The sequence below is a fragment of the Kamptonema sp. UHCC 0994 genome (assembly GCF_029167235.1).
Taxonomy (GTDB): domain Bacteria; phylum Cyanobacteriota; class Cyanobacteriia; order Cyanobacteriales; family Microcoleaceae; genus Kamptonema.
The window spans coordinates 1-43,079 of sequence record NZ_JARFTR010000002.1 but is presented as its reverse complement, the minus strand read 5'-3'; the positions used below and the strand labels follow the sequence as shown (position 1 = coordinate 43,079).

35 protein-coding genes are annotated in these 43,079 nt (G+C 44.7%); 13 read left to right on the top strand and 22 right to left on the bottom strand.

Annotated elements, in window-relative coordinates:
* Positions 1 to 52: 52 nt before the first annotated feature.
* Positions 53 to 1,195: a magnesium chelatase ATPase subunit I gene (bchI, locus tag PY364_RS00475; protein WP_275519422.1), complete on the bottom strand. Its 1,143-nt coding sequence runs from the start codon at positions 1,193 to 1,195 to the stop codon at positions 53 to 55.
* 23 nt (positions 1,196 to 1,218) lie between these two features.
* Between bchI and PY364_RS00470 the strand changes: the two genes are divergently transcribed.
* Positions 1,219 to 1,656 carry a hypothetical protein gene (locus PY364_RS00470; protein ID WP_275519420.1) on the top strand — a complete coding sequence of 146 codons (438 nt, stop codon included), beginning with the start codon at positions 1,219 to 1,221 and terminating at the stop codon, positions 1,654 to 1,656.
* Positions 1,637 to 1,996, top strand: coding sequence for a hypothetical protein (locus PY364_RS00465; RefSeq protein ID WP_275519418.1), 360 nt, complete (start codon positions 1,637 to 1,639; stop codon positions 1,994 to 1,996). Before PY364_RS00470 ends, PY364_RS00465 begins: the two co-directional genes overlap by 20 nt.
* Before the next feature lie 293 nt (positions 1,997 to 2,289).
* Here PY364_RS00465 and PY364_RS00460 read toward each other — a convergent pair whose 3' ends face one another.
* The gene (locus PY364_RS00460; protein WP_275519416.1) at positions 2,290 to 4,902 is read right to left on the bottom strand and encodes an EAL domain-containing protein; all 2,613 of its coding nucleotides are present in this window, start codon (positions 4,900 to 4,902) and stop codon (positions 2,290 to 2,292) included.
* A 135-nt stretch (positions 4,903 to 5,037) separates the two neighbouring features.
* Here PY364_RS00460 and dapB point away from each other — a divergent pair, with 135 nt between their 5' ends.
* Together dapB and PY364_RS00450 are read left to right on the top strand one after the other, a co-directional pair.
* Entirely contained in the window at positions 5,038 to 5,865 is an 828-nt protein-coding gene (dapB, locus tag PY364_RS00455) for a 4-hydroxy-tetrahydrodipicolinate reductase (protein WP_275519414.1), read from the top strand.
* Positions 5,866 to 5,919: 54 nt separating this feature from the next.
* Positions 5,920 to 6,633 (top strand): phosphate ABC transporter permease, encoded by a 714-nt coding sequence (locus PY364_RS00450; protein WP_275519412.1) that lies wholly within the window; start codon positions 5,920 to 5,922, stop codon positions 6,631 to 6,633.
* Between the two features lie 20 nt (positions 6,634 to 6,653).
* Here the strand turns inward: PY364_RS00450 and PY364_RS00445 are convergent, their stop codons facing one another.
* From PY364_RS00445 to PY364_RS00420, 6 genes are all read right to left on the bottom strand, one after another.
* Entirely contained in the window at positions 6,654 to 7,259 is a 606-nt protein-coding gene (locus PY364_RS00445) for a hypothetical protein (protein ID WP_275519410.1), read from the bottom strand.
* Positions 7,259 to 7,612 (bottom strand): STAS-like domain-containing protein, encoded by a 354-nt coding sequence (locus PY364_RS00440; protein WP_275519408.1) that lies wholly within the window; start codon positions 7,610 to 7,612, stop codon positions 7,259 to 7,261. The genes PY364_RS00445 and PY364_RS00440 overlap by 1 nt, the downstream gene beginning before the upstream one ends.
* Before the next feature lie 2 nt (positions 7,613 to 7,614).
* Positions 7,615 to 8,244: a precorrin-8X methylmutase gene (locus PY364_RS00435; protein WP_275519406.1), complete on the bottom strand. Its 630-nt coding sequence runs from the start codon at positions 8,242 to 8,244 to the stop codon at positions 7,615 to 7,617.
* Between the two features lie 110 nt (positions 8,245 to 8,354).
* Positions 8,355 to 9,158 (bottom strand): TPM domain-containing protein, encoded by an 804-nt coding sequence (locus PY364_RS00430; RefSeq protein WP_275519428.1) that lies wholly within the window; start codon positions 9,156 to 9,158, stop codon positions 8,355 to 8,357.
* 246 nt (positions 9,159 to 9,404) lie between these two features.
* Entirely contained in the window at positions 9,405 to 14,957 is a 5,553-nt protein-coding gene (locus PY364_RS00425; protein WP_275519404.1) for a hypothetical protein, read from the bottom strand.
* A 232-nt stretch (positions 14,958 to 15,189) separates the two neighbouring features.
* Positions 15,190 to 16,524, bottom strand: a complete 1,335-nt coding sequence (locus tag PY364_RS00420) for a P-loop NTPase fold protein (protein WP_275519402.1) — start codon at positions 16,522 to 16,524, stop codon at positions 15,190 to 15,192.
* 365 nt (positions 16,525 to 16,889) lie between these two features.
* On the opposite strand from PY364_RS00420, the gene PY364_RS00415 reads away from it, so the two are divergent.
* Together PY364_RS00415 and ftsZ are read left to right on the top strand one after the other, a co-directional pair.
* Positions 16,890 to 17,756, top strand: a complete 867-nt coding sequence (locus PY364_RS00415; protein ID WP_275519400.1) for an FtsQ-type POTRA domain-containing protein — start codon at positions 16,890 to 16,892, stop codon at positions 17,754 to 17,756.
* A gap of 143 nt (positions 17,757 to 17,899) precedes the next feature.
* On the top strand, positions 17,900 to 19,159 hold the full coding sequence (gene ftsZ / locus PY364_RS00410) for a cell division protein FtsZ (protein WP_275519398.1): 1,260 nt from the start codon (positions 17,900 to 17,902) through the stop codon (positions 19,157 to 19,159).
* 124 nt (positions 19,160 to 19,283) lie between these two features.
* On the opposite strand, the gene PY364_RS00405 is transcribed toward ftsZ, so the two are convergent.
* Positions 19,284 to 20,063, bottom strand: coding sequence for an MBL fold metallo-hydrolase (locus tag PY364_RS00405; RefSeq protein ID WP_275519396.1), 780 nt, complete (start codon positions 20,061 to 20,063; stop codon positions 19,284 to 19,286).
* 152 nt (positions 20,064 to 20,215) lie between these two features.
* On the opposite strand from PY364_RS00405, the gene PY364_RS00400 reads away from it, so the two are divergent.
* Positions 20,216 to 21,124 carry a hypothetical protein gene (locus tag PY364_RS00400; RefSeq protein WP_275519394.1) on the top strand — a complete coding sequence of 303 codons (909 nt, stop codon included), beginning with the start codon at positions 20,216 to 20,218 and terminating at the stop codon, positions 21,122 to 21,124.
* 163 nt (positions 21,125 to 21,287) lie between these two features.
* Positions 21,288 to 22,490: a F420-0:Gamma-glutamyl ligase gene (locus tag PY364_RS00395; RefSeq protein WP_343277544.1), complete on the top strand. Its 1,203-nt coding sequence runs from the start codon at positions 21,288 to 21,290 to the stop codon at positions 22,488 to 22,490.
* Positions 22,491 to 22,934: 444 nt separating this feature from the next.
* On the opposite strand, the gene PY364_RS00390 is transcribed toward PY364_RS00395, so the two are convergent.
* The 7 genes from PY364_RS00390 to glyA all read right to left on the bottom strand — a co-directional run bounded on the left by PY364_RS00390 (position 22,935) and on the right by glyA (position 31,999).
* Positions 22,935 to 25,478, bottom strand: a complete 2,544-nt coding sequence (locus PY364_RS00390; RefSeq protein WP_275519392.1) for an HDIG domain-containing metalloprotein — start codon at positions 25,476 to 25,478, stop codon at positions 22,935 to 22,937.
* Positions 25,479 to 25,755: 277 nt separating this feature from the next.
* Positions 25,756 to 26,985 carry an ADP-ribosylglycohydrolase family protein gene (locus PY364_RS00385; protein ID WP_275519390.1) on the bottom strand — a complete coding sequence of 410 codons (1,230 nt, stop codon included), beginning with the start codon at positions 26,983 to 26,985 and terminating at the stop codon, positions 25,756 to 25,758.
* A gap of 93 nt (positions 26,986 to 27,078) precedes the next feature.
* Positions 27,079 to 27,519: a type II 3-dehydroquinate dehydratase gene (gene aroQ / locus PY364_RS00380; protein ID WP_275519388.1), complete on the bottom strand. Its 441-nt coding sequence runs from the start codon at positions 27,517 to 27,519 to the stop codon at positions 27,079 to 27,081.
* Positions 27,520 to 27,617: 98 nt separating this feature from the next.
* Positions 27,618 to 27,755: a hypothetical protein gene (locus PY364_RS00375; RefSeq protein ID WP_275519386.1), complete on the bottom strand. Its 138-nt coding sequence runs from the start codon at positions 27,753 to 27,755 to the stop codon at positions 27,618 to 27,620.
* Positions 27,756 to 28,028: 273 nt separating this feature from the next.
* A complete protein-coding gene (locus tag PY364_RS00370) occupies positions 28,029 to 29,276 on the bottom strand; it encodes a competence/damage-inducible protein A (protein WP_275519384.1) in 1,248 nt (415 codons plus the stop codon).
* Positions 29,277 to 29,488: 212 nt separating this feature from the next.
* Positions 29,489 to 30,547: an MraY family glycosyltransferase gene (locus PY364_RS00365; RefSeq protein WP_275519382.1), complete on the bottom strand. Its 1,059-nt coding sequence runs from the start codon at positions 30,545 to 30,547 to the stop codon at positions 29,489 to 29,491.
* A 168-nt stretch (positions 30,548 to 30,715) separates the two neighbouring features.
* Entirely contained in the window at positions 30,716 to 31,999 is a 1,284-nt protein-coding gene (glyA, locus tag PY364_RS00360) for a serine hydroxymethyltransferase (protein WP_275519380.1), read from the bottom strand.
* 313 nt (positions 32,000 to 32,312) lie between these two features.
* Between glyA and PY364_RS00355 the strand changes: the two genes are divergently transcribed.
* Both PY364_RS00355 and PY364_RS00350 read left to right on the top strand, forming a co-directional pair.
* A complete protein-coding gene (locus tag PY364_RS00355) occupies positions 32,313 to 32,510 on the top strand; it encodes a hypothetical protein (protein ID WP_275519378.1) in 198 nt (65 codons plus the stop codon).
* Between the two features lie 314 nt (positions 32,511 to 32,824).
* A complete protein-coding gene (locus tag PY364_RS00350) occupies positions 32,825 to 33,298 on the top strand; it encodes a Tic20 family protein (protein WP_275519376.1) in 474 nt (157 codons plus the stop codon).
* Between the two features lie 156 nt (positions 33,299 to 33,454).
* Here PY364_RS00350 and PY364_RS00345 read toward each other — a convergent pair whose 3' ends face one another.
* From PY364_RS00345 to gmd, 4 genes are all read right to left on the bottom strand, one after another.
* The gene (locus tag PY364_RS00345; RefSeq protein ID WP_275519374.1) at positions 33,455 to 34,228 is read right to left on the bottom strand and encodes a fumarylacetoacetate hydrolase family protein; all 774 of its coding nucleotides are present in this window, start codon (positions 34,226 to 34,228) and stop codon (positions 33,455 to 33,457) included.
* A gap of 245 nt (positions 34,229 to 34,473) precedes the next feature.
* A complete protein-coding gene (locus tag PY364_RS00340; protein ID WP_275519372.1) occupies positions 34,474 to 35,079 on the bottom strand; it encodes a 5-formyltetrahydrofolate cyclo-ligase in 606 nt (201 codons plus the stop codon).
* Between the two features lie 75 nt (positions 35,080 to 35,154).
* Entirely contained in the window at positions 35,155 to 36,099 is a 945-nt protein-coding gene (locus tag PY364_RS00335; protein ID WP_275519424.1) for a GDP-L-fucose synthase, read from the bottom strand.
* A gap of 242 nt (positions 36,100 to 36,341) precedes the next feature.
* Positions 36,342 to 37,376 (bottom strand): GDP-mannose 4,6-dehydratase, encoded by a 1,035-nt coding sequence (gmd, locus tag PY364_RS00330; protein WP_275519370.1) that lies wholly within the window; start codon positions 37,374 to 37,376, stop codon positions 36,342 to 36,344.
* Positions 37,377 to 37,511: 135 nt separating this feature from the next.
* Here gmd and PY364_RS00325 point away from each other — a divergent pair, with 135 nt between their 5' ends.
* Entirely contained in the window at positions 37,512 to 37,661 is a 150-nt protein-coding gene (locus tag PY364_RS00325; RefSeq protein ID WP_275519368.1) for a hypothetical protein, read from the top strand.
* A gap of 168 nt (positions 37,662 to 37,829) precedes the next feature.
* On the opposite strand, the gene PY364_RS00320 is transcribed toward PY364_RS00325, so the two are convergent.
* Together PY364_RS00320 and PY364_RS00315 are read right to left on the bottom strand one after the other, a co-directional pair.
* Positions 37,830 to 38,561 carry a sugar transferase gene (locus PY364_RS00320; RefSeq protein WP_275519366.1) on the bottom strand — a complete coding sequence of 244 codons (732 nt, stop codon included), beginning with the start codon at positions 38,559 to 38,561 and terminating at the stop codon, positions 37,830 to 37,832.
* 182 nt (positions 38,562 to 38,743) lie between these two features.
* Complete coding sequence (locus tag PY364_RS00315; RefSeq protein ID WP_275519364.1) at positions 38,744 to 39,889, bottom strand: glycosyltransferase; 1,146 nt, start codon at positions 39,887 to 39,889, stop codon at positions 38,744 to 38,746.
* Positions 39,890 to 40,142: 253 nt separating this feature from the next.
* On the opposite strand from PY364_RS00315, the gene PY364_RS00310 reads away from it, so the two are divergent.
* Together PY364_RS00310 and PY364_RS00305 are read left to right on the top strand one after the other, a co-directional pair.
* Positions 40,143 to 42,092: an iron uptake porin gene (locus PY364_RS00310; RefSeq protein ID WP_275519362.1), complete on the top strand. Its 1,950-nt coding sequence runs from the start codon at positions 40,143 to 40,145 to the stop codon at positions 42,090 to 42,092.
* Between the two features lie 196 nt (positions 42,093 to 42,288).
* Complete coding sequence (locus PY364_RS00305) at positions 42,289 to 42,675, top strand: hypothetical protein (protein WP_275519360.1); 387 nt, start codon at positions 42,289 to 42,291, stop codon at positions 42,673 to 42,675.
* Positions 42,676 to 43,079: the final 404 nt, after the last annotated feature.

Below are 43,079 nucleotides of genomic sequence, written 5' to 3'. Positions count from 1 at the left end.
GGTGAAATACCGCCCAGAGGGCGGCGTTACGTAATTTCTTAAGCATTAGCTATTAGCCATTAGCAGTTTCCAAACCAAAAACTTGACCGAATACTTTTTGAACTTTGTAACCAGAATCGATGCTTTCTAAGGGGTCTTTTCGCAACCGATGGCGCAAACAAAGAGTGACAACTCGGCGAATATCATCAACAGTAACTTCTGTTCGACCTTCATAAGCTGCCAAAGCTTTTGCCGCCCGATTAGTAACAATATCTCCTCGCAGTCCATCCACATCCAACTCAGCACAAACTTGGGAAATCTTTACCCTCAAATCGTAGTCAAGTTGTACTGATTTTAACCTTTCCTGAGCATCGACAAGCTGTTTTTGTAGCTCATTTTGCTCAGGTTCATATTTTTCTAAAAATTCTTTAGGATTTTGGTCAAAATCTGACCGTTGCTCCACAATTTGTACTCTTAAAGTCGGCTCTTTTACAGTCCGAATTTCGGCGTGCATTCCAAATCTATCTAACAATTGCGGGCGTAATTCTCCTTCTTCTGGGTTGCCGGAACCAACTAGGACAAAACGGGCTGGATGGCGGATAGAAATGCCTTCTCTTTCTACAGTATTCCAGCCACTTGCTGCTGAGTCAAGCAAAACATCTACTAAATGATCGTCGAGCAAATTGACTTCATCAACGTAAAGAATGCCGCGATTTGCTTTAGCTAAAAGCCCTGGTTCAAAAGCTTTAACACCTTCAGATAAAGCTTTTTCAATATCAATAGTGCCGCAAACGCGGTCTTCTGTAGCGCCCAAGGGCAAGTCTACCATCGGGACTTTTTTCTTCGCGATCGCAATTTCTACCTGCTGTGCCACCCTTTCTCGCAATGCGTCGCTCATTAATTCAGGATCGCTAGGATGGCTATTGAAGGGGTCATCCGCCACCACATCAATTTCTGGTAACAAGTCAGCTAGGGCGCGGATAGTAGTAGATTTGCCCGTACCGCGATCGCCCATAATCATTACACCCCCAATCTTGGGGTCAATCACATTCAACAGCAGCGCCAGTTTCATTTCCTCCTGGCCGACAATGGCCGTGAAGGGAAAAACAGCGCGGCGGGCAACGCTAACAGCAGGTGGCGCACCCGCATTCTGGGTATTAATGGCTTCGGCAGTAGGACTCACAATAAACTCTAAACTTTTATTACCGTCTTTCATTGTCGCACAAAAGAGGCATTACTTTGAATTCGCCTAATGAATCTTCTGAAACTGAAACAGCAGCTCTAATTGCTGAACTACGGCAAAATGGTATCAAGCACAACCCTCAAAATATTATCAGGATTGCCAAAACTGCTGAGGGGAAAATTATCTTTCTGGAAACTGGAAATGCTACTTCTGGTCTGCAACACATTCTTAAGGATCATCTTTCGCAGTTTGCAGATCGAGGAATATCCACAGACCAAATACCGGATGTTATAATGATGGCTGTCACCCAAGGTCAAATAGTTGGATCGCAGGGAAAAACAAGCTCCACGCCGCGTTCTATTTATCAATTCACTCTTAACGGTGAAACTAAGTACCTTGCAGTACAAGTATCCGAAAATGGATACATCGTTAGTGCTAACCCCAGAACTTCCATAAAATTTACAGAGGATAACTATGGCAGCAGAAACAATTAAACTAATGGTAGACTATGGGTGCTATCCTTTATGGTGGGAAACCCCAGATAAAGCTGGTGATATCGATCCCGAAACTCTTTCTCTCAAGCCAGAAACAATTAAACGTCTGGAAAAATGGGCAGCAGTTTTTGATAGCATTTTGAACCAGGATTACCCACCTGACTCTGATTTTGCCAGTCCAGAGGAAGCGGAAGCCTTCGAGGAAGAAGGGATAAGTTTATGGCATCAACTGCGGCAAGAACTTGCACCAGACTACGAAGTTCACTACATGAGTGAAAAGTTGGGGAAACTGTTAACTGATCCCAGAGAGTTAGAAATCTTAGTTTCTCAAGCTAGCTAAAGAATTTCAACCCGCGAAGGCGGGTTTCGTCTGTGTAGATGCGATTTCAATCGCCGATTACTATAGGAAAGGGGCTAGGGGCTAGGGGCTAGGGAAAGAAGGGAAAGAAGGGAATAGAATAAGCTTTCAGGAAAAAGCGCTTTGGCGGTTGCTATAAATTGCACATCATCACATCATATAATTACCAATTACCAATTACCAATTACCAATTACCAATTACCAATTAACAATTACCAATTAACAATTACCAGTTAACAATTACCAATTAACAGTTAACTGTTAACTGTTAACAATTACCACTGAGGATCTGAAGCAATCAACGCCGTTGCCGCCTCACTTGGAAGCGGCCTAGCAAAGAAATAACCTTGGCCGTATTCACAGCCAAGCGATCGCAACCCAGTCAACTGTTCCGCCGTTTCCACCCCCTCAGCAATCACATCCATCCCCAAAGCGTGAGCCAGCATCACAATAGTCCGCACGATCGCCGTATTTTCTCCTCTCCGTGACTTCGGATTAGCGATTTTTTCCACCCCGCCCTCAGAGCCAACTTCCATACGACCAACAAAAGACTTATCCACCTTCAAAGTATCAGTAGGAAAGCGACTCAAATAACTCAAAGACGAATATCCCGTCCCGAAATCATCAATTCCCAACTTCACATTTAACGCCTTCATCTGATTAAGAACCGCGATCGCAGATTCCACCTCATCCATCACCACACTTTCCGTAATCTCCAACTTCAAATACTCAGCATCAATACCAGTACGTTGCAGAATTTCCTGAATTTGCTCCACCAAATCCGGCTGTGAAAACTGTTTAGCAGATAAATTTACACTCATCGTCAAAGGAGGATTAAACTGAAACTTATCCTGCCATAAACGTAACTGCTGCATCGCTTCCTGTAGCACCCATTGACCTATAGGCAAAATCAAACCTGTTTCCTCCGCCACCGGAATAAACTTCAGAGGCGACACCAAACCCCGTTCCGGGTGTTGCCAACGAATCAGCGCCTCAAAACCAATAATTTTCCCAGTTGCCAAACAGATAAAAGGCTGGTAGTGCAGCAAAAATTCTTGACGCTTCACAGCCATTCGTAAATCTGTTTCTAACTGCAAGCGCTCCACTGCCGTTGCGTGCATCGCTCGATTAAACACCTGATAGCGCCCCGTTCCCAAAGTTTTAGCACGGTACATCGCCGTGTGAGCATCCCGCAATAGATACTCCGGCCGCTCGTCTCCTTCCTTTGTTTCCATTTCCCCGTGGGAACCCCCCACAGCAATACCAATACTCACCGTCATCAATATTTCTTGCCCGCTCAAATTAAAAGGTAAAATCAGCGATTGGTGAATCCGTTCTGCCACATTAGTAGCAGTAGCAACATCTTTAATATTTTCAATTAGAATTGCAAAATCGCCCCCACCAACCCGCGCCACAAGGTCACTAACTCGCACGCAAGACTTCAATCTTTCTACTAGCGCAATTAGCAAGCTGTCTCCTGCGACATGACCAAGAGAATCGTTAATTACCTTAAAGCGATCTAAATCCAGAAAAAACACCGCAAAAAAATCATACTGGCTATGTTTGGCATTTTTGGCAGCGCGAGCAACCCGCTCAATAAACAAAGCTCGGTTAGGCAGTCCCGTCAGGGAATCGTGAAAGGCATTGTATAGCTGTTTATAAGCAGTTACGCAGGCAGTTGTGACTATCACTGCGAATGCTGGCTCCACTGGTGGTACCCACCCTGCTTCTGTAAAGATTCCAAGGCTAATCCCCAGTAAAGCTCCTAGGGCTATTGTTAAAGCCAGCCCTAATTTGGCAGGGTGTTGAATTCGCAAGGCCACGATTCCGCCCGTAGTTGCCCATCCTAATGTCCACAAAAATTCTGCCCACTCTGGCCAGAACCAAAACAGCGGCCAGCCGTCTAAAACTGCACTCAAAATTTGGCTGACCATTTGGGCGTGAAGCAGCACTCCAGGCATTTTGGCGTTTTGTTTCTCAATGGGGCTATAGGGGGTGAGAAATACATCTCTGCTGCTGGGGGCTGTAGTTCCAATTAGTACAATTTTGTCTTTTACCCAGTTGGGGTTAAATTCTCCTTTCAAGACTTGCCTAAAGCTGATTTGCCGCGCTACTTTGCGAGGAGAACGGTAATTGAGCAGAATTTGGTAGCCGTTGGCATCTAAGTTAGTATAGCCGCCAGAATCGGGTTCTAAGGGTGTGAACTCGGCTTTACCCCAGTAAATATAGTTGCGGTTAGTGGTACTATTTTTGGGCTCAACTACATCCTTGAGATAGAAAAATGCCAGCCGGAAAGAAAATGAGTAGAGGGGTTTCTTGTCTGGTTTTGAGAGAAACATCAAGTTGCGGCGGACTACTCCATCGAGGTCAAGCAATAAGTCGTTAAAGCCAATACGATCTGGTGGTACTCTTGGCGGTGGCGGGACTCCTGCACTTTCAGAGTCGTTAAATTTGGCGATCGCAATTACATTGGGGGCTTGAAGTTGAGTTAGGAGTTCTTTGTGTCCTGGTTCTTGAGGTACATCCCGATATATATCTAAGCCAATTACTTTGGGCTGGTGTTGTTGCAGTTTTGCTAGTGCTAGTGCGATCCTGCCATCGGAAAGGGGTACTCTGCCTAGGGCTTGGATGTCTTCTTCTGTGATACTAACTACTAGAAGTCGCGGATCGGGGCCGCGATCGCCCATCAACCGCAGACCTCGGTCAAAAGTCGCCATTTCCAGCTCTTGGAGTCCTCCTAGTTGGCGAATTAATAGGAGCAGCAAGCTGACGGTTATGCTAGTTAGTAAGGCGGGAAAGAGCCTTAGCCTCGTGCCGTTTGAGAAAACGCTGAAGTGAGCTGCTAAGGAGAGTACAGAGCGAAGATTTCGATAGAATTTGGGAGTCACGGAGGAAATAGCTGGATGCGAATTAGCCTGAAAAGCGCCTGTTAAGTGTTAAGTGTTAACGGTTAACTGTTAACTGATAATGTTGCCTTATCAGTTTAAAATGCCTTTGTCGAGTCTAGGGATATTTGTGAAATTATGGCGAGTCAACTTCCGATTCCGGTGATTGTTAACGGTGCTGCTGGCAAGATGGGCCGTGAGGTGGTTAAGGCGGTAGCAACAGTTGGGGATATGACGTTGTTTGGGGCTATAGAGCGCTCTCCTGAGTTTCTGAACGTGGATGCGGGGGAACTTGCGGGATGTGGTGCATTGGAGGTTCCTCTTACGGATGATTTGCAAGGGATGTTGGCTTTAGCGGGTCAAGAAAAGCAGTTGGGGGTGATGGTGGATTTTACTCACCCGAATTCAGTTTATGAGAATGTGCGTTCTGCGATCGCCTACGGTATCCGCCCCGTTGTCGGTACTACGGGCCTGAGTCCCCAACAAATTCAAGATTTAGCTGAGTTTGCAGATAAAGCTAGCATCGGTTGTTTAATTATCCCTAATTTTTCGATCGGTATGGTTTTGCTTCAGCAAGCTGCGCTGTCAGCATCGCAATATTTCGATCATGTAGAAATTATTGAACTTCATCACAACCAAAAAGCGGACGCGCCCAGCGGTACGGCGATTCAAACTGCTCAAATGTTAGCAGAAATGGGGAAAAGTTTTAATCCACCATTGGTAGAGGAAAGTGAGAAATTGCCAGGTGCGAGAGGAAGTTTAGCGGATGAGGGTATTCGCATTCACAGCATTCGCTTACCCGGTTTAATTGCTCACCAAGAGGTAATTTTTGGGGGCCCTGGTCAAGTTTATACTTTACGCCATGATACTAGCGATCGCGCTTGCTATATGCCCGGTGTCCTGTTGGCCATCCGCAAAGTGCTGGAACTCAAATCTTTGGTTTATGGTTTAGAAAAAATATTGTAAACTGGTTATTGGTTAACAGTTAACAGTTAACAGTTAACCAATAACAAAAAAATTATGCTAGTTCCATTAACTCGACAAACGTTTGAAGAGCTGATTCCCGCCGTTGCTACCGCTGCTCAATATAAATATGCTTGGGGTAAACCCTCAGATTTTTTGAAGCGGCTATTAATTTCTGTAGTCAGCGTACTTTTTATGCTATTAGTCTATAAATTAGCGTGGGAAGATGGCGGGGCAGTAGTTTTAATTTTTGGACTTATTGCTGGTCTTTACTGGCTTTGGGGCCCGGTTTTATCGGCAAGTTTGCGAAATTTACAATGCCGGAAATATAAATATTGTGGTTTCTGGCAAGGACGAGTTTTAGATGTTTATATCACAGAAGAAGTCAGCAGTCAAGAGGAAACTGTTAACAGTAAAGGACAGCTTGTGATTGTAGACAATTTAGAGCGGATGATTAATGTAGAAGTCGGAGATAAGACGGAATTTACTACTAAAATTAAAGCACTTATTAACCGCACTCACCAGGAGATTGCACCGGGTCAAGTTGCTTTGATGTTAGTAATGTCAAATGAAGAAGATTTGAGCCGTATTTCTAAGGTTTCAGATATTTACATTCCCAGTCGAAATGTGTGGGTAAGCGATTATCCTTACTTACGGCGGGATGTGTTTGTAGAAGTCAGTCGTCAGTTGAAAAAGAAAAGAGATAGGGGAGGAAGAGATGAAGGTGAAGAAAGGGGAGGGGAAAGGATGCGATCGCGCTTAGATTACTGATTGAGTATTTTGTCTATTGCTTATCTAGTAATCAGTTTTCCTTGATTTCTTGCGGTCGTAATTACATTACGGTTAGCAGTAAAAACTTTGATCCCAGGAACAGTCACATAATCACCATCATCAGTAATTACTTGAACTATTCCTGCTTTATCCATTGCTTCCAAAATCAGGAGATCGTAGCCGTCTAAAAGTTGCGTTTGAAATCTGGTTAAAGATGCGTTAGTTGTAGTTTCATCAACTGTTACATCAGTCGATACAGCAATAGATGTTACCTGACTCCAAGCGGCTACAACTTCAGCTACTACGTTAGCTCTTTCTGTTGAGTAATTATGGCGATATTCTTTTGTATTTAATGTAGTCGAAAAAATTTTTCGTTCTACCTGTTCAATATTATGTGCTAACTCTGCTAAAGAAAGCCCACAATACAAAAGTAATCCTTGAGCAGAAATAACTTTTCTTAAATAAGCAGGATAATCGTTAATTTGATAGGGAAGAGCAGAGGTACTGGCTTTAGTGTAACTCAGCCAGTACCAGACATTAGTATCTACCAGAAAAATGTCATCTTTTTGAGGCGTGTCAAACTGGATATTAACTACTTCAGCCTTGACTGCATATTGGACTGCCATTATACATTTTCCACCTGTTTGCTGACAATTTCATTGATTGCATTGCGAGTTGCATCATCTGCTGCGTAGTAGCGTTTTGAGTTTTTAATCACCAGTTTAAGTATCTGGTTGCCTACGGTATTAAGATGAGAAAATTTCAGCAGACGGTTTAAAGTATCTGGAGAGATATCCCTAAGTAGCTGTCCAATAGCAAAATTGAAAAAGGGAGATGCAAAAATCTCTACCCCATCAAAATCAAGCTCTACAGCGTGCTCTGCCAGTAGTTCTGGGTAAGTCAACTCATACACCTTCATACCGTCATCGGGTGTCATGCAAGTTTTGCCAATCAGAGTGACAATGTTATAAGATTTCATACCTAACCCAAACTATTCCCCTCTTGACCATAGGCCTGCCAGGCCAAATCCACCAACCCATTAACGATCGCCACAGCCACCACCGCAGATCCCTTACGTCCCTCAATCCGAATATGAGGAATCATTGAATCATGCAGCCTTGACTTAGCCACATCCACCCCCACAAATCCCGAAGGCGTACCAATCACTAAAGCAGGCCGAATCTCCTCAGCCTCAATCAAATCTACCAGCGCCGACAGCGCCGTTTGAGCCTGACCTACTACAAAAATTCCCTCTGGATAGCGCCGGGCCAAAGTTTCAATGCCCCAAGCAGCACGGGTTTTTTCCTTCTGAGGCCGAGTTAAAGCCTCCATCGAACAATATACTGGATTCGCAAAAGTGCTCTGAATCTGGGGCGTAATCCCCACTTGCACCATTGGCACATCTACAACAATCGTAGTCCGCGCCGCTAATGCCGCCGCCCCCGCCTGTAAAGCGTGGTCAGAAAAACGGATCAGAGACTTGTATTCAAAGTCAGCCGTAGTGTAAATCACGCGGCGGACAATTTCGTACTCCGCCGGCGACAAGACATGATCGCCAATTTCGCGATCGATTATTCCCAGACTTTGGGCATCGGTTACGTGCCATTCCATTTGAATAGCGATCGCCTCTCAGATTTCAGCTATTGTTGTTGGTTAACTGTTAACTGTTAACTGTTAACTGTTAACCGTTAGCTTATCAGCTTTTTGCGATCGACAACTGATTACCTTTCTGAAGCTGAAGACTGGTTCAAGACTGGAGTTAAAAAAGCCGCCAGGGCCCCAATTAGGAAACCAGCCACATTCCGCAGCAGTGGTAGCCACTCGGAGGTACGGGACACTACTGGGCCAATGCCGAAAGCGATAAATAAAATCCCCCACAGGGGAGAAAAAATCAGCGCCCACTGCCAAGCTACAATTTGTCCAGGTTTGCGCGGATGTGCTGCAAATCCGCAGATTATGCCGCCGACTACAGAAGTAATCAGAGTCAAAATCCATTGTTCTCGTGGCAAACCGGGGACTACGCGACAACCACCCTGGCGCAAACAAAGTTTAATTGATTCTAAGGATTCGAGGATAGATTGGTCTTCGCCGTTGTCTCGGATAAAAAATTGATTGCCGAAGCGAGTTTGCAACTCCACCCAAAATGTGCGCGGTAGTAAGGGGTAAAGGTCGTCCCCAACGTTAAAATTAAGCAGGTTGCCGCCACGCTGATCGGCAACTAGCAAGACACTTTTCTGATCCAGTCCCCAGTAATCTTTGACTGCTAAACCAGGTGTGCGATCGTATTGAGTCAAAACTCGCAGTTTCCAGCCTGTTTCAGCTTCAAACTGCTCTAAGTCTTTAGCTAGCGTCTGTTCTTGAATGTCTGTCAGGGCTTTGGCTAAATCAATTATGGGTGTCTGAGTCTCAGGCAGCAAATCGGGGTTATTGTAGGCCCAGGCTGCGGGGGCGATCGCCCAAACTGAGAGAACTAGGAAAAAGGCAGTAATGGATGCTAAAAATCTTTGGGGTAAAAGCTGTTGCATAGCAAATTTTGGTGTATTTGTCAAGGGTTTAGGTAAATTGGTTGTCTTAACCAAGCGATCGTAGAAAACTAATATTTCTTTACATTTGTTTACTTTACTAGAAAGCGTTGATGAATAGAAGGGATTTCTCATAACTTCTAAGGTACACTCACGTAACGCCGCCATCTTGGCGGTAAAAAAACCGCCAGGATGGCGGCGTTACGTAAAGCTGAGTAAGTCCTAATTTTTCCACCCTACATTCAATTTTTAATTCTCAATTTTCACTCCATCGCACAAATGCCGATCGCGATCGCTTACATTCGGATTAGTTTTCAGATAATCACCCACCCAGTCGCAACCCCGCCCCAACAAATCATCCAGATCCAAATTCCACAAAATCACAGTACGATCCTTACTACCAGAAGCAAGTACCTTACCATCCGGGCTAAAACTCACACTCATCACACTATCCCGATGACCATTCAGAGTTTTCAGCAAAGTACCATTGCGGCTCCAAATTTTCACCTTATTGTCATAACTTCCCGACGCAACCAGCAAACCATCCGGGCTAAAAGTCACACTTGTCACGCTATCACTAGAACCCTTCAACAAAGTCGCAACCATTGTACCGTCAAGATTCCAGAGTTTCACCGTATTGTCATAACCAGCCGTTGCAATTAATTTACCATCAGGACTAAAACTGACCCCCATGACAAAACTATTGTGAGCATAAAAGCTTCTAATAATACTACCCTCCCGACTCCAAAGTTTAACAGTACCGTCATCACTCGCAGAAGCCAACATTTTTCCATCAGGACTAAAACTGACGCTACTCACCCATCCAGTATGTCCCGTTAGAGTTTTAATTAACTTTCCATCACGACTCCAAAGTTTAACAGTCTTATCCTTACTCGCCGAAGCAATTATCTGACCATCAGGGCTAAAACTTACACTCATCACACTATCCCGATGACCATTCAGAGTAAGAATAAGAGAGGCAAAAGGAGATAGAGCAGAAAGAACAGAAGAAGGAGCAACATTAGTCATTTTACCCTCAGTCTTCACGCGCCACAATTTCACAGATTTGTCATAACTACCAGAAACAAGTAACTTGCCATCAGGACTAAAACTTAGGCTCGAAACTCGATTATTATGTCCCTGCAAAGTTTGCAGCAAAACACCGCTACGACTCCAAAGTTTAATCGTCTTATCAACAGAAGCCGAAGCCACAATTTGACCATTAGGAGTAAAACTTACACTTTGAACTCGATTTTTATGACCCTCCAAAGTTTTGAGCGGTATATCATCAAGTCGCCATAGCCTCACCGTCTTATCAAAACTTGATGAAGCCAGCGTTTTACTATCCGGGCTCCAACTCACCTGAGTAACTTTATCCCCATGTCCAGCTAAGGTTCTAATTAGCCGAATCTCAGTTTTTACATTGCCAGAGTTTTTATATCCTTTACCATTTAAAACAGTTTTTAAGCTCCAAATTTTTATAGTTTTATCTGCACTAGCTGAAGCTAAACTTCGGCCATCCGGGGAAAAACTTACACCCAAAATTAACTTAGAATGAGCGGTCAAAGTCGCGAGCAAAAAATCCTTTGTTTTTAACTCCGTTGCCTTTCTCTTGCCTTCAGCTTGTAAAATCTTTGCTAGATTCCAGAGTTTCACAGTTTTGTCCTCTCCAGCCGAGGCAAGCATTTCACTGTTAGGGGAGAAACTAATACTGTAAACTTTAGATAAACCAACCCCTTCCCGATGCCGCAAATTTGCTACTAACTTACCATCAGTCTGCCAAATTTTGACAGTCCCATTATCACTAGCAGAGGCAATTATTTTACCATCTCGGCTGAAGCTAACCGCATTTACCGGAGATTCATGCTGTAAAGTTTTGAACAAAGTACCATCTATTTTCCAAATTTTAACTGTTTTGTCTCCAGAGGCAGAAGCTAACATTTTACCATCAGGACTAAAACAGAGGCTTGTGATATTATTCCCATGACCAATTAAAGTTTTGATCGGGCTCCCATCACTACGCCAGAGCTTAACAGTTTTATCAAGACTTCCAGAAGCTAAGATTTGACTATTTGGACTAAATGCCACATAAGCTATACTGTTAGTATGACCTTTCAATGTTGCTTGTAAACTACCATCTCTGCGCCAAATTCTGACAGTTTTATCTACACTGCCAGAAGCAATTGTTTTGCCATCAGGACTGAAACTCAAACCCCAAATTACATCCCCATGTCCCTCAAAACGGTTGCGTTCTTTTACCCCATAAACTGCTTGTTGAAGTGCCGCCGCAATTAAAATTTCAGTATCTTTAAGAGTTTGAGTTTCTTGAGTGTTTTCGATTTGCCTCCATTGTTTACCTGCCCTCAAACTTTCCATCAGAGAATCAAATTTATTATTTGATAAAAAAAGTGCTTCAGAAGCTGCTGTTAAAGTATTAATATCTGCACGCTGCCTTTGAGCCATTGCTAGCTGTTTTTGAGCAACAGCTCGATGCCAAAAATTGAGAGCAGCAATGGTGGAAGTGGATAATAGCACTACGCCAATCACAGCTAAAGCTAGTAGTTGTTTAAGGCGACGATTTGTGTGGTAAAGTTGTACTTGACTCATTTGTTTATCAGCTTCAGCACGGTGCAACCGTGCTTCTATTCCGAATCTTTGGCGGATAGGTCTAACGAGATAATCATGAACTAATTGATAGCGATCTTCTGGCGATTCTCGGAGCATAAATAGCAAGCCATGACCGACTAATATCTCTAATATTAAGTCAAGACTTTCATTGTTTTCTAGTATATTTTTAGTGGATCGCATGATGTTCACAGCCAATAAATTTTTACTGATGACCAATGATAATTCTTGCTTAGTTTTGATCAGCCTTACACCTCTTTCATCTGTCAAGGAAAATAAGATTTTCCAGGCAGCATCTTCATTTTCTAAACCACAGTCTGAAATCACTCGATCGAGGGAACGCTTAACTAATTCTGCTTTGGGTTGAGCGCCTAGTTGCTGATATTGTTCTAAGGTCGCAATTCCTTCTTCTTGCAGTTGTGCTCCCACTACTTGCAACTCAATCGGACGCACTTCTTCTAGTTCATCAGCTAAATCCAAAACAAAAGCATCAATCAATGCTGGTTCTAAGTAAAATTCAGCCCTTTCAGTTAAATGTTCGATCACACTACGGGCATCTCGAATTGAAAAATTTCTTAATTGATAGCGAATCTGCTTATCTAAAATGTTGTTATTAATTGCATCCAGATGGGGAACGCGATCGCACTCTAATAAGTAATGCAAATAGTCTTCCCGTAGAGACAGAATTACCTTGACAAAAGGTAGATTTAAGCAGCTACGCAAAAATTCATAAAAAATTTGTCTTTGTGTCCCAGAAGTGCAAACAAAGAAAAACTCTTCAAACTGATCGAAAATTAGTATTGTCAGCAAATTATTTTCTGCATTCTGCCGTAACTGGTCGATAATAAATGATGCAGGATGAGCGATAAAACATGAAGGTTCTAAATTGCGAACCCCTGTTTTCCCCTTCCAAATTCCATGAATTTCTGGTACTCCTTTTGCCCTCAATCGCCTCTGTTCTTCTGCTTCTCTGTTCTCAAGTCCCTTAGTTAAATACTTTTCTAACTCCATCACCCAGTCAGTGTAGACTTGCACAACAACGGGTAAAGTATCCCGCGCACCGAAGCTAATATTTTTCAGCGCTGGCACTAATCCAGCATTGACAAGAGAACTTTTTCCTACACCGCTTGGCCCATGAATTATAGTTAATTTATGATCGTCTCGACTAATTCTTTCCAGTAAACGGCTAATATCTTGTTGCCGACAGGAAGCAGTCATTTCTTCCGCGATCGCAACTTGATTTTCCACACAAGGCATGGAAGGGTTAATCGCTTGGCGGTGCGGTTGCAATTGGCCGGCACCAATAAAAGCTCTGAAACCGTACTGATACTCAATCGAACGCTGGGTTTTCTTAGTCCGAAAAGCCTTAAGATATTCCGCCCGCTCAAAGTAGAGCGATCGCAAATCCGCCAAAATATCAATATAAAGTCGCGGATCGTACTTCGCCTCAGTTTGCCTAACTGCCAATTCCAAGTAATTTACCGCCGCCTCCCACTGTCCCAGTTGGCGCAGGCTTTGGGCTAGCAATAATAGATATAAACTTTTATCCGACAGGGGAAAGGAGGATGTCGAGGATGGCGAGGATGGGAAAGATGAGGAAGATTTACTTCTTTCACTTCTCCTACGTCTCCTCACTCCCTTACCTCCTCTACCTTCCCCATCTCCCTTATCTCCCCCATCTCCCCCATCTTCCCCATCTCCCCCATCTTCCCCATCTCCCCCGTTTGCTGCTTGATCCAAAATAGCTAAAGCCAGTTCAGCTAACTGTCGCGCATGATGCCATCTAAACTCTTGCAGAGCAACCTCAGCCAGAAAGCCATAATCCTGAGCAAGTTGGCTGGGAGTACCGTAGATAAAATGCAATTGTAAGGAACTTTCCGCGAGATTTTGCAACTCTCGCCAAGCTTCCAACCTTTGCAATACCTCTCCTAAATGAGTTGTCACCGCCGCCACTAAATCGAAACGATTTGCTGCTTCAAAAGCATCTCTAGATTCTTCCAAACTAATCCTTGCTTCTTGCAAATGCAAGCGGTTAGCTACAGGATTTCTAGCAGCTTGCAGGCGTTGGCATAAAGCAATGTGAAACAAGACAATCCCTTGCCGTTCTAGAAATTGATAAGCAAGGATCTGAGACTGAGAAGAAATAGCTTCAGTTTGTTTTAGATTATTTTCTATATTGTCATACTTCCCTTCTCGCAAAGCTTCATGCAGACTAGGCCAACGTGGTTTTAACTTTTCCCCCGTATCCTTAATTTCTAGTCTTTCATCCTCAGTTTTCTGCTTCCAAAAAGCTAAACTTTGCTGATAGTTAATTAAAGCAGTTTCTGTATTGTCGCTAATGTAGTAATCACAACCAAGAACAAATTGCAAGCTAGCTTCAAGAGCGGGTTCTAACTCTTGTCCGCGACTTTCCAAATCTTTTAATGCTAATTCTAGTTCTTGTCGCCGCCTAGAACCAATTGCCAGGTCTAGGGTATTAACCGGATTGGATTCAGAGGAGAAAATGGACGTAGAATCCTTGGCCCAGAGATGCGAACCTGAATTTGGCAGTATAACTTCACTCGTTTGAGATAAATTTAACTTTGTTTCTAAGAGCTCTTTCTTAGCTTCATCGCTCTCTTTTTCCGATTCTGCATTGAGTTTCCCAACAGTAAAAATAGCATCTGCTTGCTGACGCAAAAAATCCATCAATTCGTCAGTAGCCATTTCAAATTTAATTGTAGCAGCAGCCCAACTTTTGAAATCAGGAGCCAATCGAATCATTTTTGCTGCAATATCATCTGTCACCCAGAGCACTAACGGAAAGGCAAAATTTTTGCGAAACTCGTCCCGCACTTGGTTTGTAGATGTGAGCAAATCATCGATATCAACTACACTTTCTAAACCAAATACCATCAAAGCAGACTCGGAATTTCCACTCATTGACACCAAAGAACGAGTCTTTACTAGCAGAGTAGTGTAAAGCGTTTTGACCGACGTAGCGAGGACTATATCTTGAATTTGAATTGGTGACATTTCCCGGAGTCGCTGCACCATTGAAAACCGTAATCGATCGTAATTGCAGCGGACTAAAATTAGGGAAAATTGACCTTGAGACATGGTAATGGATCGTACCAGTGTCTTTAGCGATCGCTCATTGTAGCTAATAGTTTCCTCTAGCTTTAGCAGATCAGTCATCTTTCTACCTTATTTTGAAATTGTACTGTGATTCCAACTGAAATTAGACTTTTTGCAAAGTTACTCTACAACTTAAAATCTTTAGCCTAAATGCTGAGCTGTAACACATTAACTCTGCTGTCAGCATCAGCATTTTGTTGGCTAAAAGTATCTTGACAAAAAATCTATTTAGTTTAGACAAACACAATCCACCCCAAAAAATATTCCTCAAGGAATAGGTAATTTATAAAGTTTAACTTACAACTTCAAGACATTGCTGCCAAGCTTTATATTTCTTAGTTTCTGCTAGTGCCGGATTGATCCCAAACCAGCGCCCCTCCTGATCCCGGTATTCAAATACAAACATACTTCGTAGTAAAGTTTGGCATTCTTCCTCCCCTGTAACATTTTGCCGCTGCACTACCTGAAAGAGCAATTCCCATTCTTGTTCAGTGATGGCAGCAAGCAAGTCATCGCGGTATTCTTGAATGACATTTTCCAAGCATTCTCGTGAAAAAGGAGGGTCTTCTTGCTGCAAACAACTATACAACAATACCAGCAAGTTACGAACGTGACCGCCGCTAACTCGGCAGATTCGGTCTAATGTTTGAGGACGATCGAAAACATAAGATATTAAAGCAGTGCGTTCGATTGGATCGACTGTAGGAAAAGCTCTTGCTAGCACTAGCTGCCGCAGTAGAGCCATCCCTTCTTCATAGTCGAGACCCGCTCGAACTTGTACCGGCACCATCGGCAATACTTTAGGTTTAACTCCAAATCGATTCGAGAGTCTGCCGAAATCATTTGAGAAAATCAATGTTAGAGGAATCGTGTAAACTACATGGCAATTTAGTTTCCTCAACTGTTCGCCGCGATCTACAAATAAATATTCTGGTTGCGTGCGTCCCGAAGCTTTTAATGTAGCATCTAAGCGGTCAAGATTGTCGATAATAACTACAAGTCCCTTATGTCCTTTATTCTTAAGTTCCTTAATGGCGCGTTCAAGGAGTTCTTCATTGATAGCTTGTAAAATGCTATTAGTTCGCGGTTCTAAGTATTGCCGTAACTGAGAGCGAAGTTTAGGAGAATCTTTAGTTTTAGCAGTAATTTTGGCAATACCAACAGATAACTCAGCCTCCGCCGAAAGTTCTATGGGAGTTTGCAAGAATTCTGCCACTTCTGTAAACAAATTTTGGAAATAGCCATGTCTGAGTTTAATGCCGGCAGATTCTAAACTTTCACTTACTTGGCGAGCAATACTCAGCAATATATCACTGATATCTACATCTCCCATGTCCAAATCTTGAGAAGACTCGAAGTAAACAACATAAAAGTCTTCTTGCTCTAATTCAGTTTTGAGCCGAAATAATTCAGTAGATTTACCACAGCCTATATGCCCTGTAAAGAGCTGGCAAGTGGGTTCGTTAGGGGAGATACGGGTAATGGTTCGCTGCAAGGATTCGATAATCTTGCCACCCCGTACTGAAGCAAAATCAATGTAATATTGGCGATCCCCTGGATTCCCCATGACTAGAGTTTTGCTAGGGTTACACGCCTTATAAAATCTGTCTAATTCTAGTACAATCACGATTATTTTTGACCAAAAGTTAACATATAGCAACCGCCTTGGCGGTTAGGGGCTAGGGGCTAGGGGCTAGGAGAAGCGTGAAAGAAGGGAATAGAATCAGGGAGTTTGGTGGAACTCAGAACGTCTTAACCGCCAAGGCGGTTGCTATAAAATGCGAGTTTAAGTTTACTTTGACAAATAGCTTTTTGGCTTGTGGGGGGAAGGGGAGAGGGGGAGCGGGGGAGCGGGGGAGATAGTAACCATTAGCCATTAGCCATTAGCCATTAGCCATTACCAATTAGCAATTACCAATTAGCAAAGTGGGTAATTTTCCGGGGATCTGGTTAAATTATTAGGGGAAATGGGAGGCTAGGAATAAAAAGTAGATGGCTAGTTTTGCATCAGTTTCTCAAACGGAGTTAGGGCGCAGGCGTGACCTTTTGCGCCGCCAAAGGCGCTTGAAATTGGTTCAGAGAATTTGGCAATCGTTGGCAGTCAGTGCCTTTGCGGGAGGTTTGCTCTGGGGCATAGCTCAGCCTGTTTGGTTGATTACCAAACCGGAACAGGTTAAGGTTGAGGGCAATCAGTGGCTTTCCGATCGCGCGGTAATGTCTTTGCTGCCGCTGTCTTATCCCCAGTCTGTGTGGGGTATTCAGCCTCAAGCTCTGGCGAAAAAACTGGAGTCAACTGGGCCGATCGCTAAAGCAAAGGTGATTCGTCATTTGTTTCCCCCTTCTTTGAGGGTAGAAGTGCAGGAACGTTTGCCAGTGGCGATCGCTCAACCTGCGATCGCCTTAACACCTACACAGGGAACACAGAAGGCGGTCTGGCTCGATGCCAATGGGGGCTGGATGCCTTTGGAGAGCTATACTGCGGATAAGCGATCGGGTACTGTCTCTGAAGGCGGCGGTACTTTTAAGGGAGCAGGAATCTCGCACTCTATGCCTACCCTCAAAGTCATCGGTCGCTTAGAACTCTACCGCGTCTATTGGCCTCAATTTTACTCTGCACTTAGTCGCAGCCCTGTGAAAGTGTTTGAGGTTGATTGGCAAAATCCGGGAAATTTAATCCTAACGACAGAAATGGGTGTTGTGCATTTGGGGCCGTACAGTTCCCGTATGGCTGAGCAGCTAAGCGTTTTGGACAAAATGCGGCAATTGCCAAAACAACTGGATTCAAGCAAAATTGGTTACATCGATCTGCAAAATCCAGCTTCGCCGATGATTCACATCCCGGAGTCGGAAAAACAGTAGTTGCGATTGTTGGCTTCGGGCCAAAGTTAGCTTACAGTTAAGTATCAACTTTTTTGTTGTGGATTTACACCCATTAAAAAAGTTTTGCTTAAGAATCCCCGCGTCTTTAGACCGGGGAATGTCAATTATCATCCCCGATTCTAATGACTCTTAATTATAGACAGGGCGCTGGCCAAGACAGTACCCATTCGGAAGAACAGGCGAATTTTACGCTACCAGTAGATTCCGCTAATCCCTTTGGACGCAAGTCTGGGATATATTTAGGAGATCCTAATATCGATATTAAAGCCATGCCCCGCGAAGAATCTAGGAGCGGCGATATTGTGCCAAGTAGTGCAGCAAGAATTAAAGTGATTGGTGTAGGCGGGGGTGGAAACAATGCCGTTAACCGCATGATCGCCAGCGAAGTTGCAGGTGTAGAGTTTTGGACGCTGAACACAGATGCCCAAGCCTTGGCTCTATCTAATGCACTCCAACGCTTGCAAGTAGGACAAAAGTTGACTCGTGGCCTAGGGGCAGGGGGCAATCCTGCCATCGGCCAGAAGGCGGCTGAGGAGTCTCGCGATGAGATTGTTAATGCTTTAAGCAATTCTGACTTGGTTTTTATCACGGCTGGGATGGGAGGCGGCACCGGTACGGGTGCGGCTCCGATTGTGGCTGAGGTGGCTAAGGAAATGGGCGCTCTGACAGTAGGGGTGGTGACGCGACCTTTCACTTTTGAGGGTCGCCGCCGTACTAGCCAAGCGGATGAGGGTATTGCTGCTCTGCAAAGCCGTGTGGATACGCTGATCGTGATCCCGAATGATAAGCTTTTGTCTGTGATTTCTGAACAAATGCCTGTTCAAGAGGCTTTCCGTGTTGCGGATGATATTCTGCGGCAAGGGGTACAGGGTATTTCTGACATTATTACGGTTCCGGGTTTGGTCAATGTTGACTTTGCGGATGTCCGTGCTGTAATGGCAGATGCTGGTTCGGCTTTGATGGGCATTGGTTTGGGTTCTGGTAAGTCGCGGGCTCGTGAAGCGGCGATGCAGGCTATTTCTTCGCCTTTGTTGGAGGCTTCGTCGATTGAGGGCGCACGGGGTGTTGTTTTCAACATTACTGGCGGTACTGATATGACTCTCCATGAGGTGAATGCAGCGGCTGAGACGATTTATGAGGTGGTCGATCCTAATGCCAATATTATTTTTGGGGCGGTAATTGATGAGCGTCTTCAAGGCGAAATCAAGATTACTGTGATCGCTACTGGTTTTTCGGGTGAGGTGCTCTCGGTGCCAACTGTTAAGGAGATGGGGGTACGCCGTGTTACTCCGGCTCCTGCTGCTACTCCAACACCAGATCCGAAGTCTGTGGGGGGATTGGATATTCCTGAGTTTCTCCGAAATCGGCGGCCGCCGAGGTAGGGATTGGCTAATTGTTAACGGTTAACGGTTAACTGTTAACTGTTAACTGTTAATGGTTAACGGTTAACTGTTAACTGTTAACTGTTAGTAATTACCAATTCCTAGTTTTCGATCCGGAAACTGCTTAAGTCTTGTTTACGGGTGAAAATTCGAGGGTTTCGCCTGGGGCGGGGGTTAGCAGTTCGGTGGGGAGTTTAGAGGCGACGAGGCGATCGCGAAATTCTTCTATGCTGCCAACAGTCTTAATTAACATTGGTAAAATACCGCTGGCTCGAATGTCTCCGAGGGCGGTGGGTACGAAATATCGGGGTTTTAGGGTTTGGGCGAGGTTGAGGGCTTCTGTTGGGCCCATGATGATTTGTCCTAAAAGTGGGAAAATTTGACCGATGATGGGTGCGATCGCCACATCAACTTTGCCTAGGCGCTCTTCTATTCCTTTAGAGGGATAAAGGTGCGGTTCGTAATAAACTGTGTCGCCGCTAGTTAAGTTTTTAAGCAAATAGCCGTTTTCTACCTGTCCCGGTTGAATTTCTGCTCCGGGAACGGCCGTAATTTGTAATTTATCTTGGATAAACTCTTGCCAATTTGATAAAGATGTGATATGGGTATAACCTAAACTACTAAGAACTTTGGTAGCAGTAGGGGAGGCAACAGCAGGAATGTTGCGATCGAGTTGTTTTAAAGTAGGTTTGTGACAGTGATCGTCTAGACCTTGAGTAATGAGAATTAAGTCGATTGGCGGTAAAGTGGCGGGGGTAAAGGCTGGCGGCTGGACGTGGTAGGCGCTAAATAACCAAGGTTGGCCGTAAAATACTAGAGGATCGACTAGCCAGGGATCGATTAAGACTGTTTGGTTTGCGATTTGTAAAATCCAAGAATTAAGGTCTATTCGGGTGAGTTTCATTAATGTTAATGGTTAGTTGTTGGTGGTAGTTATAGCAATCTTAATAGTAAAATCAAAATAGAGTAGAAAAAAGATATCCTCAAGGTGATATCCTCATTGCAGAGGAATGTTATAGTGAGAGTTTAATCATTAACGAGGCAAGCAGGATCGATATGGAAATGAATCATAATCCCCTCGAATTCCTAACGACCAAGATACAAGAAACTGTTGTCGATACCCAAAACTTAGCTAACGAAATCGCTGCTAAAGTTCAAGAAAGTGCAAATGTAGTAACGGCATGGGTAGAATCAGTGCCAAGTTCAATCGTTGGTGGTGGTGCGATCGCCACTCAAGAAGCTTTCAAAATCGCGCACAATATCCGTTTTGAGAACCTGCCAACACAGTTGCAATTCAAATTTGCTAGGGCAGGTATGCGTGAAGGCATGAGAAATGTTCAAGAAGCAGCAAAAGTATTTGAATCCATACCCGCTCAAATTCGTGCCCAAGGCCCAGAAGCAATTCGCAACTTTTGTCAAGATAAAGATTGGAGTCACATTCAAGCTTATGTCAATGGAGGGGGAAGCGAAGCTGCTAACGGGATTTTTGAATATTTTTGGGTAAATCGCGCTCGCGGTGGTGTAGATATGACTGCCGAAGAATTAGCAGTCGCGAAGCAAGTTTTAGCTGATGCCGCCTTTAAAACCGCAGTTGCCGAAATCGTTGGGGTGACAATTAAAGGGGCGATCGCAGCAGCCGTAATTGAGTTAGTATTTTCCATCTTAGAAAATTCTCTGTTGTGTGTTGAAGGCAAAATTACCCAGTCAGAGTTAGTTCAAAAAGTCGCCACTGCTACTGCTACCGCTGGTATTGCTGGCGGTGTGATGACTGGCATTCTGTTAACAGTCTGTATGATATTTCCTCCTATTGCCGCGCTTTTAGGTGCCGCAGCCATGCCCTTGGCAGTTGCAGGTATTGGTTTTATGGGAATTCGTGCTTGGGAAATTTTTTGTCATAGCGATCGCCTATTTGGAATCTCCGAACAAACACAAAAATTTCTGGGGATAACTGAAGCGACAATTTAAGTAAAACGATCGGATGCCGCCAATAAAATCTATATTAGCCACATTAAAGGTTTACGCGATCGCGATCGCCTGAAAATTAAGACCCAGAGGATAATTATCTCTGCGGGGCTTTACTTTGGCGTGATTATTTACTAGAGTGAAATTTTGATAAGTGGTGATTTGAGTGATTGGCAGTTTAGCAATTGGAGTCGCAGCAGGAGCTTCACTGCTGGCATTAGGCGGATTCGCCCTAGAGTTGCAGTACCGTCTGCGTCCCGGCAATAAATTAAACCTGATGCCGGGAGATTGGCACTTAAGCGTAGCAGAACCCGATCGCTACCTATTAGTGGGGGAAATGGAATTCCAGAACCTGACCGATCGTTTTGAAATCATGTTGCCAGAGGTTCAGGCACAGGTCAAACTCCTATCTGATGGCAGTTTAGACGGAGTTACCCACAAAACCAAGGTCATTCCTTGTCACAAAGAGACACCAGCCAGAGCAGATGATTACTGGTTTGGGTATATCGTTAAAGCTCGTAAGAGTACAAAACTTAAAGTATCAGTAGAAATTCACGGTGAGGATCTGGCTCAATTGCAGTCAGCTTGGGTGCAAGTAAATTATGTCACCTACGGCCCCCAAGGGCGGATTCCAAAAGTCCGTCATGTAGTCGTACCGTTGCAATTCCCAACCTCAGATACAACCCCCAAGGCCAGAAATGTAGGCGTTGGCGATGTTTTTCCGATTCGCACCCACATATTGAGTCCAATCGATGACCCGGTGGAAGTTGTCAAGCGTTATGCTCTTCCCTACGCACAAAAAGGCGATGTAGTGACAATTGGCGAGACTCCTGTGGCAATTATGCAGGGCCGATTTCGTCATCCCAGCGAGGTAAAACCGGGATGGGTAGCAAAGCGGGTGTGTTTATTCTTCTTACCGACATCAAGTTTAGCCACAGCTTGCGGGATGCAGGCATTAGTTGATATTGTCGGGCCATTTCGAGTATTGGCTGCATTTACAATTGGAGCGATCGCGAAAATCTTCGGCAAACCGGGAGTATTTTACCAGCTAGCAGGAGAACAAGCACGACTGATCGACGACGTAACAGGTACGCTACCACCCTACGACCAGTTTATAGTCCTCGGCCCAGAAAATCCCCAGGAAGTAGTTGACCGCATTCAGCGAGAAACAGGGATGGCGAGTGCGATCGTAGACGCTAACGACTTGAAAGCAGTTAAAATATTGGCCGCAACCGCCGGCCTTTCCCCTGCTTTTTTAGAGCAAGCTTTGAAAAGCAACCCTGCGGGGAATGCTGACGAGCGAACCCCACTGGTTTTGATTCGACCCACCGCTTCTAAAAACCTACAGAAATCTGTAAATCAAACTTAGCGGTCTATGTTTTGCCTAGAGCAAGTGCTATAAGCTTCCTGATTGCTCAGGTTGGCCTACTCTTCCCAGTTAGAGACTGCCTTGATTAGCAGAGGACTTGAAATATTTGGTTTTTTGATAATTAGTTTGAGCAAGCAGTGTTTTTCTGTGGTTTTCACACCCAGTAAGCTTTATTCTTCCCGCACTAATCAAACGTTTCCCCAGTTTATCACAATTATCGTTGGTTTTCGTCAAATCCTGAGAAAACCTAGACAAACCTATGTATTTTGGCAACTGCCTAAAACCCAATCTACGCCAAATTATAGCTAGGGGCTAGGGGCTAGGGAAGAACGGAAGAAGACAAGAAGGGAAGAAGGGAATAGAATCAATGGTTTCAGCAATCGATCCTGTCCCGCATCGCCTTCTGCCTCCTGCCTCCTGCCTCCTGCCTCCTGCTATAAACTCTTACCTGGGAGTCAAAACTGCCTTTGGATAAGCAATTCGCTTATGATTAAACTGTTCCCAAACCCGCACAAAAATCTCCGCAACTTCCGCTAAATCCTCCCGCGTTAATCCTGAATCAACTAACTGATTATCTTGCCATCTAGCTCTCATCATCTTATTAACCATACTCAAAGCTTCCTCATGGCTGGCATCCTTAAGCGATCGCAAAGCCGCCTCACAAGAATCCGCCAACATCACAATCCCCGTTTCTCTCGACTGAGGTATCGGCCCATCGTAACGAAAATCTTCCTCCTTCAAAACTCGATTTGAGACTTTTAACTTTGTATTAGCATATTCCTTACCATTAGCAATCCTCTCTTGTTCTGCCACAATCTGCTGCGCCTGATAATAGAAATAAGCAATTAACATCGTCCCTTGATGTTCTGGGATAAAAGCCTGAATTGCCTTGGGCAATCGATATTTCTTAGCCATCACTAACCCTTCAGTAACGTGCTTTTTAATAATCTCCGCACTCATCCAAGGGTTATTAATTTGATCGTGTTTATTCGGCCCACTCATCTGATTTTCACAGAATCCCATAGGATCGTGCATTTTACCGATATCGTGGTATAATGTGCCAGTTCTAACCAGTTCCACATTACAACCCAGCGATCGCGCCGCAGCCTCAGCCAAGCTAGCCACAAACAAAGTGTGCTGAAACGTCCCCGGCGCTTCCGCAGCCAACCTTTTCAATAGCGGACGATTGGGATTCGCCAATTCAGCTAAGCGAATTGGCGTAATCAAATCAAACAAATGTTCTAAATAGGGACTTAGACCCAGAGCAATAATACTCCAAGCCAAACCGCCCAGACTTTGCAGAATGACCGTACTAACTAACGCATACCAAATCGAGCCAGCAGTGGCGCTCGCAATCAGAGTACACAACAGGTAAAAAATTCCCTGAGTTAGCCCCACCCCCACGCCTAACAGAGCTAGTTCCTCCCGCGATCGCAATCGGCCAGCCATCAGCGCACCCAGCAACCCCCCCGCTGCACTCGCCAACAAATGAATCCCGTCAATTTCCAAACCAATCGGCAACACAGCCGAAAGCAGACCCACCACCGTCACTCCCACAGCCGAACCGTAAAAGCTACCGGCCAAAATCCCAATCGCAGGCAAACTTGTCCAAGGAACGCCCAGACTCACCAACACTGGCGTACTCAGCGTCAACAGCAACAGCAGCAAATGATCTCTGCGCCGCAGACGATAGTACCTCTCCACCAGCAGCACAACTCCAATTGCACCGCTAACTAGGCACACAAACCCCGTTAACCCCAGCCAATTTACTTCTCTACGGCTCAAACTAAAATAGTCTAGCAACACGAAATCTGACAGGGTGATTTCCTCACCTTCTTTGACAATGATCTCGCCTTCTTCCACAGTTGCCATCACCGGCTTCACCTTTTGTGCGGCAAGTTCAGCTAGCTGTTTGGTTGCTTCTATATCTCTAACCAGATTTGGCTGCAAAATTGCCCCTAAGCTCTTCACCGCTAAAGGTTGAGTTGCCGTCGGCATGACATCCATTACTTGTTGTCTCACCGCCTCCTTTAAGATATCTCTGGGCAACCCGGGCGGGATGCCTTGAACCAGGATTCGGCTAGCTATACGATTAATGCCCGTTTGCGTTTGCAGCCAAACAGCATCAGATAAATCTAGCAAAGAGGAATCATAGACTTCTCCCAGTTCTGAAACAGATTGCTTGGAGAGTTCCGCTAAGGCATTAAAATAGCCTTTGCGAGCCTGCGAGATATTTTCTGTTAGCTTGTTAAAATCTTCCTTTAATACCACCAAACGGTAGGCTTCAAGTTCCGCCACTGCCTGCTCTATAGACTTATTGGCTATCCGTTTTGCGTCTGTGAATTGATCTGTACTCGATTCTGTATCGGGGCTCGTCTCGTCATCCAATTCTGCAAGTACAGCTCGCCATTCCCACTCTTGGCACTGTCGCAAGTAACTTTGCACAGCCGTTGAAAGCATTTCCGTGCCGACAAAAGGAAATGGCCCTGCTATCTGCCGTAATTCGTTACCCCGTGCCAGAAATTTTTGAAGTTCCTGATAGATATGGCGATCGGTAATAGGGTCGATCGCTAGCACTGGTACTGCACCCGTGCGAGCTTCTTTGCGCTGTTCTTCGGTGGTTTTGCGATCGGGGATACTAGCACTAGCTGGAGCCTTGATCGTCTGGGGAGCTTTAGTTCCGACATCCAATTTTGGCTGATTGTAGAATCTGTGTCCCATTGTCCCAGTCAAAGAAACTACTGCCACTACTAGCAGCCAAGGCGAGCGTGCCCTACCTTTCAGACCTAATTTTGAGGTTTGCCCCCCAGAGGGAGCGACATTCTCAGGCAGATCCGAGTGGGAGAAGGGAGATAGTAGATGCTGGCGGCTTTGTGCAGTATTTGCTAAACCGCTGTTAGTTTGTGTGTTAGCGCTGTTTTTGCTTACCCTGCGGACAGCGTTTAGCTGCTCAATAAAGCTAGCAGCAAGAGAGTGGAGCGTATTCATTTATATCAAAGCTACATCAAATTTATTTAGCAGCCGTTCTATGAAACTTACTCAAACCTAACTCATGGTCGATGAATAGGTTTAAGAAAGTTTAGGTAGATTTTTGTCAACAGCATCGACCCCCTGTCAGATATTTTGCCTGACTCTGGATACTGATTAGTGTTTAGCCCTAAGTTTTTTCACACTTAGAACTAGGCTTGTTGAGGGGGTAAACAGTTAGCGATCGCTATTCACACTGAATTTATTTCACTCCTCAATTATCTAAAATCTCAATAACCTAAACTCTCTGGGGCCTAATCACATAAGGTGCTGCCACAACCGGAGGTTGTGGTGATGCGCTATAGACCGAGCTGTGGTATGCTCCAGACCAAACAGCTAAGAGGTTAGCTGCTAATTCCATAATTTCCCCTATACTTACCGTACCCCAAATTAAAGGCGATCGCCTCGAAATCTCAGATCCTTCAGAATTTGTTCCCAATGCGACTCGCCATTCTACGGGAATGCCGACAGCGCTATTATAAGCTCCTGAAAGAGCACCCACCAGACTGCAAGTGAGTTGGGGTTCTACCCCCATTCGCGCTGCACGGATAACTGCTAAGCGCAAGTTTTCTGGGGTACTTAGGAAGCAGTAAAAAGCTATGGCAATCGGCACAAAAAATGAAGGACTAACAAACTTCAAGTCTAAGCTTCTCTGTGGTACTTCTGGCTTGTGTTTTACAACTGCACTTTTATAAAGCTGAGTCTGAGCCGCCTCTAAACTAGCATTCTGTTCTAACAATATCTGTACTTGTACCAGCAAATTTCCCAAAGGTGTATCTACCCCCAGATAGGTAAGGGTTTCAGAAATTAAGGTAGAGGGGTTGAGTTTTTCTTTAAGTGCTCGCGCGATCGCATATCCTACACCTAAAGTCCCTACCGCTAAATCTTGTTCAACTTGACTAGGAGTTTGCCACACTCCCGCCACTTGCTCTAGTTTTTCTCGTAGTTTAGCTTTATTTTCGTGAAAAAACATCGCTACTGGTAAGGTAGCTATTGCCGCTTCTGAAGGGTGAAGCATAAAAGGTGAAGGATGAACTGCTAAGGGTGAAACTACCTTTCTCTCCTGCAATATCTCCTCTGGTGCTGTACCGATTGCTTGATAGTCTGATTGAGAGTTAACTTTTGTAGATTCCGAGTTAGAAAATTCTACCCAAGTTTCCTTCAAGTCTTTTAAATCCAAACCTCTCATCCGCATCAAGCTTTTACCCCAGAGAAAGGCCAAATACCCACTGCTACTAGATGATCTACGGCTAAGCTGAAAGTCACGGTTTAGGTTTACTGACTTTAATTCAGATCGTACCGCACCCGGCAGCAAATTTTGCAATTTTATCTTGTTTAAACTGGGGTTAAAACCTTGATTTTGATGATTATAACCTGATAGTTGCCTTTGATATTCAATGCCCAATAATTCCCCTAATGCCGCGCCTAGTAGTACACCTTGAAACTTACTTAACAGGGAGTAACGCATTTCAGTTTCCTTTTTAGCTGAGTTAAGGATTTGTTCGTCTCGTCATCCACCTACCCCTAGCCTCTAGCCCCTTCTTCCCCTAGCCCCTAGCCCCTAGCTATATTTCAGGTGATGAACCAAAGCTTGTAACCCCAAACGATAACTGTCCGCGCCAAAACCGCTGATTTGCCCAATTGCCACCGCCGCAATAAACGAATGATGCCTGAAAGGTTCACGGCGGTAAATGTTACTGAGATGAACTTCTACCGCAGGAACGCTAACTGCACCGATCGCGTCTCGGATTGCTACGCTGGTATGGGTATAAGCTCCAGCATTAATCAATAGACCTTGGTGTTGCCCTAACATTGAATGAATTGCATCCACCAAAACGCCTTCATGATTGGACTGCTGGATAGAAATTTTCACCTGGAGGGTTTGTGCTTCTTGCTCTAACAACTGGTTGATGTCATCTAAAGTTGCACTGCCATAAACTCCAGGCTCTCGCTGACCCAATAGATTGAGATTTGGGCCATGCAACACCAGGATATTTAACAATTCCAACAATTCCAGCGAAATTAATTTTTATTTCTGATTTTTGATTTGGGATTTCACAGAGAGCTGAATCTTTTTGCCAATCTCAAATCCACTGCGAGTTATCTGGGACGCTTTGGCTGGTTGACTGGAATGGGAATAAGTTCAGGTTCTGGTTGAGCGTCTGGACTCAGGAGAGCTTCTATCAGCTTGCGAATCCATTCCGTGATTTCTTCCAGTACCTTTTCAATTTCCTCCATTGAACAGATAGCTCCTTTTTTTCACGCTAATTTGCTGGACTAATGGCTAAATTTCTGAATTCAGGCAAGCAAAGAGTTGAAATCAACAGTCGAGCTTGTCTTCTCTGGGTACTTTGCTGTAGGCAACGGAGAGAATCAGTTGATTTACCAATCAGTCTTCATTCTTTAATAATAACGAATGTTTACAAATAATCAAGGGGGATCGAGGGATGAAGAGGGAGATAGGGAGATGGAAGACGGAATTGCCCCTTTGCTCCATCTCCCACACCCATTTCAGGCTAAGAGTTTTCGTCGTAACTGATCGAGGGCTGTACAGGTGCTCAGATTCCGAATCCAGTTGCGATCGCGCAGATTACCAAAACGATATTTAAAAGCTTCTACCTCACCGCTAGGCCCGGCTAAACCGATATAAACCAATCCCACTGGTTTATCCTCACTCCCCCCTCCAGGCCCGGCAATTCCTGTAATACTCAAACCATAAGTAGTTTCTAGACGCGATCGCACTCCCACTGCCATTTGTTTTGCTACTGTACGGCTTACTGCGCCAAATTTAGCTAAATCTTCTGCATTAACACCTAACAGCCCTACTTTAACTCGGTTGTCGTAGGAAATAATTCCCCCTAAAAAGTAGTTAGAACTACCAGAGATACTGGTTAGCATTGCTCCCAATCCGCCACCAGTACAAGACTCCGCCACAGCCAAAGTTTCACCCGCATTCAGTAATAGTTGACCAACTACTGAGGCTAAACTATCGCTGTCAGCACCATAACAGTCAAGTCCAGCTATCTGTCTCAACTGTTCCTCTACTGGTAAAATCAATTTTGTAGCTTGCTCTGCTGATTCGGAGCGAGCTGAGATTCGCAGCTTGACTTCACCGTGATTGGCATAGGGAGCAACGGTAGGGTTAGTTAAGTTAAAAAAATCATTTACTTTTTCTGCTAAAGCTGACTCGGTTATTCCCCAAAACCTTAAGGTGCGGCTGTAAATTATTTCGCGACACCATCCCTGATTCCGCAGATAAGGTATGGCGGTTTCTTGCCACATGAGGTGCATTTCCGCAGGTACTCCCGGAAAGGTCATGATTGTGATATTTGGCCGGGGCTGCCAAATAATTCCTGGTGCACTACCGCTAGAATTAGGTAGAATATCTGCCCCTTCGGGCATTAAAGCTTGTTTGCGGTTGCTGGGACTCATTACGCGCCCCCGTTGAGCAAATTTCTGCTCAATGTCTGCGATAATTTCGGGACGTTCAGTTAGGGGAACGCCAAAGAAGTCGGCGATGGTTTCTACTGTGAGGTCGTCGGGAGTTGGCCCCAGACCGCCTGTAAATAGAAGGATATGCGATCGCCCCATAGCAATCTCTAATACCTGTTTAATCCGTTCTGGATTGTCCCCAACCACAGTTTGGTAGTAGTGGGGAATCCCCAAACTTGCCAATTGCTGCGCTAAAAACTGGGCATTGCTATTGAGAATATCCCCTAGCAGTAACTCTGTACCAACACAAATAATTTCAGCAACCATCTGGAAGAATTAAAAATTAAAAATTAAAAATTAAAAATGGCTAAATTTTTCCAGTTTTAATTTTTTATTATAGCTGAAGGAACAATAAAATTTCCTAACGATCTACTTTTAAGAATTGGTATTAGACCGAAATTTGATTTTAAATTACGCTAATTTTCCTTCACCAGTTAACAGTTAACAGTTAACAGTTAACGGTTAACTGTTAACTGTCATTAATTTTTAGCGTGTCTCCAGACTTTCCAGCTTGTATAAGCTAGAAGACCTGTAGCACTCAAGGCGTAAACTAAGCCACTAGGAATTCCTGAAAAAGCTAGGGCTAAACTTCCTACCCAGAGGGTCAAGGAGTAAATAAACAAAACTGTTAATCGCTGCGAAAGTCCCGCCTCTAGCAGTCGGTGGTGGAGGTGGCGTTTGTCAGCAATAAATGGCGACTTGCCATTACGCAAGCGATCGAGAATTACCGCCGACATATCCAAAATTGGCACAGCTAGAATCAAGTACGGCAACAAAACAGAGGTGACAGCAGTAGTTTTAACCAAGCCAATTACTCCTACTCCAGCTAGGGTAAATCCCATGAAATAGGCACCACCGTCTCCCATAAAAATTTGAGCCGGATTGAAGTTGTAGCGCAGAAATCCTAGGGAACCACCAGCTAAGGCGGCTGCAATTAAGGCGGCGGCTGGTTGGTGCATGAACAGACTGACAATTAGCATCACAACGGCGGCAATGCCTGAAACACCGGCAGCCAAGCCGTCTAAACCGTCAATCCAGTTGATGGCATTAGCCATACCAACTAGCCAAATTACTGTCACGGGCAAGCTAAGGATTTCAATGGGTACCAGTCCCATTGTTGGAATTGTCAGAAAGTCGATCCGCACGCCAACCCACCAGGCGATGCTGGCAACACTGACTTGCATCAGCAGGCGAGTGAAGGCTGAGAGGGAAAATAAGTCATCTGCCAAACCAATCAAGAAGAAGGCGAGGCCGCCGATGGTAACGCCCCAGATTTCATATTCGTCTTGACGGTTGAGAGTTTGTCCGGTGTCATCAAGAAAGCCTCCAGACCACCAGACAATTAGCAAAGCGGTTAATGTGCCTAGGAAAATAGACACACCTCCCAAACGCACCATCGGGCGATCGTGTACTTTACGTCCACCGGGGTTATCTACGCGCCCGCTGGCGATGCCAATTTTTTTGACAAGCGGCGTACTCGACAGGACAACTATCGCTGAAACGAGAAAGGCTACCAAGTGGTACAGATGGTGCGACATCTGAAATCTGTAAAGTACGGGGAAATAGGGTGTCAGGCAGAGTCTACTACATTTCAGATGGTTTCTGAATGATGGAAGAGGGGGAAAGGGGAGAGGGGGTGCAGGGGATGGGAGGTAGATAAATCTAACCTCGTCTCCCAGTCTCTCTCTCCTCTAGCTCCCCAAGCATCAGGCTAAGGCTGCTACTCTCAAGTTAAGGTGAGGGTAAAGGGGGAAGCGATCGCACAAAGTTGCTACTCTTTGGCGGCATTCTGCTGTCACTGCTTCATCTTCTGGTTGTAGCAGGCGATCGGCAATAATATTAGCAATTTCCACAAATTCTGTGGTTCCCATCCCCCTTGTGGTCATTGCTGGTGTTCCTAACCGCAGGCCACTGGTGACGAAAGGTGACTCTGGATCGAAGGGTACGGTGTTTTTATTGGCTGTAATGTTTATGCCACTGACGAGTTGATCTGCCCGTTTGCCAGTCATGGGCAGCGATCGCAAGTCAACTAGCATTAAGTGATTATCGGTTCCACCTGAGACAATCTTCAACCCTCGGTGCAGTAATTGAGCAGCCATGACGCGAGCATTTTCAATCACCTGGCCGGAGTAGATTTTGAATTCTGGCTTTAAGGCTTCGCCAAAGGCTACGGCTTTACCGGCAATAACGTGCTCTAAGGGCCCTCCCTGATTGCCTGGGAAAACTGCTTTATCGAGCTTTTTACCAAGTTCTGCGTCATTTGTCAGAATTAAACCACCTCTGGGGCCCCGGAGAGTTTTGTGGGTAGTGGTGGTGACAACGTGACAGTGGGTGAGGGGACTGGAGTGGTGTCCCGTTGCAACTAGACCGGCGATGTGGGCGATATCGGCGAGGAGGTATGCGCCTACTTCGTCTGCGATCGCACGAAATTTCTCGAAGTCGATCGCACGAGAATAAGCTGAATAACCGCAAATCAACAATTTTGGTCGGTATTGTTTTGCCAGTTCTAAGATTTCAGCATAATCCAACTGTTCTGTTTCCCGACTAACGCCATAATGACAAGCCTTGAACCACTTGCCAGAGACGTTAACAGGGGAACCGTGAGTTAAATGTCCGCCATGAGACAAGTCCATCCCCATAATCGTGTCTCCTGGCTCTAGCAGTGCTAAAAATACTGCAAAATTAGCCTGAGCTCCAGAGTGAGGCTGAACGTTGGCGTGGGCGGCTCCAAATAGCTGTTTAGCACGATCTATAGCCAGTTGTTCTACGCTGTCGATAAATTCGCAACCGCCATAGTAGCGCTTGGTCGGTAGGCCTTCTGCATACTTGTTGGTCAAAACAGAGCCTTGAGCTGCTAAAACTGCTGCTGACGTGAAGTTTTCGCTGGCAATCAGTTCTAGGTGATCCCGCTGTCGCTGGAGTTCTTTGCCGATTAAATCCGCCACTAAGGGATCGGTCTTGCCAAGTAATTCTAAGTTAGTATCGCTCACGAAGTAAACCTCTCAACAAATTGGGAATCGGGGATGGGGTATTTGGTCTTGGGGAAGTTTAAGGAAGCACGAAGAATTGGGAATTTTCCCTATTTTCCTATTTTCCCATCTTTTTAGTGCCCAGTATGTGAAGGCCGATCGCACCTTCTACCTAGTTTCCCTATCCTAAGTTAACGGGCACCATACCACTTCCACAACACTATGGCCTGGGTACTATTGACATAAATATTACATTGTGTTCATCTTTAACCGATAGTCTCAAAGTCCTGAAGTACAATGAATTTAGCGGTCTGGACTCTCCCGGAGGTGTCAAATGTTAGTAATTTTAATGGAAAACCAGATGCTTGCTCCTCAGTCTGTTTGTCAAAGTTGTTTACTTGCGGATCAGAGCGGTCAACCCCGCTGGAGGGGAAATGAACTCCGCTGCGGTCATCTCATCCCTAAACCCACCACCAGCCAACCCGACCAGTATGAGTGTCAGATGGGCTTTCGCATTGCTAATATACAGTAGTCTCTTTGTGCTAGCACCTAGATTCGGTTGAAAGGTTGACAGCAGCTTTTTGTTGGGGACTGAGAAGTTAGTCGGTTACTGCATTCTGAGGGTTGCCTTGAAAACCCCCGTAACTTCAGTACGAGGATGAAAGACAAACGCTGGGTTAAAATCTACCTTCGATATTTTCCCTAACTTTAGCACCCAACTTAGGAAAACCGTATTACGATAAGAAAGTCAGGAAGGATGATAAACAGTCTATGACTTTCACTGACAACAACGAAATTGGCAAGTTTAAACTGAATGGTTAATTACTGGACTTAGGAGAATTTTCTATGACTTGGCGCGGATCTACGACTATTCCAGAACGGATTTTTGCTTGTTTGCCTTATCTGTTGCCCTTGATTGATGGGCTACAGTTTGGTCAGTTCTTATTTCGACAGTTTCCGGCGCTCGGACTATTTTTTGTGCCGCTACTTCCAGTGCTAAAGATTTACCAAACAGTACCGTTTGCTGGGTTGATTATTTTCTTTGGCTTGTATTTGGGTGTAGTTAGAAACGAAAGTATTAATCACTTTATTCGTTTCAATGCGATGCAAGCTATTCTTATCGACATTATTTTGGTTTTGTGCAGTTTGATTTTGGGACTTTTTGCCGGGGGTCAGGTCAGTTTTGTGATTCAGACTCTTTTTAACATGATCTTTTTAGGTCTGGTGTCAGCGTTTGTTTATGCTGTCGTTCAGTCTCTATTTGGACGTTATGCAGAGATTCCTCCGCTTTCGGATGCAGTTTATATGCAAGTGCGGTGACAATTATAGCTAGGGGCTAGGGGCTAGGGAAGAGGTTACTCTGTAAGGGATTATGGACTAAAGGTAAAAGTTGTACTTGCCCTAATCGCCCTAGCGATTGCTATAAAAGTTAAAAATTAAAAATGACGAATTTAATTTTTAACTTTTAATTTTTAATTATCTAGCGGCTACGGTGTTTTCTAGGGCACCAATGCCTTCTATCTCTACTCGGATGCGATCGCCTATTTGTAATGGCCCTACACCTTGAGGTGTTCCAGTTAATATCACATCTCCCGGCATCAAGGTCATTACTTGGCTAATATAAGAAACTAGAAAATCGGGAGAAAAAACCATTTCATTAATTTGGGCTGACTGTACTGGTTCAGTCGTATCGTTGACAAAAGTCTGCAATTGTGCACCAGGACTGAGTTCGCGGACTATCCAAGGCCCCAATGGGCAAAAGGTATCAAATCCTTTGGCTCTCGTCCACTGACCATCGCGTTTTTGCAAATCTCTAGCTGTTACGTCGTTGGCGATAGTATAGCCCCAAATTTTGTTGTGACCTTCTTCTGGAGTACAGTTAGTGCAAGGTTCCCCAATTACTAGAGCTAATTCTCCTTCGTAGTCTACTCGCTCAGATTGTGATGGATAACGGATGGTTGCTCCTGTGGGGATGATGGCGGTAGGTGGTTTGAGAAATAACAGGGGTTCAGTAGGGACGGGAGTACCCATTTCGGCGGCGTGGTCAGTATAATTTTTGCCGACGGCGACAATTTTAGAGGGGGAGCAAGGAGCTAGAATTTTATATGTGTCTGGTTGCAGCTCTAAGTCTGTGGGTTGTCCTTTCAGCCAGGGAGGTGCATCAAGTACCTGAACGCTTCTGCTCAGTTGTAGCAAACCGTAATGAATCTGTCCTTGTGGGGTTTGAATGCGAATGTAGCGTTGAGCCATAGGTGATGATTAGTTTTCAGTTGGTAGGGGCGAAGCAAGTCGATTTTGAGGCTATGCTAGACAACGCACAACTGAGTTGACATTCTCACCCTTAACCAAAGCAGTATAGCGGGAGATTGTGAAATTCAGAAGAAGGAAGAAGGAAGAAGGAAGAGGGAAGAAGGAAGAGGGAAGAAGGAAGAGGGAAGAAGGAAAAGGGCTTTAGTTATCGATGAGAAAAAGAAAATGCAATCAAATCAATGGTTTCAGTAATTAAAAACATCGCACCTTTGCGGTTGCGATCGATTCTCCGCTCGTTTTTGTACCATGATTAAACCTGTTTCTGTACAAAAGCCGTGTAGAGGTCGATCCCACGAATCAATTGGAAGTTCTGCTAAGCAAGCAAACTCAAAAATGATGCCGATCGCAGGCTTTGATGCCCATTCTGGTAAACTTAGCATTCTGTCATAATAGCCACCGCCGTAACCTAAGCGATAGCCCTGTGTATCACAAGCTACTGCGGGTACAAGGATTAAATCGACTGCGGATGGTTCTAATATGGGGCTGTCTGGGTAAGGTTCTAGTATACCAAATTTTCCTGTTTGTAAATTATCTCCGGGTGTCCAGTTATGCCAGGAGAGTTGATTACCGCTACAGCGGGGAAATCCCCATTTTTTAGGGATGGTAAATAGGGGTGTTAAGTCTGGTTCTTGGCGATAAGTGAAGTAGGCTAGTATTGTTTGTGCTTGGGTGAATAGGGGTGAGTGTTGGATGTGGGTGCAGAGGCGATCGCTTTTTTGTTTCCATGCTTGTACGGAGAGGGATTGGCGGGTTTTGAGGTGCGATCGACGTAATTCTGCTTTACTAAACATACTTGAAAATAGAAGAGTAACGTTAATCATCTTAAAAAACCCGATTTCTTAACAAAACCGGGTTTAATCAGAGAATTATACCGCGTGTTCCCGATACCATTCAATAGTATTCTTCAACCCTTCCTTAAACTCCATTTCGGCAGTAAATCCAAACGCCTTTTTCGCCCTTTCCGTATCCAAACATCGGCGCGGTTGGCCATTGGGTTTATCAGTCTGCCAAACTATTTCCCCTTCATATCCCATCAATTCAGACACGAGATTAATCAAGTCTCGAATTGATATTTCATGATTAGTTCCCAAATTAACAGGTTCCGAGTCATTATAGGATTGAGTGGCCATCACAATCCCCCGCGCTGCATCAAGGGAATACAAAAACTCGCGAGTAGGACTACCATCACCCCAAACAGGTAACTCTTTATCACCCCTTAGCTGTGCCTCATGTACTTTCCGAATTAACGCTGGAATTACATGAGAACTTTTAGGATCGAAATTATCCTCCGGGCCATATAAATTTACAGGCAACAAATAAATACCATTAAACCCGTATTGCTGCCGATAAGATTGCAATTGCACTAATAAAGCTTTTTTGGCAACTCCATAAGGCGCATTAGTTTCCTCCGGGTAGCCATTCCAAAGATCGTCCTCCTTAAATGGAACTGGAGTAAATTTGGGATAAGCACAAATAGTGCCTAGACAGGTGAATTTTTTAACTCCGGCTTGATAGGCGGCGTGAATTAATTGAACCCCCATCATCAAGTTGTCGTAAAATAATTCAGCAGGTTTTTGCTGATTTAAACCAATGCCGCCGACGTGGGCAGCTAAGTGAATGATGATATCTTGTTTCTCAGCAACACGCTGGCAATTTTCCATCACTCGGAGGTCAAAATCATGGGAACGTGGAATCGAAATCTTTTCCCGATTAGCCCCTGCTTTCACAAGCTGATCGACAACGTTACGACCCAAAAAACCAGCGCCACCCGTAACTAAAATCCGCTTGTCACTCAAATCTAGCCCAGTCATATTTCTATCCTCATTTCCAGAGTAATTTGCTTGCACAAGCTATTTAGCAATCCGCCGATTTTAGATTATAGATGCCCTGATTAAGTGATTGATTAAATATTCACAAAAAATCTAAAATCGGCTTTCCCACAATCTAAGATATTGTTCACTCAGTTGATGGCTGGCAATGGGTTTAAACATTTTGTTCGTAGTATAATTGCCTACAATTCCAGCCAACTACTGATGGTTATTAGTTGCAGAAATTAATCAAAACTGGTGTTACTAGAACCACGCAGTTGCTCTTCAAAAGCCTTTACGTCAGAGTCTACCATTAAGTGGACTAACTCTTCAAAGGTGACAGATGGTTCCCAACCTAAATTTTTCCGGGCTTTAGTAGAGTCGCCAATTAACAATTCTACTTCGGCCGGTCGTAAATAGCGTTCGTCAAATTCGACATATTCGTGCCAGTCTAAGTTGACATATTCAAAGGCTTTATCCAGAAATTGGCGGATCGAATAGGTTTCACCAGTTGCTACTACATAATCATCCGGTTTGTCGTGTTGTAACATCAGCCACATGGCTTTTACGTAGTCCTTAGCATAACCCCAGTCGCGCTTAGAATCGAGATTACCAAGGTAAAGTTTTTTCTGTTTGCCGGCGACAATTCTGGCTACGGCGCGAGTGATTTTACGGGTGACAAACGTTTCACCACGCCGAGGTGATTCATGGTTAAATAGAATACCATTTGTGGCAAACATCCCGTAAGATTCCCGGTAATTTATTGTTTGCCAGTGGGCATAAACCTTGGCACAAGCATAGGGACTTCTGGGATAAAATGGTGTTGTTTCTTTCTGGGGAACTTCCTGAACTAAACCGTACATTTCAGAGGAACCAGCTTGATAAAATCGCACTTCAATTCCTGTCCGATGGCGGTAGTCGCGAATCGCTTCTAAGAGACGCAATACGCCTAAACCTACTGCGTCAACGGTATATTCTGGTGCGTCAAAACTAACTCGAACGTGAGATTGAGCGCCTAAGTTATAAATTTCTATGGGTTTAACTTCTTCCAAAATTCGGCGCAGGGTAGTCCCGTCGGTTAAGTCGCCGTAATGGAGGAATAAACGGGCATTGTCACTGTGAGGATCGACATAGATATGGTCAATTCGATCGGTGTTAAAGGTTGAACTTCGCCGGATAATACCGTGAACTTCATATCCTTTTTCTAGTAGCAATTCACTCAAATAGGAGCCGTCTTGACCTGTAATACCCGTAATTAGCGCTCGCTTGCGTTCCGTCATTTGATTTTCCCTTCACAGACACTTTAACTCTAAGGGCTAGGGCTGTTGTTACTTGCCTTTGCCATTATCAAATTTCTACGTTAACCTATAATCCCCAACTCAGGGTCAAGGAACTATGTAGTTTTTGCAAAGATATTGACCGCTGATGAGTGGGGAGGATGGGGAGGATGGGGAGGATGGGGGAGATGGGGAAAATTACTTATAGCAGTTTTCAATTGGGTAGTTACTGCTTTCAATTACCAATTACCAATTACCAATTACCAATTACCAATTACCAATTACTAAATGGTCATAACTAAATTTAGGGTGAGGATTGCCCACCCTAAAAGATGTTGAGTTTATATACGCCAACCCACCGAGCAGCATTCACCTAATATCGATCGGCTAATTGACCCTGACAAAAAGTTAAGAACAAATAGCTGATAGATAGTAGCTGAATGCTGATAGCTGGTTTTAGTAAGCCCCGTTATTTTTGGGGAAAATCACTACGCCAAAAGTTTTGACAACGATCCAGAGATCCATCCAAAGATTTTTGGCGTTTACATAGTAAAGGTCGATTTGGACTCGGCGGGGATAGGGGATGTCATTGCGCCCGGACACTTGCCATAGTCCTGTAATTCCAGGTCTGATGGTTAAGATTTTGTTGATGTGGCGGCCGTATCTTGGCAGTTCTTCAACAACTAATGGTCGAGGCCCTACGACACTCATATCTCCTTTCAAAACGTTCCAAAACTGAGGAAATTCATCTAAACTGGTAACTCGTAAAAATCTCCCAATCCATGTAATTCGAGGGTCTTGTTTCAGCTTGAAATTGTCCTGAAATTCTTGGCGGAGATGGGGGGAAGTTTCCATAATCTCCACTAATATTTCATCCGCATTTTCCACCATTGTTCTGAATTTAAGACAGTTAAAGAGCTGGCGGTTTTTGCCGACTCTTTCTTGTACATAAAAAACTGGCCCTGGCGAGCTTAAAGCAATTAGTAGAACCAAAAGCAGGTAAACCGGGGCAAACATTATCAGAACTGATAGGGAAAACAGGATATCGAAGCAGCGCTTGAAAAACTCTCCGTCTAGGCTCTGTACAGACAGGCCTATGCGTCCGTCTCTAGGCAGGACAGGCTGAAAACCGCGTCGAGCGATCGCTCGAATTACCTTGCCGGAGATGAGTTGGCTGTCGGCAGTCATCTTACTCCTTCAATTCACACCACACACAGTCATGATCATAAAGCCTCAAGACGCAAGGTAGTAGAAATCAAAAACAATGAATCGGTAAAAAGTGGTAGTTTTCCCCTAGTGGGCCCTCCCTTGCTGAGAGCTGTAAAATCCCTAAATCCCTTTCTACCATTGATTTTGATGCCTATTTTCCCTTAAAATTTTACAGGTTGAAATTCTTGCCAGCAGCGTTCCAAAAAAGCTAGGTAGCGTTCCTGAAAAATTTTAGGATGGAACTGAGCGGCTTGCGATCGCCCCATTTCTGGGTTGAAAGCCCCACTCATGGCCTCGAAGGCCTCTACTGCTTCGACTAAGGCTTCCTCTGTCTGGGACGAGAAAAATAATCCTGTTCCAGAGTTTGGGTGTTGCCGAATATCAATCACTGTCTCTAATGCACCTCCACCTCCATAAGCGATCGCTGGTGTCCCGCAAGCTTGGGCTTCGACTAAGGCGATGCCGAAATCTTCGCAGGCTGCATAGACGAAGGCTTTTGCCTCGGCCATATATTTCTCAACTACTTCCGGGGACTGCCAGCCGAGGATTTGCACGTTGGGTTGAGCTATTTGCTGGAGCAAGTGTAACTCAGGCCCGGTGCCAATTACTACTAGGGGAAGTCCGAGTTGATTGAAGGCTTTGACAACTATGGATATTCTCTTGTAACTGACTAAGCGGCAAACTGTCAGGTAAAAATCTTGTTTCTTTGGTTCAAAGCGAAAGCGATCGATGTTTACTGGGGGGTAAATGACTTCTGCTGGCCGTCGATAACACCGCCAGATGCGCCGTGCGGTGTGTTGGGAGTTGGCGATGAAATAATCTACTCGATTGGCAGAAATTACGTCCCACTGGCGAATTCTGTGGAGTAAATAACGGGTTAGTAAGCCCTGAATTCCTTGTCCGGCTTTGCTACTACGGAGGTAGTCAAAGGTTAAGTCCCAGGCGTAGCGCATGGGGGTGTGGCAGTAGCAAATGTGGAGTTGTTGGGGACTTGTGAGTACGCCTTTAGCAACGGCGTGGGAAGAGGAGAGTATGATGTCGTACTCGCGTAAATCTAGCTGTTCAATTGCTAGGGGCAATAGAGGTAGATATTTTTGTACGCCGTTGCGGGCGAAAGGAAGGTGCTGTAAAAATGTTTTGCCGATCGCTCGCTTGTAAAGATAACTTTGAGGATTGCTCGATTCAAAGTCAATTAGTGCATAAATATCAGCGTTGATATGTTTGAGGATTTCTTCTACAACGAGTTCGGAGCCGCCAGTTGCTTTCGGGGTTAACCATTCGTGAACGAGAGCATATTTTAGTTTCACAGCAGACTTCACTGAAATTCCCCACTTGATACCTATTTTGAATTTTGGATTTTAGATATTGACAAATAACTTATTTTGTGTATTTAAGTCTGCTATTTGTAACATCCAAAAATAGCTATCGTATCACTGAACAGGATTTAGGCAGGGTTTATGTATAGCAATTAATAATGAATATTATTCTTGACAAGAATGATTTTTAGGGGGATTATTTGAGAACTTTAGTCTTTTTAGCTTGAATAGGTGTGAAGTGCAGATGTCTAAAATTTTGTGGAAAGTTTTGCTGGTAAGCCCAGCATTAATTGGAGTAAGTTTGGCTGTGTCTGCGGCGGCGCTAGCAGATTCGGCCGTAAAAATTGGGGCTGTAACTCAAGCTCAGGATGGGCAAGCGATCGCACAGTTTGATGCTAAAACTGACTTTGATAACGTAGATGGAGTTTTGGGTACAGAGGAATCGAGGGGAGAGTTAGCGATCGCGCCTCAAGCCCCTCTTTCTCTAGAAAATATAAATCAGGAAAAAGTAGCAACAACTCAAGCCGGAAAATCTGCGATCGCGCCACAGCCACAACCCCTGGAAATTCCAGCGGATAACCTGTCTGCGGAACTCTTTACTCCCTCTGTGCACTCGCAAGTCCCAAATCCAGAACCTGCGCCAACTTCAACAGTTTTAGAGCAAGTCAACCAATACAGCTCTGAAGATGGTGTCAATAACGAGCCTGTTGGCCAAGTAACATCAGTTTCTCAACTTTCCGACGTTCAGCCCACAGACTGGGCTTTTCAAGCCCTACAATCCCTTGTAGAGCGCTATGGCTGCATTGCTGGGTATCCCGATGGCACTTATCGGGGCAATCGGGCGATGACTCGCTACGAATTTGCGGCAGGTTTAAATGCTTGTTTAGAACGCATTAATGAGTTAATTGGGGCTGGTACAACTAACCTAGTTAAAAGAGAAGATTTGCTGGCACTGCAAAAGCTGCAAGAAGAATTTGCCGCAGAACTTGCTACTCTCCGGGGGCGCGTGGATGCCTTAGAAGCTCGCACGGCGGAATTAGAGGCAAATCAATTTTCCACTACAACTAAACTTAATGGCGAAGTCATTTTTGGGGTAGCTGGAATTGCGGCGGGAGATAATGCTAATGGCAGGGAAATAGATACTTCTACCGTTTTTGGTAGTAGGGTGCGCCTGAATTTTGATACCAGTTTCAGCGGTGAAGATTTGCTGAGAACTAGGCTGCAAGTGACAAACTTGGGGTCTTTTTCGACTAATTCTACCTTCACACCGGAAGGGGAACTCAGGTTTAATGCGGGGCCGTTTGCAGAGGCTAGCAATACTGTTAGTTTAGATGCCTTGCTTTACAGTTTTCCGATTGGTAAGAGTACAACGGTTTTTCTTGAGGCAAATGCTGGGGCTCCTGATGATTTTACCAATACAGTTAATCCTTTCTTTGATGGGGATGGCGCTACTGGGGCGCTTTCTAACTTTGGTACGCGCAATCCGATTTATTATCAAGTTGGGGGTGCAGGGATTGGGATTAGACATCAATTTGGCGATCGCTTAGAATTGAGCTTAGGATTCTTAGCCTCTGATGCTGCTAGCCCACAGCAGGGCGCGGGTTTGTTTAATGGCCCCTATGGTGCGATCGCTCAATTAACTTTCACCCCTAGCAAGACTTTTGCACTAGGTTTAACTTATGTCAATTCCTACGGAGTAACTACTGGTACTGGTAGTAATGCTGCTAATTTTCCCAGTCGCCTAGATTATTTCGGCATCAACACCGACAAAACACTTCCGGTTTCTAGCAACTCCTACGGCTTAGAAGCATCCTGGCAACTTGGCAAGCGCTTTGCTCTAGGTGGTTGGGTCGGCTATACTGCACAGCGCACTCTGTCTACACTGGGAGGTAGTATTGAACGGGGCGATCAGAAAATCTGGAATTGGGCTGTCACCTTGGCTTTCCCAGATTTGTTGAAAGAGGGCAATCTTGCAGGTATCCTTGTAGGTATGGAACCGAAAGTAACAAGCACTTCTACTGATGATTTGCCCGAAGATAAGGATACTTCCTTGCACGTTGAAGCATTCTATCAGTTTAAGCTTAACGATAATATCTCAATTACGCCGGGTATTATTTGGCTGACGGCTCCCGATCATAATAATGATAATTCTGATTTGTTGATTGGTGTCGTGAGAACTACCTTTACTTTTTAGGTTCCTCGGCGGTTGAAACCGCGTCAACACCTTCATAACCCGCGTAGGCTGGTTATGAAGGTGTTGATTTTCCTTTAGTCCGCGAAGGCGGACTTTGTTTGTGTAGCCGCGATTTCAATCGCCCGATCTTAAGTGGACTAGAGCAAATAAACTATCAGTTTGATACCATTATTAATGGAGCGTTTAGCGAAAAATTATGCAAATCAAAACCTCTAAGTCTAGCATCAGCGCGATTCTAGCTGCCGTGAGTACAATGGGGGCGGTTGTTGTTTTTCTACCTCAGCCAACTTATGCTCAAAATAGCGGTGCGGTGAATAGTGCTCAACCGCTACAAGACTTTCAAACTCAGGATAGTAGAGACCCTTTTTCGGGTCGTGGCAATGGAATGGGAATTTTGGACTTAATTCACAGATCCAGGTTAGGTACTCTCCGGGATCTGAATGAGTTTAGCTCGGAACAGCACCAGAATGTAACTGATGCGGCGACAGAGTTTCGGGAAAAACAACGACAGTTACTTGAACAGCAAGCTAAGCCAGAGGAAGGTGCGATCGCGCCAACAGATGGCGTAGCACCTCTGCCTTAGTAGGATAATTGGTAATGGCTAATGGCTAATGGCTAATTGCTAATTGCTAATGGCTAATGGCTAATTGCTAATTGCTAATTGGTAATGGCTAATTGGTAATTGGTAATTGGTAATTGGCGATCGCGATTATAAGACTTACGCACGCAGAGTCAAAAACCAGGTTTCTAGAAACCTGGTTTTTTGTTCTTAGTCCTATTACAGATATAGCAACCGCCAAGGCATTTAATACACTCGCTCATTGCTGAAGCCCGATTCTATTCCCTTCTTCCCCTAGCCCCTAGCCCCTAGCCCCTTACCCCCTCTTCCCCCAACCCCCCACCCCCCACCCCTTCCCTTTATAACCTCTCCCCGCCCCCCAAAAAAAACCCGAAATCCTATGGCCTCTTTTGCTTGAAAAAAAAAAA

Excerpts from the sequence above, each read along its gene's own strand:
- bchI (WP_275519422.1), bottom strand. The coding sequence starts at position 1,195 with ATGAAAGACGGTAATAAAAGTTTAGAGTTTATTGTGAGTCCTACTGCC.
- PY364_RS00465 (WP_275519418.1), top strand. The coding sequence starts at position 1,637 with ATGGCAGCAGAAACAATTAAACTAATGGTAGACTATGGGTGCTATCCT.
- dapB (WP_275519414.1), top strand. The coding sequence starts at position 5,038 with ATGGCGAGTCAACTTCCGATTCCGGTGATTGTTAACGGTGCTGCTGGC.
- PY364_RS00450 (WP_275519412.1), top strand. The coding sequence starts at position 5,920 with ATGCTAGTTCCATTAACTCGACAAACGTTTGAAGAGCTGATTCCCGCC.
- PY364_RS00445 (WP_275519410.1), bottom strand. The coding sequence starts at position 7,259 with ATGGCAGTCCAATATGCAGTCAAGGCTGAAGTAGTTAATATCCAGTTT.
- PY364_RS00440 (WP_275519408.1), bottom strand. The coding sequence starts at position 7,612 with ATGAAATCTTATAACATTGTCACTCTGATTGGCAAAACTTGCATGACA.
- PY364_RS00435 (WP_275519406.1), bottom strand. The coding sequence starts at position 8,244 with ATGGAATGGCACGTAACCGATGCCCAAAGTCTGGGAATAATCGATCGC.
- PY364_RS00430 (WP_275519428.1), bottom strand. The coding sequence starts at position 9,158 with ATGCAACAGCTTTTACCCCAAAGATTTTTAGCATCCATTACTGCCTTT.
- PY364_RS00425 (WP_275519404.1), bottom strand. The coding sequence starts at position 14,957 with ATGACTGATCTGCTAAAGCTAGAGGAAACTATTAGCTACAATGAGCGA.
- PY364_RS00415 (WP_275519400.1), top strand. The coding sequence starts at position 16,890 with ATGGCTAGTTTTGCATCAGTTTCTCAAACGGAGTTAGGGCGCAGGCGT.
- ftsZ (WP_275519398.1), top strand. The coding sequence starts at position 17,900 with ATGACTCTTAATTATAGACAGGGCGCTGGCCAAGACAGTACCCATTCG.
- PY364_RS00405 (WP_275519396.1), bottom strand. The coding sequence starts at position 20,063 with ATGAAACTCACCCGAATAGACCTTAATTCTTGGATTTTACAAATCGCA.
- PY364_RS00400 (WP_275519394.1), top strand. The coding sequence starts at position 20,216 with ATGGAAATGAATCATAATCCCCTCGAATTCCTAACGACCAAGATACAA.
- PY364_RS00390 (WP_275519392.1), bottom strand. The coding sequence starts at position 25,478 with ATGAATACGCTCCACTCTCTTGCTGCTAGCTTTATTGAGCAGCTAAAC.
- PY364_RS00385 (WP_275519390.1), bottom strand. The coding sequence starts at position 26,985 with ATGCGTTACTCCCTGTTAAGTAAGTTTCAAGGTGTACTACTAGGCGCG.
- PY364_RS00375 (WP_275519386.1), bottom strand. The coding sequence starts at position 27,755 with ATGGAGGAAATTGAAAAGGTACTGGAAGAAATCACGGAATGGATTCGC.
- PY364_RS00370 (WP_275519384.1), bottom strand. The coding sequence starts at position 29,276 with ATGGTTGCTGAAATTATTTGTGTTGGTACAGAGTTACTGCTAGGGGAT.
- PY364_RS00365 (WP_275519382.1), bottom strand. The coding sequence starts at position 30,547 with ATGTCGCACCATCTGTACCACTTGGTAGCCTTTCTCGTTTCAGCGATA.
- PY364_RS00355 (WP_275519378.1), top strand. The coding sequence starts at position 32,313 with ATGTTAGTAATTTTAATGGAAAACCAGATGCTTGCTCCTCAGTCTGTT.
- PY364_RS00350 (WP_275519376.1), top strand. The coding sequence starts at position 32,825 with ATGACTTGGCGCGGATCTACGACTATTCCAGAACGGATTTTTGCTTGT.
- PY364_RS00345 (WP_275519374.1), bottom strand. The coding sequence starts at position 34,228 with ATGGCTCAACGCTACATTCGCATTCAAACCCCACAAGGACAGATTCAT.
- PY364_RS00340 (WP_275519372.1), bottom strand. The coding sequence starts at position 35,079 with ATGTTTAGTAAAGCAGAATTACGTCGATCGCACCTCAAAACCCGCCAA.
- PY364_RS00335 (WP_275519424.1), bottom strand. The coding sequence starts at position 36,099 with ATGACTGGGCTAGATTTGAGTGACAAGCGGATTTTAGTTACGGGTGGC.
- gmd (WP_275519370.1), bottom strand. The coding sequence starts at position 37,376 with ATGACGGAACGCAAGCGAGCGCTAATTACGGGTATTACAGGTCAAGAC.
- PY364_RS00320 (WP_275519366.1), bottom strand. The coding sequence starts at position 38,561 with ATGACTGCCGACAGCCAACTCATCTCCGGCAAGGTAATTCGAGCGATC.
- PY364_RS00310 (WP_275519362.1), top strand. The coding sequence starts at position 40,143 with ATGTCTAAAATTTTGTGGAAAGTTTTGCTGGTAAGCCCAGCATTAATT.
- PY364_RS00305 (WP_275519360.1), top strand. The coding sequence starts at position 42,289 with ATGCAAATCAAAACCTCTAAGTCTAGCATCAGCGCGATTCTAGCTGCC.